Source organism: Dyella telluris (assembly GCF_014297575.1).
In the GTDB taxonomy this organism is placed as follows: domain Bacteria; phylum Pseudomonadota; class Gammaproteobacteria; order Xanthomonadales; family Rhodanobacteraceae; genus Dyella; species Dyella telluris.
Window position 1 is genome coordinate 4,921,387 of the sequence record NZ_CP060412.1, and the last position, 57,025, is coordinate 4,978,411.

General features: G+C 65.2%; 52 protein-coding genes and 3 tRNA genes (2 of these 55 running past the window's edge). 18 read left to right on the forward strand and 37 right to left on the reverse strand.

Translation table 11 applies throughout. The features are described 5' to 3' along the window. The 4 genes from H8F01_RS21370 to H8F01_RS21385 form a co-directional block, all read left to right on the forward strand. Window positions 1–1,252, forward strand: partial view of an acetolactate synthase large subunit gene (locus tag H8F01_RS21370; protein ID WP_187057010.1) — the 3' portion only. Its footprint begins 392 nt before the window's first position; the window shows 1,252 of its 1,644 coding nt (coding positions 393–1,644); the start codon falls outside the window, past its left edge; it ends in the stop codon at window positions 1,250–1,252. Window positions 1,253–1,284: 32 nt separating this feature from the next. After that, window positions 1,285–2,715 (forward strand): aldehyde dehydrogenase family protein, encoded by a 1,431-nt coding sequence (locus H8F01_RS21375; RefSeq protein ID WP_187057011.1) that lies wholly within the window; start codon window positions 1,285–1,287, stop codon window positions 2,713–2,715. A gap of 131 nt (window positions 2,716–2,846) precedes the next feature. Next, complete coding sequence (locus H8F01_RS21380) at window positions 2,847–4,430, forward strand: inorganic phosphate transporter (RefSeq protein WP_187057012.1); 1,584 nt, start codon at window positions 2,847–2,849, stop codon at window positions 4,428–4,430. 159 nt (window positions 4,431–4,589) lie between these two features. Further along, window positions 4,590–5,612 carry a TraB/GumN family protein gene (locus tag H8F01_RS21385; RefSeq protein WP_187057013.1) on the forward strand — a complete coding sequence of 341 codons (1,023 nt, stop codon included), beginning with the start codon at window positions 4,590–4,592 and terminating at the stop codon, window positions 5,610–5,612. A gap of 69 nt (window positions 5,613–5,681) precedes the next feature. Here the strand turns inward: H8F01_RS21385 and H8F01_RS21390 are convergent, their stop codons facing one another. From H8F01_RS21390 to H8F01_RS21410, 5 genes are all read right to left on the reverse strand, one after another. Beyond that, window positions 5,682–7,238, reverse strand: a complete 1,557-nt coding sequence (locus H8F01_RS21390) for a S10 family peptidase (protein ID WP_238481091.1) — start codon at window positions 7,236–7,238, stop codon at window positions 5,682–5,684. A 132-nt stretch (window positions 7,239–7,370) separates the two neighbouring features. After that, window positions 7,371–8,078 carry a DUF4386 domain-containing protein gene (locus H8F01_RS21395; RefSeq protein ID WP_187057014.1) on the reverse strand — a complete coding sequence of 236 codons (708 nt, stop codon included), beginning with the start codon at window positions 8,076–8,078 and terminating at the stop codon, window positions 7,371–7,373. 39 nt (window positions 8,079–8,117) lie between these two features. Next, the gene (locus H8F01_RS21400; protein WP_187057015.1) at window positions 8,118–8,912 is read right to left on the reverse strand and encodes a CPBP family intramembrane glutamic endopeptidase; all 795 of its coding nucleotides are present in this window, start codon (window positions 8,910–8,912) and stop codon (window positions 8,118–8,120) included. A 120-nt stretch (window positions 8,913–9,032) separates the two neighbouring features. Then, window positions 9,033–9,626: an HAD-IB family hydrolase gene (locus H8F01_RS21405; protein ID WP_187057016.1), complete on the reverse strand. Its 594-nt coding sequence runs from the start codon at window positions 9,624–9,626 to the stop codon at window positions 9,033–9,035. Between the two features lie 70 nt (window positions 9,627–9,696). After that, a complete protein-coding gene (locus tag H8F01_RS21410; protein ID WP_238481092.1) occupies window positions 9,697–10,536 on the reverse strand; it encodes an AraC family transcriptional regulator in 840 nt (279 codons plus the stop codon). 275 nt (window positions 10,537–10,811) lie between these two features. Here H8F01_RS21410 and H8F01_RS21415 point away from each other — a divergent pair, with 275 nt between their 5' ends. Beyond that, a complete protein-coding gene (locus H8F01_RS21415; protein ID WP_187057018.1) occupies window positions 10,812–11,861 on the forward strand; it encodes an NAD(P)-dependent alcohol dehydrogenase in 1,050 nt (349 codons plus the stop codon). 56 nt (window positions 11,862–11,917) lie between these two features. Here the strand turns inward: H8F01_RS21415 and H8F01_RS21420 are convergent, their stop codons facing one another. Both H8F01_RS21420 and H8F01_RS21425 read right to left on the reverse strand, forming a co-directional pair. Continuing rightward, entirely contained in the window at window positions 11,918–13,684 is a 1,767-nt protein-coding gene (locus H8F01_RS21420) for a chloride channel protein (protein WP_187059422.1), read from the reverse strand. Between the two features lie 172 nt (window positions 13,685–13,856). Beyond that, window positions 13,857–14,612 (reverse strand): YdcF family protein, encoded by a 756-nt coding sequence (locus H8F01_RS21425; RefSeq protein WP_187057019.1) that lies wholly within the window; start codon window positions 14,610–14,612, stop codon window positions 13,857–13,859. Between the two features lie 146 nt (window positions 14,613–14,758). Here H8F01_RS21425 and H8F01_RS21430 point away from each other — a divergent pair, with 146 nt between their 5' ends. From H8F01_RS21430 to H8F01_RS21455, 6 genes are all read left to right on the forward strand, one after another. Beyond that, window positions 14,759–16,186, forward strand: a complete 1,428-nt coding sequence (locus H8F01_RS21430; RefSeq protein ID WP_187057020.1) for a phospholipase — start codon at window positions 14,759–14,761, stop codon at window positions 16,184–16,186. 127 nt (window positions 16,187–16,313) lie between these two features. Continuing rightward, entirely contained in the window at window positions 16,314–16,814 is a 501-nt protein-coding gene (locus H8F01_RS21435) for a hypothetical protein (RefSeq protein ID WP_187057021.1), read from the forward strand. 167 nt (window positions 16,815–16,981) lie between these two features. After that, complete coding sequence (locus H8F01_RS21440; RefSeq protein WP_187057022.1) at window positions 16,982–17,536, forward strand: RNA polymerase sigma factor; 555 nt, start codon at window positions 16,982–16,984, stop codon at window positions 17,534–17,536. Beyond that, window positions 17,533–18,474, forward strand: coding sequence for a hypothetical protein (locus H8F01_RS21445; protein WP_187057023.1), 942 nt, complete (start codon window positions 17,533–17,535; stop codon window positions 18,472–18,474). The genes H8F01_RS21440 and H8F01_RS21445 overlap by 4 nt, the downstream gene beginning before the upstream one ends. Next, on the forward strand, window positions 18,467–19,063 hold the full coding sequence (locus H8F01_RS21450; protein WP_187057024.1) for an IMPACT family protein: 597 nt from the start codon (window positions 18,467–18,469) through the stop codon (window positions 19,061–19,063). The genes H8F01_RS21445 and H8F01_RS21450 overlap by 8 nt, the downstream gene beginning before the upstream one ends. Window positions 19,064–19,158: 95 nt before the next feature. Beyond that, the gene (locus H8F01_RS21455) at window positions 19,159–20,931 is read left to right on the forward strand and encodes an ABC transporter transmembrane domain-containing protein (RefSeq protein ID WP_187057025.1); all 1,773 of its coding nucleotides are present in this window, start codon (window positions 19,159–19,161) and stop codon (window positions 20,929–20,931) included. A gap of 36 nt (window positions 20,932–20,967) precedes the next feature. Here H8F01_RS21455 and H8F01_RS21460 read toward each other — a convergent pair whose 3' ends face one another. The 11 genes from H8F01_RS21460 to H8F01_RS21510 form a co-directional block, all read right to left on the reverse strand. Beyond that, window positions 20,968–21,702, reverse strand: a complete 735-nt coding sequence (locus tag H8F01_RS21460) for a copper homeostasis protein CutC (RefSeq protein WP_187057026.1) — start codon at window positions 21,700–21,702, stop codon at window positions 20,968–20,970. Further along, the gene (locus H8F01_RS21465; RefSeq protein WP_187057027.1) at window positions 21,702–22,733 is read right to left on the reverse strand and encodes a glycosylasparaginase; all 1,032 of its coding nucleotides are present in this window, start codon (window positions 22,731–22,733) and stop codon (window positions 21,702–21,704) included. The genes H8F01_RS21460 and H8F01_RS21465 overlap by 1 nt, the downstream gene beginning before the upstream one ends. A 99-nt stretch (window positions 22,734–22,832) precedes the next feature. Then, a complete protein-coding gene (locus H8F01_RS21470) occupies window positions 22,833–23,039 on the reverse strand; it encodes a cold-shock protein (RefSeq protein ID WP_019465945.1) in 207 nt (68 codons plus the stop codon). Between the two features lie 160 nt (window positions 23,040–23,199). Further along, window positions 23,200–23,943 carry an S-methyl-5'-thioinosine phosphorylase gene (locus H8F01_RS21475; RefSeq protein WP_187057028.1) on the reverse strand — a complete coding sequence of 248 codons (744 nt, stop codon included), beginning with the start codon at window positions 23,941–23,943 and terminating at the stop codon, window positions 23,200–23,202. Window positions 23,944–23,963: 20 nt separating this feature from the next. After that, window positions 23,964–24,524 carry an NADPH-dependent FMN reductase gene (locus tag H8F01_RS21480; RefSeq protein WP_187057029.1) on the reverse strand — a complete coding sequence of 187 codons (561 nt, stop codon included), beginning with the start codon at window positions 24,522–24,524 and terminating at the stop codon, window positions 23,964–23,966. A gap of 43 nt (window positions 24,525–24,567) precedes the next feature. Next, entirely contained in the window at window positions 24,568–25,116 is a 549-nt protein-coding gene (locus H8F01_RS21485) for a hypoxanthine-guanine phosphoribosyltransferase (protein WP_187057030.1), read from the reverse strand. Then, entirely contained in the window at window positions 25,113–26,135 is a 1,023-nt protein-coding gene (gene nagZ / locus H8F01_RS21490; protein ID WP_187057031.1) for a beta-N-acetylhexosaminidase, read from the reverse strand. The genes H8F01_RS21485 and nagZ overlap by 4 nt, the downstream gene beginning before the upstream one ends. Then, complete coding sequence (locus tag H8F01_RS21495) at window positions 26,135–26,656, reverse strand: CYTH domain-containing protein (RefSeq protein WP_187057032.1); 522 nt, start codon at window positions 26,654–26,656, stop codon at window positions 26,135–26,137. The genes nagZ and H8F01_RS21495 overlap by 1 nt, the downstream gene beginning before the upstream one ends. Window positions 26,657–26,724: 68 nt before the next feature. Further along, window positions 26,725–28,038 carry a 23S rRNA (uracil(1939)-C(5))-methyltransferase RlmD gene (rlmD, locus tag H8F01_RS21500; protein ID WP_187057033.1) on the reverse strand — a complete coding sequence of 438 codons (1,314 nt, stop codon included), beginning with the start codon at window positions 28,036–28,038 and terminating at the stop codon, window positions 26,725–26,727. A 131-nt stretch (window positions 28,039–28,169) separates the two neighbouring features. Then, window positions 28,170–28,772, reverse strand: a complete 603-nt coding sequence (locus H8F01_RS21505) for a YdbL family probable chaperone protein (RefSeq protein ID WP_187057034.1) — start codon at window positions 28,770–28,772, stop codon at window positions 28,170–28,172. Window positions 28,773–28,831: 59 nt separating this feature from the next. After that, a complete protein-coding gene (locus tag H8F01_RS21510; RefSeq protein WP_187057035.1) occupies window positions 28,832–30,853 on the reverse strand; it encodes a hypothetical protein in 2,022 nt (673 codons plus the stop codon). Between the two features lie 44 nt (window positions 30,854–30,897). Here H8F01_RS21510 and H8F01_RS21515 point away from each other — a divergent pair, with 44 nt between their 5' ends. After that, window positions 30,898–31,653: a response regulator gene (locus tag H8F01_RS21515; RefSeq protein ID WP_238481093.1), complete on the forward strand. Its 756-nt coding sequence runs from the start codon at window positions 30,898–30,900 to the stop codon at window positions 31,651–31,653. Between the two features lie 15 nt (window positions 31,654–31,668). Here the strand turns inward: H8F01_RS21515 and recO are convergent, their stop codons facing one another. From recO to H8F01_RS21570, 11 genes are all read right to left on the reverse strand, one after another. After that, a complete protein-coding gene (gene recO / locus H8F01_RS21520) occupies window positions 31,669–32,379 on the reverse strand; it encodes a DNA repair protein RecO (RefSeq protein WP_187057036.1) in 711 nt (236 codons plus the stop codon). 60 nt (window positions 32,380–32,439) lie between these two features. Continuing rightward, window positions 32,440–33,381 (reverse strand): GTPase Era, encoded by a 942-nt coding sequence (era, locus tag H8F01_RS21525; RefSeq protein WP_187057037.1) that lies wholly within the window; start codon window positions 33,379–33,381, stop codon window positions 32,440–32,442. Next, on the reverse strand, window positions 33,378–34,034 hold the full coding sequence (rnc, locus tag H8F01_RS21530) for a ribonuclease III (protein ID WP_187057038.1): 657 nt from the start codon (window positions 34,032–34,034) through the stop codon (window positions 33,378–33,380). The genes era and rnc overlap by 4 nt, the downstream gene beginning before the upstream one ends. A gap of 15 nt (window positions 34,035–34,049) precedes the next feature. After that, window positions 34,050–34,427: a DUF4845 domain-containing protein gene (locus H8F01_RS21535; RefSeq protein WP_187057039.1), complete on the reverse strand. Its 378-nt coding sequence runs from the start codon at window positions 34,425–34,427 to the stop codon at window positions 34,050–34,052. A 143-nt stretch (window positions 34,428–34,570) separates the two neighbouring features. Continuing rightward, window positions 34,571–35,473 carry a signal peptidase I gene (gene lepB / locus H8F01_RS21540; RefSeq protein ID WP_187057040.1) on the reverse strand — a complete coding sequence of 301 codons (903 nt, stop codon included), beginning with the start codon at window positions 35,471–35,473 and terminating at the stop codon, window positions 34,571–34,573. 99 nt (window positions 35,474–35,572) lie between these two features. Further along, entirely contained in the window at window positions 35,573–37,363 is a 1,791-nt protein-coding gene (gene lepA / locus H8F01_RS21545; protein WP_187057041.1) for a translation elongation factor 4, read from the reverse strand. A 310-nt stretch (window positions 37,364–37,673) separates the two neighbouring features. Beyond that, window positions 37,674–39,170 carry a DegQ family serine endoprotease gene (locus H8F01_RS21550; protein ID WP_187057042.1) on the reverse strand — a complete coding sequence of 499 codons (1,497 nt, stop codon included), beginning with the start codon at window positions 39,168–39,170 and terminating at the stop codon, window positions 37,674–37,676. 110 nt (window positions 39,171–39,280) lie between these two features. Continuing rightward, a complete protein-coding gene (locus tag H8F01_RS21555) occupies window positions 39,281–39,937 on the reverse strand; it encodes a sigma-E factor negative regulatory protein (RefSeq protein ID WP_187057043.1) in 657 nt (218 codons plus the stop codon). Further along, window positions 39,934–40,530: an RNA polymerase sigma factor RpoE gene (gene rpoE / locus H8F01_RS21560; protein ID WP_187057044.1), complete on the reverse strand. Its 597-nt coding sequence runs from the start codon at window positions 40,528–40,530 to the stop codon at window positions 39,934–39,936. Before rpoE ends, H8F01_RS21555 begins: the two co-directional genes overlap by 4 nt. A 271-nt stretch (window positions 40,531–40,801) precedes the next feature. Next, complete coding sequence (locus H8F01_RS21565) at window positions 40,802–43,360, reverse strand: putative bifunctional diguanylate cyclase/phosphodiesterase (protein ID WP_187057045.1); 2,559 nt, start codon at window positions 43,358–43,360, stop codon at window positions 40,802–40,804. A gap of 1 nt (window position 43,361) precedes the next feature. Continuing rightward, a complete protein-coding gene (locus H8F01_RS21570; protein WP_187057046.1) occupies window positions 43,362–43,862 on the reverse strand; it encodes a hypothetical protein in 501 nt (166 codons plus the stop codon). A 204-nt stretch (window positions 43,863–44,066) separates the two neighbouring features. Here H8F01_RS21570 and H8F01_RS21575 point away from each other — a divergent pair, with 204 nt between their 5' ends. Beyond that, window positions 44,067–46,166 carry a 3-hydroxyacyl-CoA dehydrogenase NAD-binding domain-containing protein gene (locus H8F01_RS21575; RefSeq protein ID WP_187059424.1) on the forward strand — a complete coding sequence of 700 codons (2,100 nt, stop codon included), beginning with the start codon at window positions 44,067–44,069 and terminating at the stop codon, window positions 46,164–46,166. A 76-nt stretch (window positions 46,167–46,242) separates the two neighbouring features. Here H8F01_RS21575 and H8F01_RS21580 read toward each other — a convergent pair whose 3' ends face one another. The 5 genes from H8F01_RS21580 to H8F01_RS21600 all read right to left on the reverse strand — a co-directional run bounded on the left by H8F01_RS21580 (window position 46,243) and on the right by H8F01_RS21600 (window position 51,366). Continuing rightward, entirely contained in the window at window positions 46,243–46,851 is a 609-nt protein-coding gene (locus H8F01_RS21580; RefSeq protein ID WP_187057047.1) for a DUF2058 domain-containing protein, read from the reverse strand. Window positions 46,852–46,896: 45 nt separating this feature from the next. Further along, window positions 46,897–47,115 (reverse strand): SlyX family protein, encoded by a 219-nt coding sequence (locus H8F01_RS21585; protein ID WP_187057048.1) that lies wholly within the window; start codon window positions 47,113–47,115, stop codon window positions 46,897–46,899. 2 nt (window positions 47,116–47,117) lie between these two features. Further along, window positions 47,118–48,455: a UDP-glucose dehydrogenase family protein gene (locus H8F01_RS21590; RefSeq protein WP_187057049.1), complete on the reverse strand. Its 1,338-nt coding sequence runs from the start codon at window positions 48,453–48,455 to the stop codon at window positions 47,118–47,120. A 158-nt stretch (window positions 48,456–48,613) separates the two neighbouring features. Then, window positions 48,614–49,387, reverse strand: coding sequence for an FKBP-type peptidyl-prolyl cis-trans isomerase (locus tag H8F01_RS21595; protein ID WP_187057050.1), 774 nt, complete (start codon window positions 49,385–49,387; stop codon window positions 48,614–48,616). Between the two features lie 209 nt (window positions 49,388–49,596). After that, window positions 49,597–51,366, reverse strand: coding sequence for a cation:proton antiporter (locus tag H8F01_RS21600; RefSeq protein WP_187057051.1), 1,770 nt, complete (start codon window positions 51,364–51,366; stop codon window positions 49,597–49,599). A gap of 241 nt (window positions 51,367–51,607) precedes the next feature. Here H8F01_RS21600 and H8F01_RS21605 point away from each other — a divergent pair. The 3 genes from H8F01_RS21605 to H8F01_RS21615 all read left to right on the forward strand — a co-directional run bounded on the left by H8F01_RS21605 (window position 51,608) and on the right by H8F01_RS21615 (window position 51,939). Next, a tRNA-Ala gene (locus tag H8F01_RS21605) sits at window positions 51,608–51,683 on the forward strand. 13 nt (window positions 51,684–51,696) lie between these two features. Next, window positions 51,697–51,772, forward strand: a tRNA-Glu gene (locus tag H8F01_RS21610). 90 nt (window positions 51,773–51,862) lie between these two features. Continuing rightward, window positions 51,863–51,939 (forward strand) — tRNA-Asp (locus H8F01_RS21615). Window positions 51,940–52,031: 92 nt separating this feature from the next. On the opposite strand, the gene H8F01_RS21620 is transcribed toward H8F01_RS21615, so the two are convergent. Both H8F01_RS21620 and ppsR read right to left on the reverse strand, forming a co-directional pair. Then, complete coding sequence (locus tag H8F01_RS21620; protein ID WP_187057052.1) at window positions 52,032–52,529, reverse strand: DUF1249 domain-containing protein; 498 nt, start codon at window positions 52,527–52,529, stop codon at window positions 52,032–52,034. A gap of 17 nt (window positions 52,530–52,546) precedes the next feature. Next, entirely contained in the window at window positions 52,547–53,362 is an 816-nt protein-coding gene (gene ppsR, locus H8F01_RS21625) for a posphoenolpyruvate synthetase regulatory kinase/phosphorylase PpsR (protein ID WP_187057053.1), read from the reverse strand. Between the two features lie 235 nt (window positions 53,363–53,597). On the opposite strand from ppsR, the gene ppsA reads away from it, so the two are divergent. Next, the gene (gene ppsA, locus H8F01_RS21630) at window positions 53,598–55,970 is read left to right on the forward strand and encodes a phosphoenolpyruvate synthase (protein WP_187057054.1); all 2,373 of its coding nucleotides are present in this window, start codon (window positions 53,598–53,600) and stop codon (window positions 55,968–55,970) included. 126 nt (window positions 55,971–56,096) lie between these two features. Here ppsA and H8F01_RS21635 read toward each other — a convergent pair whose 3' ends face one another. Beyond that, window positions 56,097–56,522 (reverse strand): nuclear transport factor 2 family protein, encoded by a 426-nt coding sequence (locus H8F01_RS21635; RefSeq protein ID WP_187057055.1) that lies wholly within the window; start codon window positions 56,520–56,522, stop codon window positions 56,097–56,099. Between the two features lie 142 nt (window positions 56,523–56,664). Here H8F01_RS21635 and lepB (H8F01_RS21640) point away from each other — a divergent pair, with 142 nt between their 5' ends. After that, window positions 56,665–57,025, forward strand: partial view of a signal peptidase I gene (gene lepB, locus H8F01_RS21640; RefSeq protein ID WP_187057056.1) — the 5' portion only. Its footprint extends 314 nt past the window's final position; 361 of the gene's 675 nt are visible here — the first part of the coding sequence; its start codon is at window positions 56,665–56,667; its stop codon lies off the right edge, out of view.

Consider the following 57,025-nt stretch of genomic DNA (forward strand, 5'->3'; position numbering starts at 1 on the left):
CCCAACCATACCCGCGCGTGTACGCGAAGCATTCCGGCGTGCCGAGGAAGAACGTCCCGGCGCCGTGCACCTGGAACTGCCCGAAGACATCGCGCGCGACACGGTCGAGGATGCCATCCTGCTTCCCACCGAATACGCCCGCCGCCCCTCGCCGGACGACGCGGCGCTGGTGCAGGCTGCCGAGGCCATTACCCGCGCGAAGCATCCCATCCTGATGATCGGCGCCGCCGCCAACCGCCAGCGCACCACGGTTGCGCTGCGCGATTTCATCGACAAGCTCGGCATTCCGTTCTTCACCACGCAGATGGGCAAGGGCGTGATCGACGAAGATCACCCGCTGTGGCTGGGCAATGCCGCCTTGTCGGATGGCGACTTCGTGCACCGGGCCATTGATGCGGCGGATGTCATCATCAACGCGGGGCACGACGTGGTGGAGAAACCGCCGTTCTTCATGCGCAAGGGACGCCGCACGGTCATCCACATCAACTTCTCCAGTGCCGAAGTGGATGCGGTGTATTTCCCGCAGATCGAAGTGGTCGGCGACATTGCCCACACCATCGAGCGCCTCACCGATGCGTTGCAGACGCAGGATCACTGGAACTTCCACTACTTCGACCGCGTGCGCGACGCGTTCCACCAACAACTGGACGACCACGCACGCGACAGCCGCTTCCCCATGCATCCCGTGCGTATCGTGGACGACACGCGCCGTTTCATGCCCGACGATGGCGTGCTCTGCCTGGATAACGGCATGTACAAGATCTGGTATGCGCGCTACTACCGCGCACGCCAGCCGAACACGGTGCTGCTCGACAACGCACTTGCCACCATGGGCGCCGGCCTGCCCTCGGCCATGGCCGCCAAAATGGTTTACCCGGACCGCAAGGTGCTCGCCATCTGCGGCGACGGCGGCTTCATGATGAATGCGCAGGAGCTGGAAACAGCCGTGCGCCTGAAGATGGACCTGGTGATCCTGCTGTTGCGCGACGATGCCTACGGCATGATCCGCTGGAAACAGGGCGAAATGGGCTATCCCGATTACGGCATGGTGTTTGGCAACCCCGATTTCGTGGCGTTTGCCCAAGCCCACGGCGCGCACGGACATCGCCCCGGCAGTGCCGACGAATTCCTGCCTACGCTGGAACGCGCGTTCAATGCCGGCGGCGTGCACCTTATCGACCTGGCCATCGACTACTCGGACAACCACCGCATCCTCAACGAAGACATCCCGCGCCTCAGCGCCGCCGTCTGACGCCTGAAGCCCGATCCACGCCGGAGTCATCCATGCTTGCCAAGAGTTACCCGTATTACCTCGCCAACCAGCCGCAGACGTCCAAGGAAATGATGGACGTGCTGGACAAGTACAGCGGCAAGGTCGCCACCCGCGTGGCCGTACCCGACGCCAAGGCCACCGAGAAAGCCATCGCCGCCGCCGTGAAGGCGGCCGGCCCCATGCGCGAGTTCAAGCCCTGGGCGCGACAGAAGGTGCTGCAGCATTGCGCGCAGCGTTTCGCCGAGCGGCGCGAGGAACTGGCCTATGCGCTCTGCGTCGAGGCCGGCAAGCCGATCAAGGATTCGGATGGCGAAGTCACGCGCCTGATCGAGACCTTCACCATCGCCGCCGAAGAAGCCGTGCGCATCAACGGCGAGACGATCAACCTTGATATCGCGCGCCGCCTGGACGGTTACCACGGCTACACCAAGCGCGTGCCGCTGGGCCCTGTGTCGTTCATCACGCCATTCAACTTCCCGCTCAACCTGGTGGCGCACAAGGTGGCACCCGCCATCGCAGCCGGCTGCCCGTTCGTGCTGAAACCGGCCGAGCGCACACCCATTGGCGCGCTCATCATCGGCGAGGTACTGGCGGAAACGGACCTGCCCAAGGGCGCGTTCTCCATCCTCAACCTCGACGGCAAGCACGCCGGCCCACTGGTGGAAGATCCGCGCTTCAAGCTGCTGTCCTTCACCGGCAGCCAGATCGGCTGGGACCTGAAAGCGCGCGCCGGCCACAAGAAGGTGACGCTGGAACTGGGCGGCAACGCCGCATGCATCATCGACGCGGACCAGGCACCGCACCTGGATCACGTGGTCGACCGGCTGGTGTTCGGCGCGTTCTATCAGTCCGGCCAGAGCTGCATCAGCGTGCAGCGCATCTACATCCACGAGTCGCTCTATGACGAACTCAGGAAGCGCCTCGTGGCCGCAGTAAAGAAACTCAAGGCCGGTGATCCGAAGAAGAAGGACACTTTCCTTGGCCCCATGATCGACGAAGCCGCGGCCGAACGCCTGCACGGCTGGATTGAGGAAGCACGCAAGGCCGGTGGCAAGGTGTTGTGCGGCGGCAAGCGCAACGGCGCCATGCTGGAAGCCACCCTGATGGAGAACGTGCCGACCAGCGCCAAGGCGCACCGGCAGGAAGCCTTCGGTCCGTTTGCGCTGCTGACGAAGTTCCGCACCTTCGACGAAGTCGCCGACATGGTCAACGACTCCGACTACGGCCTGCAGGCGGGCATTTTCACCGACAGCCTGACCAACGCCATGCGCGCATGGAACGAACTGGATCAAGGTGGCGTGGTGGTCAATGACGTGCCGAGCTTCCGTGTCGACAACATGCCCTATGGCGGCGTGAAGTTGTCCGGCATCGGTCGCGAAGGGGTGCGCTGGGCCATCGAGGACATGACGGAACTGCGCCTGATGGTGATGAAGGAGCGCTGATTGGACCACTGACCGGCCAGCCGCCACGGCGCATCGGCAACGAAGCGACCCTGGCGGACCGCCCGCTGGCTGTCACCTCTCTGTCTTGCGCCAGTGTTTAGCTTGCGCGAGACCGACCAAGAGGGCATGTCATGCAGACCGAAGCCGCTGTCGTCTCCACCGCACCACCTCGTCAGGGTTCCGGTCTCATCTTCGCCGTGCTGTTCACGGTGATCCTGCTCATCGGCGCAGGCTACGCCGGCATGCATCTGGTGCAGGATCTTTCCACGGTCCACGCCCAATCGCTGGCCCCCTTCATCCTGCTTGGCGTTGCCCTGCTGATTGCGCTGGGCTTCGAGTTCGTCAACGGCTTCCACGACACCGCCAATGCGGTGGCCACGGTGATCTACACCAACTCCATGCCGGCCAACCTGGCGGTGATATGGTCGGGTGCCTTCAATTTCCTTGGCGTGTTGATGTCCTCGGGCGCCGTGGCCTTCACCGTGGTATCGCTGCTGCCGGTGGAATTGATCCTGCAGGTCGGTGGACAGGCGGGCTTCGCCATGGTGTTCGCCCTGCTGATTGCCGCCATCGTGTGGAATCTCGGCACCTGGTATTTCGGCCTGCCCAACTCGTCGTCGCACACGCTGATCGGCTCGATCATCGGCGTGGGCCTTGCCAACCAGCTCATCTCCACGCGCAGCGGCACCAGCGGCGTGAACTGGGATGCGGCCATGGGTGTGTTTCGCGGCCTGATCTTCTCGCCCATCGCCGGCTTCCTGCTGGCCGGGCTGCTGATGCTGTTGCTCAAGCATCTGGTGAAGATTCCCGCGCTGTACCGCGCGCCGGAAGGCAAGAAGCCGCCGCCGTGGCCGATCCGCGCACTACTGGTGCTCACCTGCACCGGCGTGAGCTTCAGCCATGGCTCCAACGACGGCCAGAAAGGCATGGGCCTGATCATGCTCATCCTCATTGGTACCGTACCGACGGCTTACGCTTTGAATGGCGCCGTGTCCGGTGGCCAGGTGAAAACCTTCCACCAGGTGTCGGTCGACGCGCAGCGCGTGCTCGGCAGCGTGGCGGGCACGATGGTGTTCGAGGGCGATCCGCGCGCGGCCGTGACCACCGCCGTGCAGCAGCGCACGGCGCAGCCCTCGACGGCCCCGGCACTTGCCCAGCTGATCGGCCAGATCGATCACGAAGTCGGCAATCGCCCGTCGCTCAAATCAGTGCCACCGGAGCAGATGGGCAACGTGCGCAACGACATCTACCTGGCCAACGCGGCCATTCCCCTGCTGCTCGCACAACCCGGACTCGACAAGGACCAGACCGCCACGCTCACCAGCTGGCGCGGCCTGGGCACGCAGGCCATCCAGTTCATCCCGCCGTGGGTGAAGGTGGCCGTGGCGCTGGCGTTGGGGCTGGGCACCATGGTGGGCTGGAAGCGCATCGTGGTCACGGTGGGCGACAAGATCGGCAAGGAGCACCTGACCTATGCGCAGGGCGCCTCGGCCGAACTGGTGGCCATGAGCCTGATCCAGGCGGCCGACATGTATCACCTGCCCGTCAGCACCACCCATGTGCTCACCTCGGGCGTGGCCGGCACCATGGCGGCCAACGGGTCGGGCCTGCAGTGGGCGACGGTGCGCAACCTGCTGATGGCCTGGGTACTGACCCTGCCCGCGTCGATCCTGCTCGCCGGCGGCCTGTACATTGTCCTCCGCCAGGTGTTCTGAGCGTTGAAGCCACCGGGGCGCAAGCGTACGGTCGCCCCGGATCGGTTGCATGGTGGTCTTCACACGCCGCGCCTGGCATCGCGGCCCCGGCTATTGTTCAATCTGAAAACCCGCCAAGGCGGGTGATGAGCCGTCGCGTCTCTTCAAGGAGCCAGCCAGATGCGCGCAAAGATTGCCCTTACGCTGGGAGCACTGATCTTTTCGACGGCCCCATGGGCGCAGAATGCGCCCGTTCCGCCTGCCCCGCCCTCCAGCACGCCAGCGCAGGCGATCCAGCTACAGACGGTTACGGTGCGCGGCGAACAGCCCGGCCCCGCCTTGTGGGAAGTCCGCAAGGCCGACCACGTGCTATGGATCATCGGCACGCTGGCGCCGTTGCCGCGACATGCCGAATGGCAATGGCCGCAGCTGGAACACGTGCTGGAGCGCTCCACCGAATTGCTGGAGGCTCCTTCCGCACGCCTGAAGATGCCGTCGGGGCTGTTCTCGCGACTGGCGCTGCAGCCGTCGGCCAAGCTCAACCCCGGTGGCGGCACCTTGCAGCGCCTGTTGCCGCCCGATATGTACCAGCGTTGGCGCGCACTGAATCACCAGTACCTGGGCGATGACAATGCACTGGAATTCCAGCGCCCCATCGTGGTGGCACAGGCGCTTTACGAGAAGGCGCTGGCCGCCAGCGACCTCACCAACGACATCGACGTGGCCGCCATGGTGGAGAAGCTCGCGCGCAAGCACGGCAACCGCGTGATCGGCGTGCGCTACGAACTGCTGATCACGCGCGCGCCACCCAGCAAGAGCATCGATCAGGATCAGCAGCAAGGCATCACCTGCCTCGACGAAACCATGAACCTCGTCGAGCACGACCTTCCCAAGCTCACCCAGCGCGCCAACGCCTGGGCCACCGGCGACATGAAGACCTTGCAGGCGCTGATGCCTCAACAAACTTCGGAGCCCTGCATCGTTTCGGCGATCAACGGCGATTTCGAGCATCAGCTGGACATTCCCGACCTGCCGCAGCGCATCGAGAAGGCCTGGTTCGAGGCGGCGCAGGCGGCGCTTACGCGCAATCGCCAGACCGTGGCCATCCTTTCGATGGACCAGATTATGTCGACGGACGGCTACCTGGCGCGACTCAAGTCACTGGGCTACCAGGTGCGCTCGCCGGACGAGATCAAGCAGTAAGTCTCGCCACACCAAAAGAAAAAGGCCGCGCACATGGCGCGGCCTTTTCATGTCACACGAATGGTGCGTTTACTTCGAGCCGTACAACGCCGCGGCATCCGCCTTGAACGATTGGGCACTGCCCGGACGGCTGTAGAACATATGGCCACCCGGATAGACGGCCAGCTTCACGCGCTGCGACTGACCGAACGTCGGCATCTGGTCGATGATCAGGCGCGAGGTGTAGAACGGGCACGACAGGTCGTTATAGCCGTGCACGATCAGCACCTTCATGTTCGGATCGTTTCCGATCGCCTTGCGCAGGTCAGCTACCGGCTTGTCGTCCGCGTTGCCGCGCTCCCATTCCTTGTTGACGGTGTAGGACAGCGCTTCGTAATGCGCGTCCGTCTTCCAGCCCACTTCGCGCGTCACGAAATCCACCATGGCACTGGTGGTGGGCGCGAGCAGCGCTTCAAGGATCGGGTCGCCCGACTGACGCTCGGCCGAACCCGGGAACGGATCGAACGCGGTCACGTTGGAGTCGTACACGCTGCCGATCTTCTTCTCGTTGCGATGCACTTCGCGCAGGTAGGTGCCGATGTCCAGGCGACCATCCAGTCGCGATACCACGGCCGGATCGATGCCGGTATAAGCCGACACCTTCTGCACCATGCGGCCGATCGCGCCCGGGTCCGAGCGCCCGGCCAGGAAATCGGTGACGAACTGCGTGCGGACGTACTTCTCCACGTCGTCCATCGCAGCCGGCGTCAGCCTGCCCTGGGCTTCCAGATGGGCAGCCGTCATCGACGGCAGGTTGATCATCCACGGCAGCGGCGACAGCGCATCGCCATCACCGATGGCGGCCGGATCGAGATACGGCGACACCATCACCAGGCCGTTCACGCCCACGCCCATGCGCGTCTGCAGCTCATAGCCGATGCGCGGCGCGCGGTAGCCACCGTAGCTCTCGCCCATCACGTACTTGGGCGCGCGCAGGCGACCATGCTTGACCAGCCAGTCGTACACCACGCGCGACAGGTACTTGATGTCGGCCTCGGTGGCGTAGAAGTCCTTCTTGGTGTGCTCGTCGTCTTCCAGCGAACGCGAGAAACCCGTGCCCACCGGGTCGATGAACACCAGGTCGCTCATGTCGAGCCAGGTGTTCGGGTTGTCCTTGGTGACGGCCGCATCCGACGGTGCATCGCCATCCACGCCGAACTGGATGCGCTTGGGACCGATGGCGCCCATGTTGAGGTAGACCGACGAGGCACCCGGGCCGCCATTGAAGGCGAACGTCACCGGGCGATGCGGATCATTGCCCGGCACCACGTACGAGGTGTAGACCACCTCGGCGATCTTCTTGCCCTTGGCATCACGCACCGGGATGGTGCCCACGGTGGCCTCGTAGGACACCGTGCGGCCGCCGACGCGGACGCTCTGCTTGATGGTCTTGTCGGCCGGCAGCGGCGGCAGGTCGCCCTCGGGCTTCTTGTCGCCGGCCTCGGCCGCCGGCTTGGCGTCCTTGCCCTCGGCCGCATGAGCCGCCCAGGGCGACATCGCCACGCCCAGCACAAACACCGCCGCACACAACGCAGCTCCACGCCCCAGACGGGCGAAACGACCTTGAACAGGCAGATCAGGACTCATCGGCACTCTCACGCAAATTTCCACGGAAATCGCCCGGCAGGACGCGCGGGCGAAACGCCATAGATGCGGCAACCCGGCCGGGGTCACCAGTGCCGTAAGACAGGGTCACGTGCCGACAAAAATGTGCAACCCCTAGCCGCCCACCGGCGCAGGCATGGCCCCGCCACGCGGACGGGCACCCATGATGACCAGCCAGAGCACGAAGGCCACCTCGCCCAGTTGCAGCGGAAAGGCGATATTGCTGATGGTGTCCTCGACCTGGGGAAACACCACGCCCGACAGGCACAGCGCCAGATAGGCCAGGCCGTTGAGGATCAGCCACACACCAAGGAAACGCGGCAGGAAGCACGAACGGATCACCAGCAAGGCCAGCGGGAACAACCACAAACCCCAGAACATCTCCGCACACGAAATCGCCGCGCCGTGCATGCGCAGGAACAGCATAGCCAGGCCTTCGCGCTGCGCCGGGTCGAACGAGGCGAGAAAATCGCTGCCGCTCACTGCGAGCAGCGCGCCGATATCGTTGATGGTGTTGAAGAAGTACAGCGGCGTATCCATGAATCCGAGCACGAACATCAGCATGGCCAGCTTTTTGTCGACGCCCTTGAACAGGTGGTACAGGGTGAAGGTGAGGAACAGGCTGATGACGCCAGTAAGCAGGTCGCCAAAGATGCCAAGCCGGAACAGCAACTCGTGCGTCCCGATGTTGTGGGCGGTAGCCGCCGGATCGCCATGGACGAACAAGGCGCCCGGGATGTAGATCAGGCGGAACGGCGCCACCAGGGTCAGGGCCAGATAAATCAGGCCGGCCATGCGTGCGTCGCGCTTGAGTGTGCTCATGACATCTCCCCCGACATCGTCCGGTTCCTTGAATCCATCTCAGCGCATCGCGCGGATCGGCGCGGCATCACGCGCCAACGAACTCGTCGGGCGCCGCACCGACCACACGGCACCCATGGCCAGTGCCGCGCATAGCAGTCGCAGTCCATTGCCCTGCCACCCTGTCGCCGCCGACGGGGCGACATCAAAGACATCCCAGGCGGCGTTGAGCGATACGTGGAACACCCATCCGCACCACAGCGCATAGCCGTCCATCGCGTCCAGCGCGGCGAACACGATGCCACCGAGGAAGGTGATGATGAAGACCTGCACGGCCAGGTCACTCTCCCGCATGCCCAGCCAGTGCACCCAGCCGAACACCGCGGCCTGGATCAGCACCGCCGGCGCCATGCGCCAGCCGAGGGCCTTGCGCGGAAACACGAAGCCGAAGCCGCGAAACACCAGCTCTTCGGCCAGTGGAAACAGCAAGGCGGTGAACAGGATGTCGCGCCAGTCGATGGCGTTCTGCGGCTTGCCGAGGAAGGCGCAACCGATCCAGAACGGCAGCGTTGCCAGCAGCACCAGCAGCGGCGCTTTCCAGCCATTGACGCCCAACCCCAGCAGCCGCGTCATTGGCCGGTGCGGCTTGCGCGGGCGCAAGGCGAGCAATACCACCAGTACCAGCAGGACGGACAGCAGGTTGTCCATGCTGGAACCGGCATAGGCCGGCAAGGGCAACCCCGGAATCCTGATGCCTGCCATGGCGGCAAGATCGCGCACGTTCAGCGCGACCAACAAGGCCGCCACCAGCACCAACCCCTTGCCCACCGTCATCGTCCATCGCCTGTCGCCCATGAGCCCCCCCTGGCCATCCGGCAATCGTGTCGATCGATCACACTCTACTGTCACCCGCGCGCGGCTCACCCCGCAAGAATGACTGATGGGGCACGGGCCGGCCGCCCGCGAATGAACCGCTCAGGCCACCGGTTGCCACCGGTAATAGCGGTGATGGGCCAGCTGCAGGAGGTGACGGTCTTCCGGAGTGTCGCCGTAGGCGTAGATTTGCGGATAGCTGGCCAGGTCATAGGCCTCTGCGACGCGGCGCGACTTCTCCGCGTTCACGCACTGTTCGCCGCGATAGCGACCGGTCAGGCGCCCGCCCTGCGATTCAAGACGCGAACAGAGCCACTCCAGGCCGTGTTCGCGGCACCAATGGGAGAGATAGACATCCAGCGCACCGGACACCACCACGATGCGGTCGCCCTGCGCCTTGTGCCAGCGGATGCGCTCCAGTGCCTGTTCGCGCAGCACACCGGGAAGCTCGGTGCGCGCGAAATCGGCGCCCAGCGCGAACGCCTGCTCTTCGGGCAGGCCACGCAAGCCCGCGTGAACCGCGCAACGGCGCATGAAGTTCGGCGACACCCAGCCCAGCTTGTAGCCAAGCAGCAGCGGCGCCAGCAATGCACCGCCCCACACGATTCGCCGTGGCGACGCGGCAAACTCGATGAACGGCCGCATCATTTCGCGCGTGGTGATCGTTCCGTCAAAATCAAACAAGGCGAGATTCATGACGCTCCCTGGCCGCCTGCCATGGCGGGCGCGGCATGATTGACGCCACCACCATGAGCGTCAAGTGGGCTCATGCCACGCTCTCGGCATCCACCATGCGCAGTCGCGCCACATCACGCAACGGCGGCGCACCAAAGTTGCGGCTGTACTCGCGACTGAACTGCGAGGGGCTTTCGTAGCCCACGCGATGCGCCGCGGTGGCGACGTCGCACTGGTCGGCCAGCAACAGGCGGCGCGCCTCCTGCAGGCGCAGCTGCTTCTGGTACTGCAGCGGACTCATGGCCGTGATGGCGCGAAAGTGATGATGCAGCGACGAGGCACTCATGTTCACCCGCATGGCCAGCTCATCGATGCGCAGCGGCTCATCGTAGTGCTCGCGGAGCCAGTCGATGGCACGCGAAATCTGGTGGCTCTGGCTTCCTGAGGTGGCGATCTGCGCCAACCGGGAACCCTGCTCGCCCGTCAGCAGGCGATACAGCAACTCGCGCTCGATCAGCGGACCAAGCACGGCGAGGTCGCGCGGCGCTTCCAGCAGGCGCGCAAGGCGCAGCAGCGGATCCAGCAGGCCACCGTCGAGCGGACTGACGGACAGTCCGGACGCTGAGGTCATCGTGGCGCGCTGTGGCGGTACCTCAGGCAGCAGCTCGCGGATGCGCTGCGCGTCCAGCCGGAAGGTCAGGCACAGGCATGGCTCCTCGGCGGAGGCGCGCACCACCTGCGATGACACCGGCACGTCCACCGCCGTCACCAGATACGACGCCGGCTCATGCAGGAACGTCTGCTGCCCCAGCAGGATCTGCTTGGCGCCCTGCAGCGCAAGCCCTAGCCCAGGCCCGTACATGGCGCAGGTGGGCACGCCGGTCGAGTCGGCGCGGAACAGGGAAAGTGAGGGCCACGCTGTCGCGTGCACGCCCTCCTCGGGCGCCAATCGTTCAAGCCGTGCTGTCAATTCCTCGCGATCCTGCGCGATTCGCGCTGGAGAGAAGAATGCGGAAGGTTTATCGATCATGGACTTGCCATCGATTTGTACAGCACGAGATTGCCCGTTCCTGCAGTCTTTGGCGAGCCCTTGGGGACAAGCCTTGCAGGATCAGGCAAGCATCTCGCAGGATCCGGCTACCCCGGCACTCCCTGTGACGGCCATACTTCGCCCCCTCGCTGTCCCGTCCCCCAAGGAGTCATCCCATGACGCTTCCTACCCGCAGCTATGCCGCACAGTCCGCCACCACGCCGCTGGCGCCGTTCCAGTTCGAACGCCGCGACCCGCGCTCCGACGATGTGGTGATCGACATCCTTTACTGCGGCGTCTGCCACTCGGACATCCACCAGGCGCGCAACGAATGGGGCGGCAGCGTGTTCCCCATGGTGCCGGGCCATGAAATCGTCGGCCGCGTCAGCGCCGTCGGCAAAGACGTCACCCAGTTCAAGGTCGGCGACACCGTCGGCGTCGGCTGCCTGGTCGATTCGTGCCAGCACTGCGCGTCCTGCAACGCCGGCCTGGAGCAGTACTGCGAAGAAGGCGGCACCTGGACTTACAACGCCAAGGACCGCCGGGACGGCACCGCCACCCAGGGCGGCTACTCCGAGCGCATCGTGGTGTCGGACAAGTTCGTGGTGTCCATTTCCGAAAAGCTGGACCTGAAGGCGGCCGCACCGCTGCTGTGCGCCGGCATCACCACCTGGTCGCCGCTGCGCCACTGGAACGTCGGCAAGGGCAGCAAGGTGGCCGTGATCGGTCTGGGCGGCCTGGGCCACATGGGCCTGAAGTTCGCCAAGGCGATGGGCGCGGACGTCACCCTGTTCACCCGCTCGCCGGGCAAGGAAGAAGAAGCACGCCGCCTCGGTGCCGACCACGTGGTGCTGTCCACCGATGAGAAGCAGATGGCCGCCGTGGCGCGCCAGTTTGAATTCATCCTGGACACGGTGCCGAACCCGCACGACCTCAATCCTTACCTCAACACGCTCGCCCTCAACGGCACGCTGTGCCTGGTAGGCCAGCTGCAGCCGCTCGATCCGCCGGTGCAGGCCGCCTCGGTGGTGCTGGGCCGCCGCTCCATCGCGGGTTCGGCCATCGGCGGCATCGCCGAGACGCAGGAAATGCTCGACTTCTGCGCTGAGCACAACATTGTCAGCGACATCGAAGTGATCAACATGCAGGACATCAACGCGGCCTACGAGCGCGTCGTCAAGAGCGACGTGCGCTACCGCTTCGTGATCGACATGGCGTCGCTGTAAGCCACCAAAGAAAACGGGCGGCCCATGGCCGCCCGCGTTTTTCTCAGAACCGGCCCTTACACGGCCGGTTTTGTTTTGGCCCCAAGATGCCGGCTGGTCTCATGCGCTTCGCGCAGTCGACGCGCATGCGCCTTCAGCAGGTCCCCGCGCGTGATGATGCCCACCATGCGGCGACCATCTTTTCCGACCACCACCAGACGCCCCACGTCCGCCTCGACCATATGATCAGCGGCCTCGCGCAGCGTGTGGTCTTCCCGCACCACGATGGGCGGACGGGCCAGCAACGACTGCACCGTAGCCTCGGCCGGCGTGCTCGCACGCAACAGGTCCCGGCGCGTCACCACGCCGAGCAGATGGCCTTCGCCATCGAGCACCGGGAAACCCTGGTGCTTGGCCGGCGCCGTATCCGTGGCCAGCCATGCCTGCACCTCGCCTACGGTTTCGGCAGCACGCAGGCTGACCACCTCACGGCTGCAAGCGTCACCCACGGCAATGCGCTCAAGCCAGTCGGCCGCGTATTCGGCCGGCACGCGGACACCGCGACGGGCGATCTTCTCGGTCATGATGGTGTTGCGCATCATCAATCCCGAAACCAGGTAAGCCGCGGCGCAAGCACCCAGCAGCGGCAGCAGGCCATGCGGCTGTTGCGTGGTTTCAAAGGCAAACACCACCGAGGTGAGGAAGGCGCGCGAGGCACCGGCGAAAATCGCCGCCATGCACACCAGCGCAGCCACGCGCGGATCCACCTGCAACCACGGCAGCCAGCTCACGCAGAGCAGGCCAAGCACGCCACCCAGGGCGCTGCCGATGGTGAACAGCGGCGCCAACGTACCGCCCGAGGTACCGCTGCCCAATGCCACCGACCACGACAACAGCTTCATCAGGCACAACGCCAACATGCCGGTGAAGCCGATCTGGCCGGCAATGAGCGCACCGATATTGTTGTAGCCCACGCCCAGCGTGGCCGGCATGAAGTAGCCCACCACACCCACCACGACACCGCCGATGGCGGGCCACCACATCCAGTGGATGGGCAATTTTTCGAAACCGTCTTCAATGGCGTAGGTGAGCTTGGTGATGCCCACGCTGGCCACGCCAGTGATGATGCCCATGACGATGTACGCCACCACGGCACTGAGCGCGGGCGTGGCGACGGCGGGCATCGCGAACATCGGTTCGTTGCCTTCGAGCATGTAGCGCACGGCCGTACCCATGACGGCGGCCAGCGCAACGGGGATCAGCGAACGCGCACGGCGTTCGAACAACAGCAGTTCGATGGCCAGCAGCACGGACGAAATAGGCGCGGAGAACACCGCCGCCATACCGGCTGCAGCGCCAGCGGCAAGGAGTGTCTTGCGCTCATCCGCCGTCACGTGCAGCAGCTGCCCCACCAGCGAACCCAACGCGCCGCCGGTCGCGATGATCGGGCCTTCCGCACCGAACGGGCCGCCGGTACCGATGGCAATGGCCGACGACACCGGCTTCAGCCAGGTGATGCGCGGCGGGATCTTGCTTTCGTTGAGCAGCACCTGCTCCATTGCCTCGGGAATACCGTGGCCGCGGATGGCGCGCGAACCCCAGCGCGCCATGACGCCGACAACAAGGCCACCGATCACCGGCACCACGATGACCCACAAGCCCAGGTGATTGCCGGCGGGGCTGCTGAACTCCGTGCTGATGCGGCCGTAGAAAGCCAGGTTAGTCACCAGGCCGATCAACCCCGTCAGCAGGCGCGCCACCAGAGCCACCACCGAGCCCAGCACCATCGCCAGGAAACAGATCCACAGCACCCGGCGCCCCAGCGGCCGGAAACGGCGCGGCATATGGGCATCGGTAAGCGTCGGATCCAGCGAGGGGGCAAGCGGAAGCGCCGCACGTGAGTGCGGATCGGCAGGAAGATCGGGGTGCATCGGGAGAGCCCGTGGAAGTGAACTTGAAAAGGTTACGCGGATACGGGCTCAGTAGCTGGCTGGAAAATGAACGTAAGTTCTTGCGTCACTGGCCCAGCGGCGGCGCCTTGGGTGCGTTCCAGCCCAGCAGGTTGTAGACGTCGTAGCGCAGGATGCCCAGGTACTCGTGCAGCGTGGCGTCCATCACGAAGTAATTCCACGAATCCGGCGCGATTTCGCGACGCGTGTTGATCCAGTCGCCGGCCACCGGCTGCGGCACGATGCCGAAGTGCGCGAAGTACAACAGCGAACGGCGCAGGTGGATGCCCGAGGTGACCAGCACGACGTGCTGGGGCGCATACGACGCCAGAATCGGACGGGTGAATTGCGCGTTCTGCCACGTGCTCATGCTGCGCGATTCCAGCGTGATGTCCGCCTCGGGAATGCCGAGCGCACGCAGGGCCCGGCCGTAGACCACGGCCTCCGGCTCGCCGTGATCCTGCGAGTCGCCACCACTGGCCACCAGATGGCATTCCTTGTTCGCCGCCTTGCAGGCGCTGTACAGCTGGGCCGCCTTCAACAGTCGCCCATCAACGAAGAACGAGGGCTGCAACGGCTGATCGCCTGCAACAGCGGTGCCCGCGCCGAGCACCACGATGGCGTTGCGCGGCGCCCAGGCAATGGCGGGCTCCACGTCATACGGGCCCTGCAGGCTTCGCGTGAGCAGACGCGGCAGCGCACCGCAGCCGATGCCGAAGAACAGCAGCACGCTCAGCGCCAGCACCGCGCGTGCCGCCTTTCGCCAGCGCCGGCGATGCAGCAACGCAGCCAACAACAGCAGCACAAGCAAGACGGTGAGCATGTGGATTCCCCACTCCATGGAAAGGCATGGCATCTTAGGGCCTTACAGCATAACGAGGCGATAGCTCACAACCTCGTTCTGTAACAACCGATGGACACGCCGTCGATCCGACGAGCGAACGGCGGAACAGCCCAGGGAACCGGTTCATGGCCACACTCGTTTTCGTGCACGGCTGGAGCGTGACCAACACCTCCACCTATGGCGCCCTGCCCGCGCAACTGCAGGCACAGGCCGCCGCGGCCGGCATCACACTGACCGTGGCCGACATCTGGCTTTCCGAGTACGTGAGTTTCGACGACGCCGTGACCATGGCCGACGTCGTACGCGCCTTCGACCGCGCCTTGCGCGACCTGCACCTGCGGGATGCCCGTTTCGCCTGCATCACCCACTCCACCGGTGGACCGGTGGTGCGCGAGTGGCTGCGCGCGCAGCGCGAACTCCCGGGCGCCTTCAGCACCATCCGGCTCACTCACCTGATGATGCTGGCACCCGCCAATTTCGGCTCCGCCCTCGCCCAGCTGGGCAAGGGCGTACTCGGACGCCTCAAGGCATGGGCTGGGGGCGTGGAGCCAGGGCAGCGCATCCTGGACTGGCTGGAACTGGGCAGCAGCGAGTCGCTGGCGCTCAACCTCGACCATATCCACGGCAGCGATCCGGCGGAGCGCGAGCAGTTCCTGTTCGTGCTCACCGGCGACCGCCCGGACCGTTCGCTTTACGACCACATCAACAGCTACACCGGCGAGGACGGCTCGGACGGCGTGGTGCGCATGGCCGCAGCCAACCTCAATGCGCGTCATGCCGTGCTCGCCCGCGAAAGTGGCGGCGACGGCACGCTCGCGCTCAACGTCACGCAGGCCCCGCGCACGGCATTCAAGCTGATTCCCGGCGCGTCGCATTCCGGTACCGAGCAGGGCGTGATGGCCGCCGCACCACAGGCCACGGTCGATGCCTTGCTGCGCTGCATGCAGGTGCGCGACGGCAAGGGCTACCGACAACTGTGCGATGCCTTCGATCAGGAGAACGCACTGCGCGATGCGGACCGCGTCGAACTGGAAACCGTCGGACCGTTTCCGGCACGCACGCATATCCATGATCCGCGCAGCATGCTGGTGATCCGTCTCGCCGATGAAGGCGGCGAACCGCTGGTCGGCGCGCGCCTGTTGTTCCAGGCCGGATCGCCACCGAACCCCGACTGGATGCCGCAGGGTTTCATGCTCGACCGCCAGGCCAACAGCCGTCAGGGACATGTCGTCACTTTCTTTTTCAACCATGCGCTGCTCGCCGGCGCACCGCGCGTCGTGCATCCACTGACCCGGCGCGTGCTGCGTGCCGCGACGGAAGACCATCGCCCGTACAGTGCCACCATCGAACCGCGCGACCTGAAAGGTCTGGTGCATCACGCCATCGCCACCACGGCCAGCAGGGACGACCTGTTCCAGATCGTCGCACCCCACCAGACCACCGTGCTCGACGTGGTACTGCCCCGCCAGGTGCATGAAGGCGTGTTCCGCCTCACCCAGAAGCTCGCGCCGGAAGACTTCAGCCAGCCCATGGCCGGGCCGGTCATTCCGTGAGGGATCTGCCATCTGGCGTAGCTGACACCCCGGGCCGTCCGTGACATAGTCGCAAATACTTGCGCCCGCAAAGGAAGTCGGGCGCCGCCGGCCATCTGGCCGGCCCACCAACGACAGGGAGAGCCCCATGATGAAGCTGGTCTTGCTGGCCGTACTCGCCGGCCTGGCGTTCTGGCATTTCGACGTCAGCCGCCGCATGGACGACAACCAGATCCGCGCTGCCTACGAGGCCGATGCCGAAGCCATGCGACGGTTCGACGCCGACGCCCTGTGCGAGCGCATGACGGACGACTTCTCCGCCGAACAGGTCACCCGACAGGGCGACGAAAGCACACAACAGCACTTCGACAAACCGGGGTTGTGCGGGCACCTGCGGCAATCGGTGGACATGATGCAGCGACTCAGCGCGGCCACCGGTGGGCGCTATGCGCTGGAGATCGCCCAGGAAGTGAACGACATCGAGCTGTCGGCCGACCACAAGCAGGCCACCGTGCAGACCGTGTCCACCGTGCGGCTGGGCGGCATGACCCTGGCGCGTGACCGCACCACCGAGCACCTGATCCGGCGCCATGGGCGCATCCTGAGCACGGGTGGCGAGTCGCGGGTATGGGCGTACTCCCCGCAGTGACTTGTCGTGAGGCCAGAGCCCAACCCCACTCACCGCCGCGACGCGTTACACCATCATGCACCTGCCGATGAACCCACGACGCCATGCCTACGCCTTCGCGGTCCGCTTCCGCCCCGACGCGCGCTGATGCTTACCGCCGGGGCCGCTTTGGCTTAACCTCGCCGCCCATGGACGCCGCAGTGGACGACGACGCAACGTTGATGCTTGCCTATGCACGAGGCGAACTGGCGGCGTTCGACACCTTGTATGCACGCCACCGTGGCGCGCTGTACCGGTTCCTGTTGCGCGCCGCCCGCGACCCGCAACTGGCGGAGGAGTTGTTCCAGGACACCTGGAGCCGCGTGATTGCCTCACGCACGCGCTACGCGCCGCAGGCGAAATTCACTACGTGGCTACTGCAGATCGCGCATAACCTGCTGATTGACCATTACCGCCGCAAGCGCCCCGTCGCCACCGGCGAAGAGGCCGAACGCGTATTCGAGCAGGCGGCGGCGCAGGAGCACGAACAGCCCGAGCACGTGCTGTCGGAATTCGAGCGCCGGCGCCGCTTGCAGGTGGCCATCGAACAACTGCCCGATGAGCAGCGCACCGCGGTACTGCTGCGACTGGAAAACGACCTGAGCGTGGAGGAAATCGCCGAAGTCACCGGCGTGGGGCGCGAAACCGCCAAATCCCGACTGCGCTATGCCATGAACCGTCTGCGCGAACAGTTGGCCGAATGAATACGCACGACCACGACAACGACGCACTGCCGGGCGACGACGAGCTGAAGTCGCTCTATCGCAGCCTGCCGCGCAAGGAGCCCTCGCCCGAACTCGATCGTGCGGTGAAGCTCGCCGCCACGGACGCCGTGCGCGCCACGCGCCGACGCGTTTCCCGCTGGCCCGTCGCCGTGGCCAGCGCCGCCATGGTCGTAGTGGCCGCAGGGCTGGGCTGGCGCATGCTGCAGCAACCTTCGAGCGTGCCGCAGATGACCACGGCCAGCAGCGTGCCCGCGTATGCGCCGGCACCAACAGCAGCCGTTCTGCCCGCGCCGGCAGCGCCCGTGGCGCCAGCCTCGCAGCCTCTGGCTAGCACCAACGAACCCGCCGCGCCGCTGGCAGGCAGGCCGGCCCAGCACGTGACACCTACCCTGCAGGCCCGGCAGGACAACATCCGCTCCGCCATGAAGGCCAGGGTGATGGCGCCTGCGCCTCCTCCACCTCCGCCGCCTGTCGAAGCGTCGGCACCGGCGCTGCCTGCACCTGAGGAAAACATCGTCGCGGCACCACCTCCGGCACCAGCCCCTTCGGCACCACCGGCACCGCCAGTGTTGCTTGAAGCCGCCCCTGCGCCCATGGCAACGTCGTCTTACGCGAGCACCGCCGATTCGATCGCCGCTGCACCCGTGGCGGGCATGCCCGCGCGAACGACCGTGCAAGCGACCACCCTGAGGGCCATGGCGCCTGCCGCCCGCATGCAGCCGGCGCCCATGCCCTCACTGGACGCCACAGCGGCGAATCCGACGGATACGCCCGCACAGGAGTTCGCCAAGATTCGTCAGCTCTTTGCCTGGCATCGCCATGACGAGGCCGTGCAACGCCTGACAATCTTCCAGAAGGCTCATCCGGACATCCCCTTGCCCGACGACCTGCGAGCACAGCTGCCCGATCATGAGTGACACGCTGCACACCCTCGCCGGCGCCTGCCAGCACAGCGAGGACATCAAGAAAAGCCGCTTCCTCGCCCAGGCCGCTCCCGTGCAGACGCCCGAACAGGCGCTGGCCTTCGTGCGCGAGGTCGGCGACCCGGCGGCCACGCACAACTGCTGGGCTTATCGCATCGGGCAGGACTACCGCTTCAATGACGACGGCGAACCCGGCGGCACCGCAGGGCGTCCGATCCTGCAGGCCATCGAGGGCCAGGGCATCGACCGGGCCGTGGTCGTGGTGACACGCTGGTACGGCGGCATCAAGCTCGGCGCCGGCGGACTGGTACGCGCCTATGGCGGCACGGCCGCCGAGTGCCTGCGCCGTGCCGAGCGGACGCCCATCGTGGCCATGGCCCATCTGGGCATGCGCTGCGACTTCGCCGAATTGGCCCTGTTGAAAGCGCGGCTCCGCGAACTGGATGCTGACATCGTGCGCGAAGACTTCGGCGCCGACGGCGTGGAACTGGAGGTCCAGCTGCCCGCCAGCCGTACCGCCGAGGCCCAGGCACGCGTCATCGACATCAGCCGTGGGCGGCATGCCGCGCGGCGACTGGATTGAATCGCCGGCAATCCGCCCCACGTTGAGTGGGTTGTTCCATCGCGGCGTGCATGCTGCCCCGTGACGGCCCGGCCCTCCCTTGACCGCGAGACTTCATGAGCGACACCACCGGCACGCCCCCTCGCACGTCCCGCCGCATCGGCGCCCTCAGCCGGTTGTGGCCGTTCATCAAGCCGCATCGCAAACTCGCGGTCGGCTGGCTGGTGTTCCTGGCCATTTCCTCCAGCGCCACGCTGGCGCTGCCGCCAGCGATGCGACACATCATCGACCAGGGTTTCCTGCGCTCGAACAGCGCGGCGATCAATGCCACCTTCATGGGGCTGTTCACGGTGGCGCTGGTGTTGGCCTTCGCCACGGCTGCCCGCTATTACTGCATCGCGCTGCTGGGCGAACGTGCGCTGGCGTCGCTGCGCTCGAAGCTCTATGCGCATGTGATCCGGCTGGATGTCGGCTTCTTCGAGCGCAACCGGGTGGGCGAACTCATCTCCCGTCTCGGCACCGACACCGAAGTGATCCAGGCCCTGCTGGGCTCGGGCATCTCCGTGGCCCTGCGCAGCGCCGTCATGCTGCTGGGCGCCACCACCATGATGGTGTGGACCAGCCCGCGACTGGCCGGGCTGACGGCCCTGGTGATTCCCGCAGTGATGCTGCCGATCCTGCTGTTCGGTCGTCGCGTGCAGAAGCTGTCGCGCGCCAGCCAGGATAGGATCGCCGACACCGCCGCCATCGCCAACGAAACACTCAACGCCGCGCCGGCCGTGAAGGCCTATGCGCGCGAGGACATCGAAAGCACCCGCTACGCCCACGCCATCACGCGCGCGCTCGCCACCGCGCGGCAACGCATCGGCATGCGCTCGATACTCACCGCCACGGTGATCGTGCTGTTCTTCGGCGCCATCACGCTGGTGCTGTGGGCGGGCGCGCATGACGTGCTGGCCGGCACGCTCAACGCGGGCGTACTCACTCAGTTCGTGCTGTACGCGATCTTCGCCGCCGGCTCACTGGCCGGCCTGTCGGAAGTCTGGGGCGACGTCCTGCGCGCCGCCGGTGCCATGGAACGCATCAGCGAGCTGTTCGGCGAACGCGCCGAGATCACCAGCCCGGAACACCCCACCCCGTTGCCGCGACCGGTGCAGGGCGAACTGCGCTTCGACAACGTCGGCTTCCACTATCCCTCGCGCCCGGACACGCCCGCGCTGTATGACTTCGACCTGACCATCCGCCCCGGCGAAACCGTGGCGCTGGTCGGCCCCTCCGGCGCCGGCAAGAGCACGGTACTCACGCTGCTGCTGCGCTTCTACGATCCGCAGTCCGGCCGCATCACGCTCGATGGCGTGGACCTGCGTGCGCTCACCCTGCCCGACCTGCGCGGCGCGATTGCGCTGGTGCCGCAGGAAACGGTGATCTTCGGCGGCACGGCCGCGGACAATATCCGCTTCGGCCGCGAGGATGCCGGAGACGATGAAGTGCGCGAGGCGGCACGCGCTGCCGAAGCGAATGACTTCATCAGCGCCATGAGCAAGGGCTACGACGAGGAACTGGGCGAGCGCGGCGTGCGCCTTTCCGGCGGCCAGCGCCAACGCATCTCGATTGCCCGCGCCATCCTGCGCGATGCACCGCTGCTGCTGCTCGACGAGGCCACCTCGGCGCTCGATGCACAATCGGAGGCGGCCATCCAGCAGGCACTGGAACGACTGGAAAAGGGACGCACCACCCTGGTCATCGCCCATCGCCTGGCCACCGTGCAACGTGCGGACCGCATCGTGGTGATGGACGGCGGCCGCATCGTTGCCCAGGGCACGCACCAGAGCCTGCTGGCCGAAGGCGGCCTCTATGCGGAGCTGGCGAGGCTGCAGTTCACCGCCTGAGCAGCGCAGCCCCGCATGGCCTGCGCCGCTGGCGGCTCAGGCCATCGATGACAGCGCCTGGGCCAGCGCACGCACCTCGTGCTCATCGCTGCGGATTTCGCCGCCGGCCATGTCGCCCAGCAAAGGGTTCGTCCATGCCATGTGGGAGGCAAGACTGACCTTGGCCGACGCATGGAATTCGGTCGCCTGCGTTGCTACTGCCAGCGCCGCCAGGTTGGTCGAATGGACGCCGGCACCGGGCATCACCACGATGCGACCTGCCGCCTGGACAACCAGGCGACGGATCATTTCCGCGCCGGACACGGCCGACGCTGCGCCACCCGAGGTCAGCACGCGCTCGGCACCCAGCGCCACCACATCGTCCAGCGCCTGCGGCAGATCCCGCGCCATGTCGAACGCACGATGGAAGGTGACGCCCATGCCGCCCGCCGTGGACAACAAGGGACGGCAGCGCGCCACGTCGACCCGCCCTTCTGCATCGAGCACGCCGAACACCACGCCGTCGCAGCCCAGTGAAAGGCAGGTTTCGATGTCCCGCTGCATGGTTTCCAGCTCGTCGTCGCCATAGAGGAAGTCGCCGGCGCGCGGACGGATCAGCACGTAGAGCGGAATGCTCAGCCGCTCGCGGACCTGCGCGATCTGTGCCGCGGAGGGCGTGAGCCCGCCCAGCTCAAGGCCGGTGCACAGCTCGATGCGATCGGCCCCGCCCGCCTGGGCGGCGAGCGCGGAGGCCAGCGAATTGGACGCGACCTCCAGCAGGCGACGGGACATCAGTAGACGCTCCGGGACGGCAGCAGGCCATCCTGCTTCTTCGCATCGCACACGGCGTACGAAAAGCCCGGCTGGATGGCGAAAGCACCCACCTCACCCGCGCGATTCATGGCGAGAAAGCCCACCTGCAGATCCTTGGACGCCGCAGGACGACGCTTGACGATGCGCATCACCGCTTCCTGGCAGGCCTCCTGCGGCGAACGCCCCTGGCGCATCAGCTCCACCACCAGGAAGCTGCCGACGTTTCGGATCACTTCCTCGCCCACGCCCGTGGAGGTGGCGCCACCGACATCGCCATCCACGTACAGGCCTGCGCCGATGATCGGACTGTCGCCCACGCGACCGCGCAACTTCCAGGCCATGCCGCTGGTGGTGCACGCGCCGGCAAGACGTCCATTGGCATCGATGGCGAGCATGCCGATGGTGTCGTGATTGTCCTTGCCACCCGGCATGCCGGTCTTGCCGTAATCCTTTACTTCGCTGTTCGCCGTGGGCTGGTAGTGCGCGGTTTTCAGCCACTCCTTCCAGGCCGCTTCGGATTCGGGCGTGAGCAGCTCTTCCTTCTTGAAGCCCTGCTCCAGCGCGAACTGCAGCGCGCCATCACCGACCAGCAGCACGTGCGGCGTGCGCTCCATCACCCGGCGTGCCACCTGGATCGGGTGCGCGATGTGCTCCAGCGCGGCCACCGCGCCGCAGCTGCCGTCCGCATCCATGATGCTGGCATCCAGCGACACATGGCCGTCGCGATCGGGATAGCCCGCGCGGCCCACGCTGTGATTCTTCAGATCCGCTTCGGGGATCATCACGCCCGCTTCCACCGCGTCCAGCGAGCGACCGCCCTTGGAAAGCACGCCCCAGGCCGCCTGGTTGGCGGCCACGCCAAAGTCCCAGGTGGATATCACGCGCGGCATCACACCACTCTTGCCTGCGCCCGTGCCCGCGGGACCGGCCAGTGCATGCGCGCCACCGGCCAGCGTCACCGCCGACGCACCCAGCAGGGACGCTTTCAGAAATTCTCTACGATCAGCCATCGTGCCTCTCCCAACCCCGAAAAAAAAGAAGCCCCGCGCTTTGCGGCGCGGGGCTTCCTCATTACATCGATGACCGGCGCATGCGCCGGTTCGCCGAAATCAACCAGCGATCTCGACGCCCGAAGCCTGGGCGCCCTTCGGACCCGTGGTGACTTCGAACTTCACGCGCTGACCTTCCTGAAGGCTGCGAAAGCCCTTGGCGTTGATCGCCGAAAAGTGGACGAACACGTCCTCCCCACCGTCCTCGGGCGCGATGAAGCCGAAACCCTTGGCATCGTTGAACCACTTGACCGTACCGAAACGCATTGCGTGAACCTCTGAATCATGGACTGGATGCACCACGGATAGCGCTGAACCACCTTGACCCCTTGGTCCGCCGCCCCTGGCACAACGGAAGTATCAACATGTTTTATGGCAAAGCGCAATACGAAGGATGTCCCGGTCCCTCCAAAACCCTACCGACTGCTCAACCTTTGAGCAAAACGCCGAGGATGCGGGGCACTTCGGCGGTGGCCGCGGCAAGATGGGCGAAGATCTCCTCGATGCTGATTTCTGCCTCGTCGCCGCAGCCGGCCGCGAAGTTCGCCACCAGCGCAAGGCAGGCGTAATCAAGATCCAGTTCCCGGGCAAGCACGGCCTCGGGCATGCCGGTCATGCCGACCAGGTCGCAACCATCGCGCTTCATCCGTGCGATCTCCGCGCGGGTCTCCAGGCGCGGCCCCTGGGTGGCGCCATAGCAACCGCCATCGATCACGGCGATGCCTGCCCTGTCGGCGGCATCGATCAGCTCGCGACGAAGCGACTCGGTGTAAGGCTCGCTGAAATCGATGTGGCGCACTTCGGCACCCTCGACATCGCAGAAGCTCGTGTAGCGACCATGCGTGTAATCGATCACCTGATCGGGGATCACGATGACCCGCGGCCCCATGTCCGAGCGGATGCCGCCCACGGCATTGACGCCCACCACCTTGCGCGCACCCAGCGAGTGCAGCGCCCACAGGTTGGCGCGGTAGTTCACGCGGTGCGGCGGCACGGTATGGCTTTCGCCATGACGGGCCAGGAAGGCCACCGTGCGACCGGCGAAGTCACCCGTCACCACGTCGCCCGACGCCTCGCCGAACGGCGTGTCGATGCGATGGCGCGATGTGTTCTCCAGGCCCGGGAAGTTGTACAAGCCGCTGCCGCCGATGACAGCCAGATCGATAGCCACGTTGTGTTCCTTTCTGTAGTTCAGATTGCCTGGGACGCAGCCGCCAGCCGCTCAGCGAAGCCCTGCAGGTGGCGACCCAGCGCCTCCCGCGTCCGCTCGTCGACCAACCGCCCGTCGATGATCTTGGTATGCGCCTGGAACACCAGTACATCGCCCTGCGGCTCGGTGCGCGCACCGGCCCGGCGCAGCACCAGGCGCAGCGCGTCTTGCGCTCGCACGGTGCCGGTGGGGCCGGGGCTGGCGCCGACGATGCAGATCGTCTTGCCCTTCAGTGCCGCCACTTCGCGCGAGGTGCCCGCGCGCGAGGCCCAGTCGATGGCATTCTTCAATACGCCGGTGATGCCGCCGTTGTATTCGGGGCAGGCAAACAACAGGCCGTCCGCCTGTTCGATGGCCGCCTTCAGTTGCTCGACCGGCGCGGGATCACCTTGCTCTTCCACGTCCTGGTTGAACAACGGCAGGTCGTGCAGGCGATGGATGGTGATGTTCATCCCGGCCGGCGCCAGCTCCTGCGCCGCGTGCAGCAGCGCCGTATTGAACGAGGCCTGCCGCAGGCTGCCGGAAATACCCAAGATGTTCATGTACTGCCCCTTGGCGTGCCCGCGTGACCGGGCCACGCACGTTTCACTTCAGTGCGTAGATGCCCGGCAGGTTGCGACCCTGCTCGTGGTAGTCCATGCCGAACCCGAACACGTAGCGATCCGGCAGTTCCACGCCGTTGAAGTCGGCGGTGATGCCCTCCACCAGTCGATCGTGCTGCTTGGTGCACAGGCTGGCCACCAGCACGCGGCGCGCGCCGCGGCGCATGCACTCATCGCGCACGGCCTTCAGGGTGTGGCCTTCGTCCAGGATGTCGTCCACCAGCAGCACGGTGCGGCCGGCGAGATCCGCCACCGGTTCACGCAACCAGTGCAGCTCGCTGCCCGAGGTGGCGCCGCGGTAACGCGTGGCGTGGACGTAATCGAATTCCACGTCGGTGCGGATGGCCAGCGCCAGGTGGCCCGCAAAGATCAGCGCGCCGTTCATCACGGTGAGGAACACGGCGCGCTCGCCATCCAGTGCCGCGTCGATGGCGCGCCCCATGTCGGCGATCACCGATTCCAGCGACGCGCGGTCGAACAACAGGTCGGCCTCGGCGAGTGCAGCGGCGAGCGAGGGAGAAGACGAGGTCATGCCGATGGTTTTCCTTCCACGGCGTGCAACGCCGCGATGCGCGCGATGAAACGCTCGCGCTGTGGGTTGTCGTTGAGGCTGTCCCAGGTGGACGCCACGGCGCCGCGCAGTGCGGCGATGCGTTCAGGGGACGTGGCAGCCCGGTCCTGCACGGCGGCAATCGCCTCGTCCACCACGTCGGGGAAGCAGGCGAGCACGAGATCGCAGCCGGCATCGAGGTGTGCGTGCACGCGACCGGTCACGCCACCGGCAGCACCCGCGGCAGCCATGCTGATGTCGTCGCTGATCACCGCGCCGCCAAAGCCCAGCTCGCTGCGCAGGATGTCCTTGATCCAGCGCGACGAGAAACCTGCCGGCTGAGGATCAACCTCCGGATAGATCACATGCGCCACCATCATGGCTTCCGCATGCGCGGCCATGCCTTCGACGAAGGGCACCAGGTCTTCGCGGCGGATCACGTCCAGCGGACGCGGATCGATGGCCGTGGCCTTGTGGGTGTCCGCCGCCACGGAGCCATGACCCGGAAAATGCTTGAGCACGGCAGCCATGCCGCCCAGGTGCATGCCGCGTACGTAGGCCTGCGACAGCTCGGCAGCCACCGCGGGATCGGCATGGAATGCGCGCAGGCCAATGGCGGCGTTGCCACGGGCAAGATCCACCACCGGGGCGAAACTGAAATCCACGCCGCTGGCGCGCAGCTCGCTGGACATGATCCAGGCATGCTCCTCCGCAAGGCGGATGGCATCTTCCGGATCGCGGTCGTAAACGGAACCGATGGCCGACAGTGGCGGCAGGCGGGTAAAGCCGTCACGGAAACGCTGGACAGGCCCGCCCTCCTGGTCCACGGCGATGAGCATGTCATCGCCACCGACCTCACGGATGTCGTCCACCAGCTTCATCAACTGCCCGGGCGAGCTGTAGTTGCGCGCGAACAGCACCACGCCAGACACGCCGGGCGCCTGGAGCCAGGGATGCTCCGACGCTGCCAGGGCGGTGCCAGCCAGGCCGATCATCAACATTAGGCGTTTTCCCCTGCGGCTTCACGCTCGTCCCGCGTCCAGTGCGCATACGGATGGGCGATCAGGTTGACGTTGTAATAGCGCGGCAGGTGGCTCACTTCGCGACCCAGCCAGTCCGGACGGGGAAAGTGCGCGTCAACCGTCGGCAGCTCAACTTCGGCCACGACGAGACCGGCGTTTTCGCCGAAGAACTCGTCGACCTCGAACAGCACGCCTTCGACCACCACGTGGTGGCGGATCTTCTCCACCACGCCATCGCACAGGTCGGCAAGCATTTGCTCTGCGTCGCTGACCGGCACCGGATACTCGAATTCGGCGCGCTCAATGCCGAGCTGCGCGGACTTGATGTTGAGCCACGCCCGCTCGCCCGTGCGACGCACGCGCACCGAGGCGCGCGCCGTGCCATCGTGCAGCGCCTGCGCGCTGACCAGATAGCCCTGGGCAATGCGCTCGCTTTCACTGACGGCATCGCGCCAGCCATTGCCGCTCAGGAGGAATTTGCGCTCGATCTCGATGCCCATGCTTCAACCGATGATTGGGGGAAAGTGTGACGATGCGGTGAAGGCCCGCGGGCTTTCTCCGTGCCGGCTCAGCGCTCGAACAAGGCGATCGACTCGACGTGCGCGGTATGGGGGAACATATCCATCACGCCGGCCGCGCTCAAGCGGAATCCATGCTTCTGCACGAGGATGCCGGCGTCACGCGCCAGCGAACCCGGATGGCACGACACGTAGACGATGCGACGGGTCTCCTTGTGCGGCAGGTACTCCAGCACCTTGTCGGCGCCGGCGCGCGGCGGATCCAGCAGCACCTTGTCCCAGGCTTGTTTGGCCCAGTGCGCGTGGCGCTGGTCCTCGAACAGGTTGGCCACTTCGAAGCGCGCATGGGTGATGCCGTTTCGCGCGGCGTTTTCGGCGGCGCGCTCCACCAGGCCATGCTCGCCTTCCACGCCCACCACCTCGGCCACGCGACGGCCTATGGGCAGGGTGAAGTTGCCGAGGCCACAGAACAGATCCAGCACGCGGTCGGTCGGCTGCGGATCCAGCAGCTCCATGGTGCGCGCCATCATGCGGCGATTCATGCCGGCGTTGACCTGCACGAAATCGAGCGGACGGAATTCCAGCTCGACATCGTCAATGGCGGCATTGCCGCTGGGGATACGGAACGCCAGTCGCGGCGCCTCCGGCCACAATGGATGCACGCTGGTCACGCCGCCGGGCTGCAGGTAGATGGCAAACCCATGCTGCTTGCCGAACTCGATCAGTGCCGCCTGGTCGCGCTCGCTCAGCGCCACCATATGGCGGAACACCAGCGCCACCACGTCGTCACCGGCCGCGAACTCGATCTGCGGGATATCCGTTGCCGCGTCCATGCCACTCACCAGCTCGGCCAGCAGGCCGATCTTGGGGCCCAGTGCCGGATGCACCACCTCGCACTGGGTGATGTCGGCAACGAAGCGCGGGTTGCTCTCTTCGCGGAAACCGACCAGCACGCGGCCCTTCTTCGCCACCGAGCGCACCGACAGGCGCCCCTTGCGACGATAGCCCCAGGGCTCGTCGGTCAAGGGCGGCAGCCAGATCTGCGGCTCCACCTTGCCGATGCGCTCGAAGTTGTCCTTCAGCACGCGCTGCTTCACCTCGATCTGCGCCACGGCATCCAGATGCTGCAACGAGCAGCCGCCGCACTGACCGAAGTGACGGCACTTCGGCTCCACGCGATGCGGTGAACGGGTAAGCAGCTCCACCACCTCCGCTTCGTCGTAGTGACGGTGGCGCTTGCGGATGCGCAGCCTGACGTCCTCGCCCAACAGCGCGCCGCTGACAAACACGGCCTTGCCGTCGATGCGGGTAACGCCTTTGCCTTCGTGGCTCAGGTCGGTGATGGTGGCTTCGAATTCATTCATCGTGGGAACAGTCTTCCAGAAACGCGCGCGCCCGGATCAGCGGGACCCGGGCGCGGTGATCGGGCTTGAGGCCGGTTCGCGGGTGCGCATGGCGGCGACAACCCGGAACAGGCCAAGGGTGGGCGAACGGCTTACTTCTGCTTCCAGGCGCCCGAGGTGTCCTGATAATACCAGCCCGCACGTGCCCGCTCGATCCAGCCCTTGGCGAACGTGGTGCGGATCTGTCCCTCCCAGTCCGGGTGGTTGTTGGCGTTGGCCACTTCGCGATACAGGGCATTGCGATCCCGGTTTTCGTCGGCAACGGCGGCATTCACTGCCGAACGCTGGTCCAGGGGCACCTTGCCGGCGTCACGCACGGCCACCAGGCCATCCTGGGTGAAGCCCACCACGCCACTGTTGAACAGGGGCGCCAGCGTGTCGCGGAAGCGCGCCTGCATGCGCCCGTGGATGGCATCCGTGGTCGCCGTCTGGATGCGCAGGTTGGGCGTGTCGGCGGCATAGGCAGCGGGAATCAGCAGATCCAGCAGCATGGCGGAGGGCTGGCTGCCCTTTTTCGCCGGCGGCGCAGTCTCGTCACCCTTGGGTGCCGGCGCGGGCGCGTTGTCCAGCACGGTGCCGATGAACTGATCAGCCGCCTTCTGCGCGGCCGCCTCAGGGAAGTACACATTGATGGTGACGCACCCCACCAGCGCAACCAGCAGCATGGTCAGCAATCCATAGACGAGCTTGCGCATGTTCAACTCCTTCGGGGATGGGGTGTGGCCCGGAACGTCCTGATCCTCGCGGAACGCCCTTAACGGACTTCGGGTCCGTTGCCTTCAATGGCGGATTTCAATCGGCGAACGAGGGTTGGCCAGTCGACCTGCGTCTGGTGACCGATCACCTGCAGGCGCGGCAAACCGCTGCCTTCAACGATAGTGTAGCCGTCGGCGTCGTTATCGAGGCCACCCATGTGGCACACGGAGGCCTGCAGCGTGCAGTTGAGGCCGATGCGTTTGTAGCCGAATGTCTTGAACAGCTTGAGAACAGCGCCCTGCAAACCGGCTGCCACGCCACCGCCGCCGACGGCGGTGAGATTGTTCACGGCGCGCTGGCTGATGCGACCGCCGCTACCGGCCAACAGGCTGGCCTTGAATGCCACGGGATTCCAGTTCACCAGGCGCAGGTCGTCGATGGAGCCATCCATGCGACCGGTGATGCTGCCGAAATCGAACACGCTGGTCATGGCGCCAAGATCCACCTGGCGCAGCTGTACGTCACTGGTCACGGCAGGACTGGGGCCGAACGGGCCTTGCACGGTCAGCCGCGTGATATCCACAAAACCGTCGAACACGTTGACCGACAGGCCGCCTTGCAGCTCGAAGCGATCATCGATCCAGCGCAACGACGGGATGGCGCCACCGAGGGTTCCCGGAAATTCCGGCCACCCCATGGCGCGCGAAAACGCCGCCATGTCGATACCTGCAAACGCGAGTGAGGTTTCCAGCCTGCGCCCCTTCGATGCACCCGGCCGCCACTCGAGGTCACCCACGTGGACGCGACCGTTGAGCAAGGGGATATCGACCGCGCGCTGCAGGCTCAGCGCACCGCCACGACTCTGCCAGTGCGTCTGCGCCGCGCCATGCGACATGCGATAGAGCTGCAGCGCCTGCCAGCTCATGGTGGTCGCCGGCCGATCGGCGTTGGCGTTCCAGTCCAGGCCGCCACGCAGGCCATGCACGCCCAGCCTCCCTTCGGTATCGGCGACATCGAGCCCATCGGTGTCGAAGGCAAAACTACGCAGGCCATCCGCACCCAGATCCAGGTTACCGCTGAGCTGGCCTTCGATGCGCATGTCGCGCAACCCAAGGGTGGCCAGCCAGGCCTGGCCGTAGCGCTGGTACGCCGCAGGGAACCGCGTCTGCAGGCGTTCAAGCCTGAGCTGCTGCAGATCGCCCTTCGCGTTGAACGCCATGGCGCCTTCGAGCTGCAGCGCGTCGGCATCGGCCACGCGCAGGCGGGTGAAGTCCACCGCGCCGTTGCGCGTGGCTGCGGAGAGGCTCAGCTGCACCGGATGATCAGGCAGCCGCGCGAAGATCGGGCCGAGCAGCAACTCGCCGCCGCGAAGACTCGCGTCAAGATCGATGCGCGAGGGCGCACTGGTGGTGTCGACATTGAGGCGACCGTTGCCATTGACCGACTGCCCCGCCAGCGCGCCACCCGGCGTATCGAACCCACCGCCGTTGAGCGCGAACTGACCGGAGGCCTGCAAGCCGGCCTGCTGCAGGTCCAGCGCCATGTCGGCATCGAGCTTGCCGCCGGTGGCGCGACCCGACCATACCGTGCTCAGCAAGCCCTGCAACCAGGCGAGCGGCACACCCTTGAGGCTGATCTGCGCATGGGTGGGCTGATCCAGCGGGAGCGCCGTGGTGGCCTGGATCGCCCCCTGCGACACGTCGATCTCCAGCGTGTTGGCTGCCTCGTCGATCACCATGGACACTTTGGCGTTGCTCAGCGCCCCGCCCTGCGCGCCGTTCAATTGGGCAGCACCATCGAACAGCCAGCGCATGTGGGTGTCCCGCTGCAGGGTGCCCTGCAGGTTGATGCCGATGCGCTTCCAGCCCATCGAGGGGACGTCGGCCTTGGTGGCCTTCAGGCTCAACTTGAGGCCGCCCTGGCCGTCCTCGCCGATCTGCGACTGCACATCCTGCATCTTCAGGCCGGGAACGGTCACGGTCTTCGCCCCCAGGGCGACGTCCGCGCGGGCTGGCAGCGACAAGCCCATCCATGACAGGACGGCCAGACTGAGCAACAGGTAGCTTGATGTGGCACGCATGACGCGCCATTCTGCCAAAATCAGCTGAACGACATGGACTAGTCATGCAACAAATATTTCCCAGCCCCCTTCCGGGCCATCGGGATTTGCCCGATGCCGTGCGCGCGCTCGTGGCGGACGACGACCCGAGCAGCCGGTTTTTCCTGGTGGAAGCGCTGCGCTCCCTTGGCCTGGATGCCCAGGCCTGCCATGACGGCCCCTCCGCCATCGCCTTGGCACGCCAGGAAGCCTTTGACCTGATTCTGCTGGACTGCCGCATGCCCGGCGCGGGCGCCGAGGAAGTGCTGGCCGCGCTGCGCGGCGACCCGCTTGCCCGCTCCAGTGACTGCACCGCGGTCGCCACCAGTGCCGACATGGATGTGTCACTGCGCCATCGCCTGCTCTCGGCCGAGTTCAGCGAGGTGCTGCAGAAGCCTTGCAGTCTGACGGACCTGCGCCGCATCCTGGCCCTGGTGCAGGCCGACACCACCGCCACACCGCTGCTGGACGACGCGCAGGCCATCGCCACCATGGGCGATGCCGGGGTCGTGAAGGCCATGCGTACGCTGTTGCGGGTGGAACTGGCCAGCCTGTACCAGGACCTGGATGCCCTCACCGGGGACACCGCCGCGCTGGCCGACCGCCTGCATCGCCTGCGCTCTTCCTGCGGGTTCTGCGGGGCCGCCGCCCTGGGCGCGCAGACCATCGTGCTGCAGCGGCATCTGAAATCCGGCATCCCCGGGCCGCCGGCACCGTTGTCGCGCTTCCGGCGCGCCCTGCTCGCCACCCTCAACGCGCTGGCGGCCGAAGAAGGTGCCTGACCTGGCGCGGCCCGTTCAGCGGCGCGCGACCGCCCCGCCCAGCACATGCCAGGCGCGCAACTCGCCACCGCCCAGATGAAAGCGGATCACTTCTCGCATCATCGCGCGCAGAGCCGAGAGGCCGGCCGCGTCCGGCGACACATCGGCGGCAAGCGCGAGCAGATCGGCACCCCGCAACGCATGCGCCGTGCCGGGTCGACACGGTGACGGCCCCTGCTCGACCACATAACGGTAGAGCTGCCCTGGCTCCAGCGGCTCGCCCGATTCCGCCTCGAACTCCAGCTGCAGCGCGTAGCCCACCGCCTCCAGAAGGTCGCGCTCGAAACGCCTGAGGCTCCACGCCAACGGCTCACCACTGGCCAGGCGCGGCAAGGTTCGTGCGTAGGCGTCGAATAGTTCAGGCAAGGGATCCTGACGGCCGGTCAGCCTTACCGCCAGTTCGTTGAGGTAAAGGCCGGCGAGACCGGCATCACCCATCAGACGCAGCGGCACATGCACACTCTCGGCCGCCACCAGCGTGGCCAGCTCACCCCGCTGCAGCAGATCCAGCGAGAGTCGCTGGAACGGTTCGAGCTGGGCGCGCTGCACGCGTGCGCGCTCACGCCGGACACCCCGGGCAACGATGCCCAGCCGCCCGTGATCCCGGGTCAGGCATTCAAGCAGCAGCGAAGTCTCGCGGTACGGGCGCGAGTGAAGCACATAGGCAGGCTGCTGTTCGATGCGCATGGACGATGGTTCCGCATCACTCCGTGACGGCGCGCATCAGCTCGCCGTGCGCCGGCAACATCAGTCGGTGTAACCGAACTTCTTCAGCATGGTCTCGTCGTCGACCCAGCCTTCGCGGACCTTTACCCACAAACGCAGGAACACCTTGCGCTCGAAGGCTTTCTCCATGTGGCGACGCGCCGACGTGCCGATGGCCTTGAGCTGCGCACCACCGTTGCCGATCACGATGGCCTTCTGGCCGTCACGCTCCACCCAGATCACGGCATGGATCTCGGCCACGCCATCCGGGCGATCCGTGAACTGCTCGATCTCCACCGTGGTGGCGTAGGGAAGCTCCTGATCCAGGCGAAGCATGAGCTGCTCGCGCACCATCTCGGCGGCAAGGAAACGTTCGCTGCGATCGGTGATCTCGTCCTCGCCGAACACCGGCGGCTGCACCGGCAGGCGCTTGAGGATGCCTTTTTCAAGCTCCTTCAGGCCCTTTTCCTTCAGGGCACTGACGTAGTACACGTCGTCGAAGCTGTGCCGCGTCATCAGCTCCGCCACGAACGGGAGCATCACCGTCTTGTCTTTCGTCAGGTCAACCTTGTTGATGACGAGCAGGCGCGGCACCTTCTGTTCGACGAGTGCGTCATAGAGCGCCTCGTCTTCGTCGGTCCAGCGGCCGGACTCGATCACCTGCACCACCACGTCAACCTCACTGATGGCGGACCGGGCGGCGCGGTTCAGGCTGCGGTTCATGGCACGCTTGGCGCCACGATGCAGCCCCGGGGTGTCCACGTACATGATCTGCCCGGCTTCGCTGGTGGCGATGCCAAGGATGCGGTGGCGCGTGGTCTGCGGGCGCGGACTGACGATGGAGAGGCGAAAGCCGATCAGCGCGTTGAGCAGGGTCGACTTGCCCACATTGGGACGACCCGCCAGCGCCACGGTGCCGCAGCGGAAGTCGTTGTGGGGAAGTTCGGCTGGTGCGCCGAGATCAATTTCGATGTTGTCGTTCATGGGTTCAGTTCCTGCAATCGACGCAGCACGGTTTCGGCGGCGTCCTGTTCGGCGGCCCGGCGACTGGCGCCGCGACCCTCGGCACGAATGGGCGCCGGTTCGTTGATTTCGCAGGACACGTCGAAGGTTTTGGCGTGATCTTCGCCATGGCTGTCGATCAGATCGTACTGCGGAAGGGGCCAACCCCGCCCCTGCAGGAGCTCCTGCAGGCGGGTCTTGGCATCCTTGGAAGAGCGCGGAATGGCGGCCACCAGTGGCTCGAACAGCTCCCGCACCACCGTGCGACAGGCCTCGAAACCGGCATCCAGATAGACCGCCGCCACCAGCGCCTCGAAGGCATCGGCCAGGATGGAGTCGCGCCGGAATCCGCCGCTTTTCAGCTCGCCGGACCCCAGTTTCAGCTCATCCCCCAGCTCCAGCTCGCGGGCCAGCACGGCCAGTGCCTGGCCATTCACCAGCTGCGCCCGGAGTCGGGACAACTCGCCTTCACTGGCGTTCGGATGGGCCTCGTACAACAGCTCGGCCACGACCACGCCAAGCAGGGCGTCCCCGAGGAATTCCATCCGCTCGTTGTTTGGCCGGCCAGCGCTGCGATGCGTCAGCGCCAGCTGGCCAAGGGATGGATCGCGAAAACGATAGGCGAGTTTGGTCAAATCCAGGGCCTGCGCTTAACCGTCGACATTACCCTGCAGCGTCACACTCTTTTCGAAGTGCACCAGGAAGTCGATGTTGTAAAGAAAGGGAATGCGCTTGTCGTAACTGATATTGAGCTCGGTCGAGTTACCACTGCGCTTGAGGTTGATGTCCTGCGGCGTGATGGTGTCGTCGCTCACGTACTGGAAATCCAGCTTCTTCATCAGATCAACGCGAACCTGCTGCGGGCTCCTGGTCGAGTCTTCGGACGCCAGCTGGGTCATCGCCTTGGAGACGCCCGCGAATTCCGTATAGGCCGGCACAAGCTTCATTGCCATGTAGCCAAAAAAACTCACCACCACGAGCACGACAAGAAACCCGATCAGGGTGATGCCGGTCTGCTTCGATTTCATAGTCCCCTCGCTATCCCGCTCTGTGGCGGTATCCGGCTGACTGGCAATGCGCCACCATACGCCCCGGCAGCGCCCTGGCCCGCGCATTGTCGCGCCAAGACGCCGCGGCCGTCACCGGTCGCACACCCATGGCCGTCACGATTTCAGTGAATGACCGTGCCCATGCGATGGAACGCAATGCCCGAGCCGGTCCAGCTAAGCCAGATCAGGAACGCCTTGCCGGCAAGGTTCTGCTCCGGCAGGCAGCCCCACCAACGGCTGTCCGTACTGTTATAGCGGTTGTCGCCCATGGCCAGATAGCAGCCCTGCGGCACCACCAGCGGCACGCGCGGGTTGGGTAGCGGCGGCGGCACGGCATAGTTGGGCATGCGGGCGGTGAGGTGGTTGACGACACCACCCTCGCCGTTCGGCAGATGCTCGTTCCATACGGTGGCGCCCATCTCCAGCATCAAGCGGGATTCGGCGCGCTTGGGGTCACCCTCATACGGACCCACCAGGTCAGCAGCCACCGGCTGCCCGTTCACGATCAGCTGGTCGCCGTGCATTTCCACACGGTCCCCCGGCATGCCGACCACGCGCTTGATCCAGTTCTGGCTGGGCACCGGCGCGTGCGGATCGGCACAGCTCTGGTCGCCACTGCGCACCAGCTTGCCGCCGTCCTCGCACAGATAGCCGGGGAAGCGGAACACCACCACGTCGCCACGCTTGGGCTCGCCCAGGCTGACGAACTTGTTGTTGAAGGCCGGCATGCGCAAGCCGTAGGCGAACTTGTTCACCAGGATGAAATCACCCACGTCGAGCGTGGGCATCATCGAGCCGGAGGGAATACGGAACGGCTCAGCCACGAACGAGCGCAGCACCAGCACCACCAGCACGACCGGAAACAGGGAGCGGGCCCAGTCGACCGCCACCGGCTCGCGCACTTCCTTGCCTGCGGCGTCAGCCTTGGCCTTGCGCGACTTGTAGAAGAACAGGCGGTCCAGGCCCCATATGACGCCAAACAGGACGGTCAGGCCAAGCAGAATCGCCGAAAAATCAAAATCCATTGAAAGCTCCTCAGGAGCAGGGAACGGGGGTGTTACGCGGAAACGCACAGAACAGAGTGCCGCACGGCCGCCCTGTCCCGCCGCACTCCGGGCCCAGCTTTACTTATCCACCTTCAATACGGCAAGGAACGCTTCCTGCGGGATCTCGACGCGACCCACCTGCTTCATGCGCTTCTTGCCTTCCTTCTGCTTCTCCAGCAGCTTCTTCTTTCGGCTGACGTCGCCACCGTAGCACTTGGCCAGCACGTTCTTGCGAAGCGCCTTCACGGTGGAACGGGCCACGATCTGGGCGCCAATGGCCGCCTGGATCGCCACGTCGAACTGCTGGCGCGGGATCAGATCCTTCATGCGCTCCACCAGGTCGCGACCACGGCGTTCGGCGTGGATGCGGTGAACGATCAGGCTCAGCGCGTCCACGCGATCGCCATTGATGAGTACGTCCACGCGCACGAACGGGCCCGCTTCGAAACGCTCGAAGTGATAGTCCATCGAGGCATAGCCGCGCGACACCGACTTCAGGCGATCGAAGAAGTCGAGCACCACCTCGGCCAGCGGCATTTCATAGGTGATCTGCACCTGGGTGGCCAGGTACTGGATGGAGCGCTGCACGCCGCGCTTTTCTTCGCACAACGTGATGATGTTGCCGATGTAGTCGGGCGGCGTGAGGATATTCGCGACGATGATGGGTTCGCGGATTTCACCGATCAGATGGGACTGCGGCAACTTCGCCGGGTTGTCCAGCATCAGGATGGAACCGTCGCTCCTGAGCACCTCGTACACCACGGTGGGCGCGGTGGTGATCAGGTCCAGATCGTATTCGCGCTCCAGGCGCTCCTGCACGATCTCCATGTGCAGCATGCCAAGGAAGCCGCAGCGGAAGCCGAAGCCCATGGCCTCTGAACTTTCCGGCTCGAAGAACAGCGCCGCATCGTTGAGGCGCAGCTTGTCGAGCGCCTCGCGCAGTGCCGGGTAGTCATCGGCGGACACCGGGAACAGGCCGGCGAACACGCGCGGCTGCATGGTCTGGAAGCCCGACAGCGGCTTGTCGGCGGGCTTGCCGGCCAGCGTCAGCGTGTCGCCCACGGGCGCGCCGTGTACGTCCTTGATCGATGCGGTGATCCAGCCCACTTCGCCCGGCGAAAGCTTGTCGAGCTTCTTGCGCTTGGGCGTGAACACGCCCACTTCGCTCACTTCATGCGCGCGGCCGGTGGACATCACCAGCAGCTTGTCGCCCGGCTTGATCTCGCCCTGCACCACGCGCACCAGCGACACGACGCCAAGGTAGTTGTCGAACCAGGAGTCGATGATCAGCGCCTGCAGGCGGTCGGTGTCACCCACCTTCGGCGGCGGAATGCGCGCCACGATGGCCTCGAGCACTTCGACGACGTTTTGTCCGGTCTTGGCACTGACGGCCACCGCATCATCGGCGTCGATGCCGATCACGGCCTCGATTTCGCCCTTCACCTTTTCCGGATCGGCCGTGGGCAGGTCGATCTTGTTGAGCACGGGCACCACTTCCAGCCCCATCTCCACCGCCGTGTAGCAGTTGGCCACGGACTGGGCTTCAACGCCCTGCGCCGCATCCACCACCAGCAGCGCGCCTTCGCACGCCGCCAGGGAGCGACTCACCTCGTAGGAGAAGTCGACGTGGCCCGGGGTGTCGATGAAGTTCAGCTGATAGGTCTTGCCGTCGCGCGCCTTGTAAGGCAGCGACACGGACTGGGCCTTGATGGTGATGCCGCGCTCGCGCTCGATCGGGTTGTTGTCGAGCACCTGGGCTTCCATCTCGCGCTCGGTCAAGCCGCCGCAGATCTGGATGATGCGATCGGCCAGCGTGGACTTGCCGTGATCGATATGGGCGATGATGGAGAAGTTTCGGATCAGTTCCATGGAGCACGCTAGAGGCGTTCACTGCCAAGCGCGGCGCGCGGGCAGCGCATGACCGGGATGGTCACACGAACCCGGCATTATCGCATGGAACCGGGGGGCTTCGGGCACCCCGACATGATGACCGCCACTGGGCGGATGGTGCGGGATCGGCACGCCCCGCGAGCGGGGCGTTACGCGACCCTCCCAGCACCCGGAGCGACGGTAGCCCAAGCCCCCGTCACTCCGTCACTCCGTCACCCCGGCCACCTCTGGCGGCCGGGTTACGGCAGATCATGGCCCGGGGCGCTGCCATACGCCGCGGGCCATGGCCTTACTCGTCCTTGCCGCCGGGCACGGTCAGCCCGACGAACCCACTCTGGTCGCCATGGCGGACCAGCAAAAGCACGGTATCACCCGGCTTCGCGTCCTTCGTGGCATCACGAAAAGCCGTAACGCTGCCCACCTTTTTCTGGTTGACCATCAGGACCACGTCACCCGGCTGCAACCCGGCGCGAGCCGCCACCGGGCCGGTGACATTGCTGATAGCCACACCCTCGCCCGCCTTGAGGCCGAGTTGCTGGCGGGTGTCGCTGTCCAGATCCTGAACCGACAGGCCCAGCGCACTGGCCGCGCTGCGGGCAGCGGGCTGCTCGCCGTCACTGGATGCCATGGCCGCCTTCTTGTCACGCGGCATCTCGGCCACCGTCACGGCCACGGTTTCCTTCTTGCCATCGCGCAGGATTTCCACGTTGGCCTTGGTGCCCGGCGGGGTCTGACCCACCAGTGGCGGCAGATCGGCGCTCGAATTGATGCTCTGGCCGTTGTAGGCAAGGATCACGTCGCCCGGGCGAATGCCGGCCTTTTCCGCCGCACTGCCCTTGGTCACCTGGGTCACGGCAGCGCCCGTCGCGTTGTCGAGCTTGAGCGCCTTGACCATATCGTCGCTGACCTGCTGAACCATCACGCCGAGCTGGCCGCGCGACACGTACCCCTTGTCCTTGATCTGCTTGACCACGTTCATGGCCACGTCGATCGGGATGGAGAACGCCACGCCCTGGTAGCCGCCGGTGTTCGAATAGATCTGGGAATTGACGCCCACCACGCGCCCCTGCAGGTCAAACAGCGGACCACCGGAATTGCCGCGATTGATCGGCACGTCAGTCTGGATGAACGAGGTATAGGGCTGGTCCTGGCTGCCCAGGTTGCGCCCCACGGCACTCACGATGCCCTGCGTTACCGTGTAGTCGAAGCCAAACGGCGAGCCGATCGCGAGCACCCACTGGCCCGGCTTCAGCGTGCGGGAATCGCCGATGCTCACGGCCGGCAGGCCACCTTTCGCATCGATCTTCAGCAACGCGATGTCGTACTGCGGATCACTGCCCACCACCTTGGCGGTCAGCACGCGACGATCCTGCAAGCGCACCGTGACGGTATCGGCACCATCCACCACGTGGGTGTTGGTCAGCACATAGCCATCCGGCGAGATGATGAAGCCCGAGCCCAGCGAGGTGCGTGCCTGCTCTTCCGGCGAGGGCATCATGGGCATGCCGAAGAAGCGGCGGAACATTTCCGCCTGCGGATCATCGCTGTCGTCATCATCGCCCGGCATGCCGGGCATGCTGCGCGAGCCAGGCCGCGCCTTGGACTGCTTCTTGCCGCTGTACTTCGCCTCCACGTGCACTACCGCGGGAGCATTCTTCTGCACGATGCTGGTGAAGTCAGGCAGACCTGACATCGCAGGCGCGGCGTTCTGGGCCTGCACGCCACCGGCCAGCGCCAGTGACATCACGGCAGCACACGACAGCGTACGCAGGGCAAGTCGATTCATGCAGGTCTCCTTCAGTGTTTCAGGTGCACCCAACCGGTCCGCGAGGCAGACAAGGCTGGACAGATAACCAAGGGACGATCAGGCCGCGGCAAGAAGCGCACGGCCATCGATCATTGCGGGCCGGCCGCAGACTGGGCGGGCTGCTGGTCAGGATGGATCAGCAGCAGGTAACTGCCATCGCCATTGCTGGCCGCGGGGTAGCGCGCCACGCGATACGGGGTCAGGCTGTTGCGCGAATACAGCAGCGTGCTGCTGTTGTCGCCTTCCAGCGTGGCCGAGGCCTGCTGGCTGATCTTGTAGGGGACATCGGAATAAACGTTCAACCCGGGCGGTGCCACGGCCGGCGACTCCGAGCGGGTGGCCTGGGCCGTCGCGCTGCTCTCCATGGTCGTCGCCGTTGGGGCCGCCGCCACGTGCGGCGACAGGCGATCGCCACCCTGCCCGGCAGGCTGGGCCACCATGAGGGCGGCCACGGCCACGCCAGCGGCAATGGCGCCACCGGCCGACCAGTGCAGCCAGTGCCGACGCTTGCCTTGCCGGACGACGACACCTTCCTGCTCGATGACCAGCATGACCCGGGACGCAAAGCCTTCGGAGGCCAGCGGGGAAAGCTCATGGCGCAAGCCGTCCCGCGCGACGTGGTAGCGCGACCAGGCCTCCTGGAGCGAGGCGTCATGATCGAGCCGGCGCAACAGAAAGCGCAGCTCTTCCTTCGACAGCTCGCCGTCCATGCCGGCAGAAAGGTTTTCGCGTTGATTGTCAGTCATGGGTTTTTGCCCTCGCGGTCTGACAGCAGTGGCCGCAATTTTTCATCGATAGCTTCGCGTGCCCGGAAAATACGTGAACGGACCGTACCGATCGGACAACCCATCGCCGCGGCGATTTCCTCGTAGCTCAGGCCGTCCACTTCACGCAGGGTAATCGCGGTCCGCAATTCCTCAGGTAGCGCTTGGACAGTGGAAAATACCGTTTGTTCAATTTCCTGTCGCATGAGTTCACGCTCGGGGGTGGCGCTCTCGTGCATGCGGTCCGCGCCAGGCACGAAAGCGGCATCGTCGATGGCGATATCGTCGGCTGGCGGGCGGCGCCCCAGCGCCACCAGATGGTTCTTGGCGGTGTTTACGGCAATTTTGTACAGCCAAGTATAGAAAGCACTCTCGCCACGGAAGGAGCCGATGGCCCTCCATGCACGGATGAAGGCCTCCTGGGCCACGTCTTCACATTCGGCGTGATTCTTTACGTAGCGGGAAACCAGGCCCACGACCTTGTGCTGGTATTTGCGCACCAGTACGTCGAAGGCTCGTTTGTCCCCCTGTTGGACGCGCTCGACCAGCGCACTGTCCAGTTCATTTTCGCCCATCCGGGCCATCTCCTTCGTCGATGCTGCCACGCGCCCCGGGACGTCTTGAGGATGGAAGCGGTCTGCTCAGACAAGAACGACGCGTTCTAGTTCAGCAAGCCTCGTCCAGGGACGGCAAGTGCGCCTGTGGCGTCACCGATGGTGGAAACGCACGGGTGCCCCGAAGGAGCACCTGTCTCGGCGAACGGGCCACCGCCACCCCAGGAGCGCAGCCCACGGGCGCATCAGGCGCCCTTGCTTCCAGTATGGGGCCCGGCGCGCCTCATGCAAGTCAGGCGGCCGTATCGCTGACCCCGGCCAGCAGGCGCTGGCGTTCCAACAGCAGCTTTTCGAAGGCCGGCTGCGGCAGCGGGCGGCAGAACAGGTAACCCTGCAGCTCGTCGCAATGGTTGGCGCGCAGGAATTCCATGTGCTGCTCGGTCTCCACGCCCTCGGCCACCACGCCCCGCTTCAGGCGGTGGGCCATTTCGATGGTGGCACGCACGATGGCTTCGTCGTCCGGATCCACGCCGATGTTCCTGACGAAGCTCTGGTCGATCTTGATGCGGTCGGCCGGCAGTTTGCGCAGGTAGTCCAGCGATGCGGCCCCCGTGCCGAAGTCGTCGATGGCGATGCGCACGCCCAGGCGATGCAGGCCCTGCAGGTTCTCCACCAGGTTGGGCGCCGCCTTGATGCTGATGCTTTCGGTGATTTCCATCTCCAGCAGCGCCGGCTCCAGGCCGCTCTCCTCGAGCGCCGAGGCCACCACTTCCAGCAGGTTGGGCTGCATGAGCTGCACGGCGGAGAGGTTCACGCCAAGGCGCAGCCCGAGCCCGAACCGGCGCTCCCATTCCTGCGCATGGCGGCAGGCCGCGCGCAGCACCCACTCGCCGATGGAAACGATCAGGCCGGTTTCCTCCGCCAGCGGGATGAAGAAGCCCGGGCCGATGAAGCCCAGTTCCGGATGCTCCCAGCGCACCAGCGCCTCCATGCCGACGATGTCCTCGGTCACCGCATCCACCTGCGGCTGGTAGAACACGCGCAGCTCGCCCTTGTGCTCGGCGTGCCGCAGGCCGGATTTCAGGGCCAGGTTCTGCTGCGTGGACTGCTCGGCGCTGCCCTCGAAGATCTGGTAGTTGTTGCGCCCCAGGCTCTTGGCCGCATACATCGCCTCGTCGGCATGCTTGAGCAGCGTGTCGGCATCGGGCGCGTCATCCGGGAAGAAGCTCACGCCGATGGACGCCGTGACCTGCAGCTCGGTGCCGTCATCGATGCGCAGCGGCGCGCCCATCACCTGCACGATCTTCTCGGCGATGCGCAGCACGTCTTCGTTCTTGACGATATGGCGCAGAATCACCACGAACTCGTCGCCCGCGTAACGCGCCACGGTGTCGGAGGCGCGCACCGTGCCACGCAACCGCTGCGTGGTGGTGAGCAACACCTGGTCGCCCACGGCATGACCAAGCGTATCGTTGATGGTCTTGAAGCGATCCAGGTCGACGAACAGCAAGGCAAAGCACTCGCCGGTGCGATTGGCCTCGCGGATGACCGTATCGAGGCGGTCATTGAACAACAGGCGGTTCGGCAGGCCGGTCAGCGCATCGAGCAGGCCTTCGGCACGGCCCTGTTCGCGCGTGTGCCGCAGCTCGAGCGCATGGGCGAATCGGGACGCGGCACAGCGAAGCACCGGCTGCACGATGTCCAGCGACGGCAACGGCTGGCGCGTGCCGACCAGCAGCGCACCCAGTACCGTGCGGCGCTCATCCTGCAACGGCCAGCCGGCAAACCCGGCCAATCCCAGCTGCGCGAGCAGCGGGTCCATCGGCGCCAGTCGCGCCGCGTCGGCCTGATGCAGCATGGCCTGCCCTGACAGCACCAGGCGCAACGAACTCTGCAGGTGCGGTCCTGGCCAGAGCTGTTCGTCACCACGCCAGTACTGCACGAGCTGCACGGGCGCGCCACCCTCATCGGGGCGCGCCGCCCAGACAGCCACATAATCAAGGCTCATGTCTTCGAACAGCAGGCGCGCGGCCTCGGCGATGCCCTCGTCGCCGCTGCCGGAACCGAACATGCGGACAAGCAGCCCAAGCGCCACTTCGGCGCGAGCACTGGCGCGATCGCTGCGGAACATCAGCGCCACGGCATCCCGACCGGCATGATGCACGGCGCGCGCGCTCACCTCACCCGAATCCGCGCCACGCGCGGAGCGACGGCATCCCACATGCCACTGGCGCGAGCTTTCGGCGATCACCTGCTCGGCGGTCGCCTCGGCAAAGGCCAGCAATTCCTTGATGGGGCGCCCACGCAGTTCGTGGTCACCCAGTCCACTATGACGGGCAACCGCCGGGCTGTAGTCGACCAGCCGGCCCCGCGCAGGATCGACGATGAGCCATTCGGCATCCACTTCGTCGAAGGCAAAGCGATAGTCTCCCTGCCCCTGAACCGAAACCTCGCCAGCACCATCCACGCGAGCGGCCATGCGGTGCACGCGCTGCCAGCGCGAGAGCAGCTCGTGCTCGATCTGCGAGGCATACAACCAGTCGGCAATACCCGCGGGCAACACGTTCGGCCGCAGCACGGCGCCGTCATCGAGCACGGCAAGAATGGGCGCACCGACGCAGGCGGGCACGCCGCGCAATACCTCGATGCCCGACATGCCTTCGCGACCGTCGCCATCAAACACGATGACGATCAACGCCAGCGGTGGCCTGCCTTCCAGCAGGATGCCGGCGTGGGTGGCATCACGGGCGGAATGCACCACGAAATGCCCATCACGCTCGAAGGTGTCGAACAGGGCCCTGCGCAGCTCACGCTGCGCCGCAACGACAAGAATACCGGCCGGACTCGCCATGTCAGAGCATCCAGCGGCCGTCGCGCAGGCGCGGACGCTGCGCCGGCTTGGACTGGCAGCTCAGGCGCACCAGCACGTCATTGAAACTGGACACCACGGACTCCGGGGGATCAAGCAGCACCACGCGGCGGACATGCCCCGTGGTGGCGCGCGCCAGCTGGCGCAGCAGGGTGGCATCGGCCATGGGCAGCGGCAGCGGCAGGCGCTGCAGCAGGTAGACGCCAAAATGATTGCTCTGCAGCATGTAGCGCAGCGCGATGTTCAGGCGCTGCGACCCGGGCAGCGCCACATGCTCCTCGCGCAGGTTGCCCAGGCCGAGCTCCGGGTTCCACAGATAGACAGCCTGCCCACTTCGCCGGATCAGGGGGCGCAACTGGCCAACCAGCCCGACCTCCTCGCCGCCATCGAGCGCAATCAGGTTGCCCCGCGCCGCCAGGATGCGCTCGAGGATGTCGTTGCCTGCCTGGGCAGGGCTGGCAGGGGTGGCGATGGACGTATTCATGCCGATCTAAATTACGTGTTCCATGGGGCTTCGCATAGGGGCCGCCCAAGCCTCGCCGGAAACCATCCCGCGTTTCATGCGGCAGCGCACAGCTCGCGTCTTTATGGGGCTTCCGTTCAGCCCGGCAGGCCGCTTCCGGCCGTCTCGCAATCCTCGCTACGGGAGGGTATGGTGCAAGGCTTCGTGGCCATACTCTTTACCCCCATGTTCGAAGGATTGCGCTTCAATCATTGGAAGACGAGCCTGGATGACAGCGGCATCGTCACCCTGTCCCTCGACCGCGCCGGCGCCAACGTCAACGCCATCTCCCGCGAGGTGCTGGACGAACTGGGCCAGATTGTCGAGCGACTCGCCATTGAGAAGCCGGCCGGCGTGCTGATCCATTCGGCCAAGCCGTTCGGTTTCGCCGTGGGCGCCGACATCAAGGAGTTCGTCACCTATGCCCAGCAGGGCACGGTGCTGGAGAACATCCAGAACGGCCAGCGCGTGTATGAATCGCTGGCCCGCCTGCCCTGCCCGACCGTGGCCGCCATCCATGGCGCCTGCATGGGCGGTGGCACGGAACTGATCCTCGCCTGCCGCCAGCGCATCGCCGCCGACGACGACAAGACCCGCATCGGGCTGCCCGAAGTGATGCTGGGGATCCACCCCGGCTGGGGTGGCACCGCCCGCCTGCCGCGACTCATTGGCGCCACCGATGCACTACCGGTGATGCTGACCGGCAAGGCCCTGTCCGCCAAGCGCGCGCTGGCCCTGGGCGTGGTCGACCGGCTTGCCCCGCCAGCGGAGCTGCTGGCGGAAGCGCGCGCACTGCTGCGCCGTCCGCACACCCGTCCGTTTGCCCTGCGCGCCAAGGCATGGGCCACCAACACCTGGGTGGCCCGGCAGATCCTTGCACCGATGGTCATCAAGCAGACGGCGGCCAAGGTGCGCAAAGAGCACTATCCCGCACCCTTCGCACTGATCGATGTATGGAAGCGCGGCAACGCCAGCATCCAGCAGCGCCTGAAGCTGGAAGCGCGCTCGGTGGCCAAGCTGGCCGAAACGTCCACGGCGCAGAACCTGATCCGCATCTTCTTCCTGCAGGAACGACTCAAGGGACAGGGCAGCGGCATCGACCACGGCATCAAGCACGTGCATGTGGTTGGTGCCGGCGTCATGGGTGGAGACATCGCCGCCTGGGCCGCCTTCAAGGGTTTTGAGGTGACACTGCAGGACCGCGAGATGAAGTTCATCCAGCCCGCACTGGATCGCGCGCGCCAGCTGTACGAAAAGAAGCTCAAGACGGCCGACAAGGTGGAAGCCACCGTCCGCCGCCTGCGCGCGGATGTCGAGGGCAAGGGCGTGGCCACGGCCGACCTCGCCATCGAAGCCATTTACGAGAACGCCGACGCCAAGAAGGCCCTGTACGCCACCATCGAGCCGCAGTTCCAGTCCAATGAGCTGCTCGCCACCAATACGTCAAGCATTCCGCTGGATGAACTTCGCGTGGGCCTGAAGGCGCCGCAGCGTTTCCTTGGCCTGCATTTCTTCAATCCAGTGGCGCAGATGCCGCTGGTGGAAGTGGTGCGCCACGACCAGCTCGATGCCGATGCCGAGAAGCGCGCCCTGGCGTTCTGCAAGGCCATCGGCAAGTTGCCGGTCGCCGTGAAGGGAACGCCGGGCTTTTTGGTCAACCGCATCCTGATGCCTTACCTGCTGGAGGCCATGCGTCTCTACAGCGAGGGCGTGCCAGGCCCGGTGCTCGACAAGGAAGCCAAGAAGTTCGGCATGCCGATGGGGCCGATCGAACTGGCGGACACCGTGGGGCTGGATGTCTGCGCGTCGGTCGGCAAGGAGCTCGCGCCCTTCCTTGGCCTTGAGCTTCCGCCGGGGCTTGAGGACAAACTCGCCGCCGGCAAGCGCGGCAAGAAGGACGGCCAGGGCATCTACGTGTGGCAGGACGGCAAGCCGCAGAAGCCGGAAGTCGACCCCGATTACGCCGTGCCTGCCGACCTGCAGGACCGCATGATTCTCCCGATGGTCAACGAGGCCGTCGCCTGCCTGGCAGACAACGTCGTGGATGATGCCGAACTGCTGGATGCGGGCGTCATTTTCGGCACGGGCTTTGCCCCGTTCCGGGGTGGCCCGATCCAGTACGTCCGCAGCGAAGGCGCCACGGTGATCAAGGGCAAGCTGGAGCGCCTGGCACAGCGCTACGGCGAACGTTTCACGCCGAAGAACGGCTGGGATCTGCCCACGCTCAGCAAGACGGGCTTCGACCTGCCCACCGCCGAAACCGAAGAGGCCGCTGTGGAAGCCTGATCGGCTTCCCTCTGCCCGACAAGGAAACGCCCGGCACTGGCCGGGCGTTTTCTTTGGAGCGTTCGATGCATCCGGATTACCAGATCAAGTCGTCCGGCACGCCATCTTCACCGATGCTGCCTTCACTGCCCGGCTCCACCAGCAAGGCAATCTGGTTCACGTCGATCGCCTTGACCTGATCGGCCAGTTCGCGCGTCACGACCAGATAGCGCCCCTGCTGTTGCACCACGCCCAGCTCACCGGCATTGATGGCCTTGAGCTGATCGGCATCGACATGCACGCGACGGATCTTGCCGCCGTACTCGAAATGGCGAACGTGTTCCGCGTCCGCCTTGTTCAAGGTCTTGCCTTCCAGTAGCTGCTGGATCTTGAGCTTGCGTTCGCGTCGCACCCGCGCCTCTTCCGCGGCCGCCTGCTCGGCGCGCTTGCGCTCGTTGGCTTCGGTTTGCGCACGGATCGCATAGGCCTTGGCCAGATCGATGTCTTCCTGGCTTTTGCCGCCGGCGGGCTTTCCTTGCGGTTTACCCTGCGGCTTGTGCTGGCCGGGCTTGCCACCCTTGAACGGACCGCCGCCCGGGCGCTGCCCGATGGATTTGCCGCCCTGCGGTGCCGCGGGGCGCTTTTCTTCTCGAACCTGTTTGACGATGCCGCTCTTGAGCAGCTGATCGCGCAGGGAATCGGCCATGGTTCAAACTCGCTTGCGTGGTGCTGATACGAAAGGGTGTAACGATCAATAGTGCGGCGGCGGCGGCTCGCTGTGCGGGTCGTGCCCCTGTGATGAGCGCAACGACGACAACTCGTTGCGCAATCCGCGAATGACATCCTCCAGCGCGGCAAGACGCATCGACAGCTCGGCATCCGCGGAAGCAAGCGCATTCACCGTATCGTCGACGAAGGTGAGTCGCACTTCCAGCTCGTTCAACCGCTCCTGCAGGGATTCGTCCGCCATGTTCACTGCCTCAGGCTGCGTCCACGGCCGATGCCGTAGTACGCCAGGCCAGCCTCTTCCACCGTGGCCGGATCGTATAGGTTGCGACCATCGAACACGGCCGGCTCGGCAAGCAGGCTGCGGATCTCCATGAAGTCCGGGCTGCGGAAAGCCTTCCACTCGGTGACGATGGCCAGCACATCGGCGCCACGCAGCGCCTGATAAGCGCCCTGGCAAAGCACCAGATCGTCGCGATCACCGTAGATGCGATGGGTTTCGTGAGAAGCCTCGGGGTCGAACGCGCGTACCTTGGCACCCGCTTCCCACAGCGCCTCCATCAGGTTTCGGCTGGATGCCTCGCGCATGTCATCCGTGTTCGGCTTGAACGCGAGGCCCCAGAGGGCAATCGTCTTGCCGGCGAGCTTGCCGTCGAAGTGACGCGAGATCAGGTCGAACAGCTTGGTCTTCTGGTCGTGATTGACCGCCTCGACCGCGCCCAGCAGGCGCGCATCGTAGCCCACGCCACGCGCCGTGCGCTCCAGCGCCTGCACGTCCTTGGGGAAACACGAGCCGCCGTAACCGGCGCCCGGGTAAATGAAGTGATAGCCGATGCGCGGATCCGAACCGATGCCCTGACGCACGAGCTCCACATCCGCGCCCACGCGCTCGGCGATGTTGGCGATCTCGTTCATGAAACTGATCTTGGTGGCCAGCATCGCGTTGGCCGCGTATTTGGTCAGCTCCGCCGACCGCTCATCCATCACCACGGTACGGTCATGGTTGCGATTGAACGGTGCATACAACTTGCGCAGCACGCCGGTGGCACGCTCGCTGGAACTGCCGATGATGATGCGATCCGGGCGCAGGCAATCTTCCACCGCGTCGCCTTCCTTCAGGAATTCCGGATTGGACACCACGTCGAATTCGACCGACACCCCGCGCCCTGCGAGTTCGGCGGCAATGGCCTGGCGCACGCGATCGGCCGTGCCCACCGGCACCGTCGACTTGTTCACCACCACCGTATAGCGGTCCATATGCTGACCGATCGTGCGCGCCACGCCGAGCACGTACTTGAGGTCGGCGCTGCCATCTTCATCCGGCGGCGTGCCCACGGCGATGAACACCACCTGCCCGTGCGCAATGCCCGGCGCGGCGTCGGTGGTGAAATCCAGCTGGCCGCTGGCATGGTTGCGCTTGACGATGGGCTCCAGGCCCGGCTCGTAGATCGGAATCTCGCCCTGCTTGAGGCGCTCGACCTTGCCCGCGTCGATGTCGACGCAGACCACGTGGTTGCCCATTTCAGCCAGGCAAGCGCCGGTGACCAGACCCACATAACCGGTACCGAAGATCGTGACCTTCATTGTCGAGAAAACTCCCAGAGGCAAGGCGGTGATTCTAACAGCCCGGATATGACGCGGAATGCAGGGAATTTCCTCAGTCCGCCGGGCAGCCGCCGCCAAAAAAGATGCGGGGCGCGAATTGCTTCGCGCCCCGCAGGCATTTCAACTGCTTTGGGCGATTACTTCGCGCCGCCAGCCTGCTCGCCAGCCGGGGTCGGGCCGGTCTTGACCAGGGTGACGTCGAAGATGATCGTCGCGTTCGGCGGGAAGCCGTTCTGCGGCTGCGCACCGTAGGCGATGTTCGACGGGATGAAGAACTTGTAGTGGCCGCCGACCTGCATCAGCTGCATGCCTTCGCGGAAGCCCGGGATCACGCCGGCGAGCGGGATGGACGCTGCGCCACCGCCTTCGTGCTTGGCCGAATCGTCAAAGGTCTCGCCATTGACGAAGGTGCCCACGTAGTTCACCTGCACGGTGTCGTTCGGGCCCGGACGGGCGCCGGTGCCCTGGCTGATCACCTGGTACTGCAGGCCCGAGGCCGTGGTCTTCACGCCGGCAGCGGTCTTGTTCTTGGCCAGGAAGGCATCGCCTTCGGTCTTGTTCTTGCTGGCGACCTGGGTGTACTCGGCCTTGGCCTTGGCCTGGAGGTTGGCGACGAACGCGTCACGCACCTGCTTGGCTTCGGCTTCGCTCATGGTCGGCTTCTGGCCCGACAGCGCGGACTGCAGCGCACGAGCAACGGTTGCCGGATCCACTTCCTCACGGACGAGCGGCGGCAGCGAGCTGGCCAGATCCCAACCGACCACGTAGCTGGCCTTGGTCTTGTCGACCGCAGCCGGAGCGGCGGTGGCGGGGGCGGCGGACTTCGCAGCCTGTGCGTGCACGCCAGCGGTGGTGCCCAGGGCAACAGCCAGAGCGGCCGCCGTCAGCGTGGGACGCAGAAAATGCTTCATGTGGAACTCCCTCGTATTTGGATTTGCCGGCGCTACCGGACTACGCCCCCCCGATGGAGGCAGGCCCCGCATTGTGCGGTGCTTGCCGAGTCTTGGCAACGATAGTGGGCCTGTGACCGTCAGTCCTGATTAAAAGTTCACGATTCCGGCCAAAAACGCGGTTTTTTACGATTTCTCGACGTCCTGTCCGTTAGTTGCCAGCGCCTGTGTCAGGCATGGCCGTCATCGGAGCGCCCCGGTTTATCCAGCGTATCGCGCAGCGCCGCCTGCAGCCGGGCATGCACCTGCACCAGCCCGCGCCACAGCAGCCAGGCCAGCAAAAGCAGCACAAGTACCAGCACCACAGCCACTTCGCGCGGCGGCAGGATGGTGGACGCCAGTGCCGCCACCAGCAGGCCCAGCACCCACATGGTCACCAAGGGAATGAAGCGGGCCAGCACCCCGCGGATCCGCATGTTGTAGGCGCCGCCGATACGCTCGGGAATGCTCAGTTCCGCCAGCAACATGCCTAGCGCAGAGGCCTTGCGATAAGCGGCGACGATCATCGGCAGTGAGATCAGCGCCGCGATGGACCAGGCCACGCTGCGCCTCACCTGGGTGTTGTCCGCCAGGAAATTCCAGTGGAAGAAGCCCTTGCGATACAGGAACGACATGATCAGGAACGCCGCCACCACCAGCATCATGTTGATGATGACGTGCCACACCAGGCGACGGATCATCTTTGCCACGATGGCGCCCTGCCCGCCCAGGCTCAGGTTGCCCATCCAGTCGGTATAGGCGCTCAGCAGCCCGGTCAGGCCGGTAGGCAGGCGCCTAGCAAGACCGCTCGCCAGCGGATCCGATGCGCGGATGAGATACGGCGTCAGGAAGGTGGTAATGGCCGACACCGCTACCGCCACCGGATAAAGGAAGCCGCTGGTCACCTTCAGCGTGAGGCCCAGTGATGCGATCACGAACGAGAACTCACCGATCTGCGCCAGCCCCATGCCCACGCGCAACGAAGTGCGGCCGTCATTGCCGGCGACAAAGGTGCCGAAGCTGCAGGTGATCACCTTGCCCACCACCACCACCGTGGTGACCACGATGATCGGCAACCAGTACTCCTTGAGCATGGCCGGATCGATCAGCATGCCGATGGCTACGAAGAAGATGGCGCTGAACATGTCGCGAACCGGGCCGATGATGCGCTCGATGCGCACCACACTCTGCGATTCGCCCACGATGGCGCCAATCATGAAGGCCCCCAGCGCCACGCTGTAGCCCATTTCGGATACCAGCAGGCAGAAACCGAAGCACAGGCCCAGCACGGCCACCAGCAGCACGTCGTCGCGACTCACGCGCGCGATGTAATCGACCACGCGCGGCACCAGCAACAGACCCACCACCAGCGACACCGCCATGAACAGCGTGAGCCGGCCCACCGCCGCCATGGCCTCGCCGGCCTCCAGGCCACCGGTGCTCGCAATACCCGTCAGCAATGCCATCAGCACGATGGCAATGACGTCCTCGATGATCAGGATGCCGAACATCAGCTGCGCGAAGCGCTCGCGCTTGAGGTCCAGATCGTCCAGCGCCTTCATGATGATGGTGGTGGAGGACATCGACAGCATGGCGCCAAGGAACAAGGCATCCATTGACGTCCAGCCGAAGAAACGCCCGATCTCGTAGCCCAGCCACAGCATCAACACGATTTCGCAGACCGCCGCCACCAGCGCCGCCCCACCCACCTCGCGCAGCTTTTTCAGGCTGAATTCCAGCCCCAGCGCAAACAGCAGAAGAATCATGCCGAGCTCGGACAACGTGCGGATCGTCTGCTCGTCGTGGATGAACACCACGGGAAACGTATAAGGGCCAACCAGCACACCGGCGATGATGTATCCCAGAACGACCGGCTGGCGCAGCCGCTGAAAGATCACCGTCGTCAGGCCCGCGATCAACATGACGGTCGCGAGGTCCTGGATGAAGTGCAGATCGTGCATCAAAGAAATCCGTGGGGACGTCCCGCAAGACTAGCAATCGCACACGCGATGCACAGCCCTACACAATGAAGTTGATCATTCACTCACCACATCGGCGACTTTGCGCATCCTCGACCTCACGTCGAGGTTCACGTAACTGCTTGTTGTGATTCATTCGTGAAAGAAAGTTGAAAAATATTCACACTGAACGCTTGACGAAATCGCGATCCCTATCTATTCTTTCGGGCTTCCAGAGGCATCTGGGGCCATAGCTCAGCTGGGAGAGCGCCTGCATGGCATGCAGGAGGTCGGCGGTTCGATCCCGCCTGGCTCCACCAAAATTTTAGATACGTCCCCATCGTCTAGAGGCCTAGGACATCACCCTTTCACGGTGGCGACCGGGGTTCGAATCCCCGTGGGGACGCCATTCTAAAGCCTAGCCGGTCTTCCGGCGAAGCGACAGGAATGGTCAAGGATGAAATCTAAAAGGTGCAGTGCTGGAAGGTTGTAAAAATGCGGAGCGGTAGTTCAGTCGGTTAGAATGCTGGCCTGTCACGCCGGAGGTCGCGGGTTCGAGTCCCGTCCGCTCCGCCACTTTACAAAAGGCCCGCCATTGGCGGGTTTTTTGTTGCCCGAAGAAAAAGCCGCCCATGAAGGCGGCTTTTTTGTGGCCCTGCGAAGCTGTCCTAGCCTGGCGGCAAATCCTCGTCCGGCGAGCGGTGGTCTTCCAGCCGCTCCAGCGTCCCCTTCGAATGCCCCTGCTCCGCCAGGTACTCCAGCCAGCGGGAGAGAAACCCGTTCATGCGCAGGCGATGCTGCAATACCGTATGGGCCGGCGGAAACGGGCCCAGCACCTGCCACAAATGGCGCCCCGGGTGGCAATGCAGCGCCTCGGCCACATGGGCATCGGTATACACGCGCAGCTGCGCCGACGGCGAGGGTTGCCCCGTGTTCGCGTCGACGAAGTTATAGGTGAGTTCCAGCTCCAGCGTGTACGGGTGTTTTTCCTGCACCTGCAGCCGCACGTCCAGCCCATCGTCCACGCTGGACACATAGAACCCCGGCGGTAGTTCCTGGGGCGCGAACAGCCGGACCAGCCGATGGTAGTTCTCGGCATAAAGCCCCATCAGGAAGCCAAAGCGTCCCGGCAACAAGGCTTGGCGACTGTCCAGTACGGCACTCATGGGCGGTGGAAACTCCTTTAGAACATGGTCCGCTCGATACCGAAGCGGTCGAAGATCTTGCTGGCAATCTCCTCGATGGAGACGTGGGTGGTATTGAGGTTGGGGATGCTTTCACGCCGCATCAGCTTCTCGGCCTGCGCCAACTCCCAACGGCACTGCTCCAGCGTGGCATAACGACTGCCGGCGCGCCGCTGTTCGCGGATCTGCGCCAGCCGTTGCGGATCAATAGTGAGACCGAACAGCCGATCCTTGTAGGGGCGCAGTCGCGCCGGCAATTCGAGTTTGTCCAGGTCGTCGTCGGTCAGGGGGTAATTGGCGGCGCTCACCCCGTAATGCAAGGCCATGTAGAGGCAGGTGGGCGTTTTGCCGGATCGGGATACACCCACCAGGATCAGGTCCGCCTGCGCGTAATCCACGTCGATGCCGTCGTCATGGGAAAGCGCGTAGTTGGTGGCATTGATGCGAGCCTCGTACTTGTCGAAGTCCACTAGGCCATGGGAGCGGTTCACCGCCCCTGAACGCTTGGCGCCCAACTCCTCTTCCAGCGGACCGATGAAGGGCGCAAACACGTCTAGCATCAGGGCCCCGCTCTCGGCCACGATCTCGCACAGGTCGCGCGAGGCCATGGTGTTCACCACGATCGGCCGCTCGCCGGTCTGCGCATACCGGGTCTTGATGCGCAATGCGGCAGCCTCGGCCTTCTGGGCATCATCGATGAAGGGCAAGCGGTGCTTGTCGAACTGCACCCCCTCGAACTGGGCCAGGATACTGTTCCCGATCGTCTCGGCGGTAATACCAGTGGAATCGGAGATATAGAAGACGGTTCTTTGCATGGCTAATCCACAGTCCCTGATGGCTCTTGAGCAACACCTTAGCGCAACGTGAAAAGCCTGTCTTTGCTTGACTCACAGCTGACTGGTATGCAGCTGGCGCGGGTTTTGGGCCGAATGGTCTTCTTGTGCTCCGCACCATCGACAGCAGACAATACCAGTTCTTTGTAGCCCGATTTCCTGACGAAACCGGGACAAGCAGATTTCTTAAATCCTAAGAGCTCTCGAGGAGACTCCCTTGAACGATCTGGTGCTTTGGCTCGACACGCTGCGCATGACCGACCTGGGCAAGGTGGGCGGCAAGAATGCGTCGCTGGGCGAGATGATCGGCAATCTCGCCAAACTCGGCGTGTCCGTGCCCGGTGGTTTTGCGACCACCGCTGATGCGTTCCAGCAGTACCTCGACAAGAGCGGCGTGGCCAAGCGTATCCAGGAGCGCCTGGCGACCCTGGACGTGGACGACGTGATGGCCCTGACCGCCGCCGGCAAGGAAATCCGCGAGTGGGTCACCGAAACCCCGCTGCCGGCCGACCTGGACAACGCCATCCGCGACGCCTACGCCAAGCTCTGCAAGGATGCCGGCGCCGAGAACATCGCCGTGGCCGTGCGCTCCTCGGCGACCGCCGAAGACCTGCCGGATGCCTCCTTCGCCGGCCAGCAGGAAACCTTCCTCAACGTGGTCGGCATCGAGGACGTACTGCACAAGGTGAAGGAAGTCTTCGCCTCGCTGTACAACGACCGCGCCATCGCCTACCGCGTGCACCAGGGCTTCAAGCACGAGGACGTGTTCCTCTCCGCCGGCGTGCAGCTGATGGTGCGCTCCGACGTGGGCGCCTCCGGCGTGCTGTTCACGCTGGACACCGAGTCGGGCTTCCGCGACGTAGTGTTCGTCACCGGCTCCTACGGCCTGGGCGAAATGGTTGTGCAGGGCGCGGTGAACCCCGATGAGTTCTACGTGTTCAAGCCCACGCTGAAAGCCGGCAAGCCGGCCGTGCTGCGTCGCAGCCTTGGCGCCAAGCAGCAGCGCATGGTCTATTCCAGCGCCCCCGGCGAACGCGTGAAGATCGAGGAAACCCCGGCCGAGCTGCGCAACACGTTCTGCATCACCGACGCGGACGTGGAGGAGCTCTCCAGGCAGGCGCTGATCATCGAGCAGCACTACGGTCGCCCGATGGACGTGGAATGGGCGAAGGATGGCAACACCGGCAAGCTGTACATCGTGCAGGCCCGCCCGGAGACCGTGAAATCGCGCGCGCACGCCACCCAGCTTGAGCGCTTCCACCTCAACGAGAAGGGCAATGTGCTGGCCGAGGGTCGCGCCATCGGCCAGAAGATCGGCTCCGGCAAAGCCCGCGTGATCCGCTCGCTGGCCGACATGAACAAGGTGCAGCCGGGCGACGTGCTGATCGCCGACATGACCGACCCCGATTGGGAGCCGGTGATGAAGCGCGCCGCCGCCATCGTCACCAACCGCGGCGGCCGCACCTGCCATGCCGCCATCATCGCTCGCGAGCTGGGCGTGCCGGCCGTGGTCGGCACGGGCAATGCGCTGAACACCATTCCGGACGGCGCGGAAGTCACCGTGTCCTGCGCGGAAGGCGACACCGGCACCATTTACGAAGGCCTGCTGAAGTTCGACCGCGTAACGGCCGACCTGGGCGACATGCCCGAGGCGCCGCTCAAGATCATGATGAACGTGGCCAACCCGGAGCGTGCCTTCGACTTCGGCATGCTGCCGAACGCCGGCATCGGCCTGGCCCGCCTGGAAATGATCATCGCCAGCCACATCGGCGTGCACCCCAAGGCGTTGTTGGAATACGCCAAGCAGGATGCCCAGACCAAGGCGAAGATCGACGAGCGGATGGCCGGCTATGCCGACCCGGTGTCGTTCTACGTAGATCGCCTGGCCGAAGGCATCGCCACCATCGCCGCCTCGGTGTACCCCAAGCCGGTGATCGTGCGCCTGTCCGACTTCAAGTCGAATGAATACGCCGGCCTCATCGGCGGTTCGCGCTACGAGCCGCATGAAGAGAACCCGATGATCGGCTACCGCGGCGCCAGTCGTTACGTCGACCCGGGCTTCGCCGAGTCGTTCTCGCTGGAGTGCAAGGCGGTGAAGCGCGTACGCGAAGTGATGGGCCTGGACAACGTGTGGGTGATGATTCCGTTCGTGCGCACGCTGGGCGAAGGCCGCAAGGTCATCGAAGTACTGGGCAAGAACGGCCTCAAGCAGGGCGAGCATGACCTGAAGGTCATCATGATGTGCGAAGTGCCGTCCAACGCGCTGCTCGCCGATGAGTTCCTGGAGATCTTCGACGGCTTCTCCATCGGCTCCAACGATCTGACCCAGCTCACCCTGGGCCTTGATCGCGATTCCAGCATCGTCGCCAACCTCTTCGACGAGCGCGACCCGGCAGTGAAGAAGCTGCTGGCACTGGCCATCAAGACCGCTCGCGAAAAGGGCAAGTACGTCGGCATTTGCGGCCAGGGCCCATCCGACCATCCGGACCTTGCCGAATGGCTGATGGATCAGGGCATCGAGTCGGTGTCGCTCAACCCAGACACGGTGGTCGACACCTGGCTGCGTTTGGCCAAGCGCAAGGCCGCCTGATTTTTTCGGCCGAAAGAAGGGTCAAAGGGCGGTGGCAACACCGCCCTTTTTTGTGCGCGCATGCGGTGGCAACACCGCCCTTTTCCCGGATGCCGTGGTCATACCGCACTTGCATGACATCCATCCTCAGCGCGAACAGGGACGACCCGCCGTATCGAAGGTACTGTCATCGGACACAATCTGGCCCTGCCGTACGACCAGAAACGTCGAGATCGGCAGGTGCAGCGGCGAAACGCCTGCCGCACTGCGTGCAACAAAGCGCATGGCGACCTGGCCATCCTGCACCACCATGCTCTCCACCTCGTCCCGTATATCCGGGAATGCCAAGAAGAGCCGACGATAAGTCCGGGCTACCTCTGCCCTCCCCGCTCGTTGCGCACAGAAGTCCGACGAAGAGAGCGTCGCGTTTTCCGCATAAAGCCTCGCCATGGCATCGGCGTCGTGGCGATTAAAGGCGTCGAACATGGCCAGCACCACCGAACGGGGCGAAGCCGGTGTATCGACCGGTGAAGTCACCGAAACGGCTAACAGCAGGGTGTAGGCGGCTTTCATGCGGGTCTCCAGGGAAATGACGGCAGCGCCAGTCTCTGGCCGCTGCTCCCGCCGCGCGTGCCCCGCCTTGCTCTTTTCAGCCCACCCGAAACTTTGCGGCATTGACCGTGTCCATCTGGAAACGGATCACGGGAGAACGTCCATGCGACACCTGACACGGCTGTTGGCAGACAACAAGGGCTTCCTCACCTTCATGCTCTGCATGTTCATGTTCCGCAGCGCGGTCGCGGACTGGAACGTCGTACCGACCGGCTCCATGCAACCCACCATCGACATTGGCGACCGCATCGTCGTCGACAAGGCGGCCTATGACCTCCGCCTGCCCTTCACCCACGTCTCGCTGGTGCATCGCGCCGATCCTCAGCGAGGCGACATCGTGGTGCTGGATTCCAGCGCCGCCGGCGAGCGCCTGGTCAAGCGCGTCATAGGGATCCCGGGCGATCAGATCGCACTGATCCAGAACCACCTGTATGTAAATGGCAAGGCTGCGGATTACCGCCCCA

Bases quoted from the DNA above. Each gene is read 5' to 3' on its own strand.
- H8F01_RS21375 (WP_187057011.1), top strand. From the start codon at position 1,285: ATGCTTGCCAAGAGTTACCCGTATTACCTCGCCAACCAGCCGCAGACG.
- H8F01_RS21380 (WP_187057012.1), top strand. From the start codon at position 2,847: ATGCAGACCGAAGCCGCTGTCGTCTCCACCGCACCACCTCGTCAGGGT.
- H8F01_RS21385 (WP_187057013.1), top strand. From the start codon at position 4,590: ATGCGCGCAAAGATTGCCCTTACGCTGGGAGCACTGATCTTTTCGACG.
- H8F01_RS21390 (WP_238481091.1), bottom strand. From the start codon at position 7,238: ATGAGTCCTGATCTGCCTGTTCAAGGTCGTTTCGCCCGTCTGGGGCGT.
- H8F01_RS21395 (WP_187057014.1), bottom strand. From the start codon at position 8,078: ATGAGCACACTCAAGCGCGACGCACGCATGGCCGGCCTGATTTATCTG.
- H8F01_RS21400 (WP_187057015.1), bottom strand. From the start codon at position 8,912: ATGGGCGACAGGCGATGGACGATGACGGTGGGCAAGGGGTTGGTGCTG.
- H8F01_RS21405 (WP_187057016.1), bottom strand. From the start codon at position 9,626: ATGAATCTCGCCTTGTTTGATTTTGACGGAACGATCACCACGCGCGAA.
- H8F01_RS21415 (WP_187057018.1), top strand. From the start codon at position 10,812: ATGACGCTTCCTACCCGCAGCTATGCCGCACAGTCCGCCACCACGCCG.
- H8F01_RS21420 (WP_187059422.1), bottom strand. From the start codon at position 13,684: ATGCCGCGCCGTTTCCGGCCGCTGGGGCGCCGGGTGCTGTGGATCTGT.
- H8F01_RS21425 (WP_187057019.1), bottom strand. From the start codon at position 14,612: ATGCTCACCGTCTTGCTTGTGCTGCTGTTGTTGGCTGCGTTGCTGCAT.
- H8F01_RS21430 (WP_187057020.1), top strand. From the start codon at position 14,759: ATGGCCACACTCGTTTTCGTGCACGGCTGGAGCGTGACCAACACCTCC.
- H8F01_RS21435 (WP_187057021.1), top strand. From the start codon at position 16,314: ATGATGAAGCTGGTCTTGCTGGCCGTACTCGCCGGCCTGGCGTTCTGG.
- H8F01_RS21440 (WP_187057022.1), top strand. From the start codon at position 16,982: ATGGACGCCGCAGTGGACGACGACGCAACGTTGATGCTTGCCTATGCA.
- H8F01_RS21445 (WP_187057023.1), top strand. From the start codon at position 17,533: ATGAATACGCACGACCACGACAACGACGCACTGCCGGGCGACGACGAG.
- H8F01_RS21450 (WP_187057024.1), top strand. From the start codon at position 18,467: ATGAGTGACACGCTGCACACCCTCGCCGGCGCCTGCCAGCACAGCGAG.
- H8F01_RS21455 (WP_187057025.1), top strand. From the start codon at position 19,159: ATGAGCGACACCACCGGCACGCCCCCTCGCACGTCCCGCCGCATCGGC.
- H8F01_RS21460 (WP_187057026.1), bottom strand. From the start codon at position 21,702: ATGTCCCGTCGCCTGCTGGAGGTCGCGTCCAATTCGCTGGCCTCCGCG.
- H8F01_RS21465 (WP_187057027.1), bottom strand. From the start codon at position 22,733: ATGGCTGATCGTAGAGAATTTCTGAAAGCGTCCCTGCTGGGTGCGTCG.
- H8F01_RS21470 (WP_019465945.1), bottom strand. From the start codon at position 23,039: ATGCGTTTCGGTACGGTCAAGTGGTTCAACGATGCCAAGGGTTTCGGC.
- H8F01_RS21480 (WP_187057029.1), bottom strand. From the start codon at position 24,524: ATGAACATCTTGGGTATTTCCGGCAGCCTGCGGCAGGCCTCGTTCAAT.
- H8F01_RS21485 (WP_187057030.1), bottom strand. From the start codon at position 25,116: ATGACCTCGTCTTCTCCCTCGCTCGCCGCTGCACTCGCCGAGGCCGAC.
- nagZ (WP_187057031.1), bottom strand. From the start codon at position 26,135: ATGTTGATGATCGGCCTGGCTGGCACCGCCCTGGCAGCGTCGGAGCAT.
- H8F01_RS21495 (WP_187057032.1), bottom strand. From the start codon at position 26,656: ATGGGCATCGAGATCGAGCGCAAATTCCTCCTGAGCGGCAATGGCTGG.
- rlmD (WP_187057033.1), bottom strand. From the start codon at position 28,038: ATGAATGAATTCGAAGCCACCATCACCGACCTGAGCCACGAAGGCAAA.
- H8F01_RS21505 (WP_187057034.1), bottom strand. From the start codon at position 28,772: ATGCGCAAGCTCGTCTATGGATTGCTGACCATGCTGCTGGTTGCGCTG.
- H8F01_RS21510 (WP_187057035.1), bottom strand. From the start codon at position 30,853: ATGCGTGCCACATCAAGCTACCTGTTGCTCAGTCTGGCCGTCCTGTCA.
- H8F01_RS21515 (WP_238481093.1), top strand. From the start codon at position 30,898: ATGCAACAAATATTTCCCAGCCCCCTTCCGGGCCATCGGGATTTGCCC.
- recO (WP_187057036.1), bottom strand. From the start codon at position 32,379: ATGCGCATCGAACAGCAGCCTGCCTATGTGCTTCACTCGCGCCCGTAC.
- era (WP_187057037.1), bottom strand. From the start codon at position 33,381: ATGAACGACAACATCGAAATTGATCTCGGCGCACCAGCCGAACTTCCC.
- H8F01_RS21535 (WP_187057039.1), bottom strand. From the start codon at position 34,427: ATGAAATCGAAGCAGACCGGCATCACCCTGATCGGGTTTCTTGTCGTG.
- lepB (WP_187057040.1), bottom strand. From the start codon at position 35,473: ATGGATTTTGATTTTTCGGCGATTCTGCTTGGCCTGACCGTCCTGTTT.
- lepA (WP_187057041.1), bottom strand. From the start codon at position 37,363: ATGGAACTGATCCGAAACTTCTCCATCATCGCCCATATCGATCACGGC.
- H8F01_RS21550 (WP_187057042.1), bottom strand. From the start codon at position 39,170: ATGAATCGACTTGCCCTGCGTACGCTGTCGTGTGCTGCCGTGATGTCA.
- H8F01_RS21555 (WP_187057043.1), bottom strand. From the start codon at position 39,937: ATGACTGACAATCAACGCGAAAACCTTTCTGCCGGCATGGACGGCGAG.
- rpoE (WP_187057044.1), bottom strand. From the start codon at position 40,530: ATGGGCGAAAATGAACTGGACAGTGCGCTGGTCGAGCGCGTCCAACAG.
- H8F01_RS21565 (WP_187057045.1), bottom strand. From the start codon at position 43,360: ATGGCGAGTCCGGCCGGTATTCTTGTCGTTGCGGCGCAGCGTGAGCTG.
- H8F01_RS21570 (WP_187057046.1), bottom strand. From the start codon at position 43,862: ATGAATACGTCCATCGCCACCCCTGCCAGCCCTGCCCAGGCAGGCAAC.
- H8F01_RS21575 (WP_187059424.1), top strand. From the start codon at position 44,067: ATGTTCGAAGGATTGCGCTTCAATCATTGGAAGACGAGCCTGGATGAC.
- H8F01_RS21580 (WP_187057047.1), bottom strand. From the start codon at position 46,851: ATGGCCGATTCCCTGCGCGATCAGCTGCTCAAGAGCGGCATCGTCAAA.
- H8F01_RS21585 (WP_187057048.1), bottom strand. From the start codon at position 47,115: ATGGCGGACGAATCCCTGCAGGAGCGGTTGAACGAGCTGGAAGTGCGA.
- H8F01_RS21590 (WP_187057049.1), bottom strand. From the start codon at position 48,455: ATGAAGGTCACGATCTTCGGTACCGGTTATGTGGGTCTGGTCACCGGC.
- H8F01_RS21595 (WP_187057050.1), bottom strand. From the start codon at position 49,387: ATGAAGCATTTTCTGCGTCCCACGCTGACGGCGGCCGCTCTGGCTGTT.
- H8F01_RS21600 (WP_187057051.1), bottom strand. From the start codon at position 51,366: ATGCACGATCTGCACTTCATCCAGGACCTCGCGACCGTCATGTTGATC.
- H8F01_RS21620 (WP_187057052.1), bottom strand. From the start codon at position 52,529: ATGAGTGCCGTACTGGACAGTCGCCAAGCCTTGTTGCCGGGACGCTTT.
- ppsR (WP_187057053.1), bottom strand. From the start codon at position 53,362: ATGCAAAGAACCGTCTTCTATATCTCCGATTCCACTGGTATTACCGCC.
- H8F01_RS21635 (WP_187057055.1), bottom strand. From the start codon at position 56,522: ATGAAAGCCGCCTACACCCTGCTGTTAGCCGTTTCGGTGACTTCACCG.